This window comes from Kribbella sp. NPDC050470 (assembly GCF_044458365.1).
In the GTDB taxonomy this organism is placed as follows: domain Bacteria; phylum Actinomycetota; class Actinomycetes; order Propionibacteriales; family Kribbellaceae; genus Kribbella.
Window position 1 is genome coordinate 221,904 of sequence record NZ_JBITHV010000005.1, and the last position, 56,686, is coordinate 278,589.

Here is a 56,686-nt window from a genome sequence, read left to right on the forward strand (position 1 = left end):
CTTCAGCGAGGAGCGCAAGTTGTTGCAAGAACTTGCGTGATCTGGCGTAGTGTTTGCGGCATGACACGACGACTTGCAGAGGTGGCCAAGAAGGTCGGCGTCAGCGAAGCCACCGTGAGCCGGGTCCTGAACGGGAAGCCGGGAGTGTCGGAAGCCACCCGGGAGGCCGTGCTCACCGCGCTGGACGTGCTCGGGTACGAGCGCCCCACCCAGCTGCGCGGGGATCGCGCACGACTGGTCGGCCTGGTGCTGCCGGAGTTGCAGAACCCGATCTTCCCGGCGTTCGCCGAGGTGGTCGGGGGAGCGCTGGCGCAGCAAGGTTTCACGTCCTTGCTCTGCACCCGGACGGTCGGCGGTGTGTCCGAGGCGGACTACGTCGACCTGCTCCTGCAGCAGCAGGTCTCCGGCGTGGTCTTCGCCGGCGGGTTCTACGCGCAGGCGGACGCGCCGCACGAGCACTACGAGCTGATCCAGGAGCGCAAGCTGCCGACCGTGCTGGTCAACGCGGCCGTCGACCACCTCGGCTTCCCGCAGGTGTCCTCGGACGACTACGTCGCCGCCGAGATGGCGATCGGACACCTGCGGGCGCTCGGTCACCGGCGGATCGGCATGGTGCTCGGCCCGCGCGACCACATTCCGTCCCGGCGCAAGCTGGAGGCGTTCGCCGCGTCGGACGAATCCGATCCGGACCTGGTCGAGCACACGATGTTCTCGCTCGAGGGCGGGCACGCGGCCGCCACCCGGCTGGTCAACAAGGGCGTCACCGGCATCGTCTGCGCCAGCGACATCCTTGCCCTGGGCGCCATTCGCGCGGTCCGCCGGGCCGGCCTCCGGGTGCCCGACGACGTCTCCGTGATCGGGTACGACGACTCCGCGATGATGAACTGCACCGACCCGCCACTCACCACCGTCCGGCAGCCGATCGACGCGATGGGCCGGGCTGCCGTCGACATGCTGGTCGCCCTGATCGAGCGCGCCGCAGTCCCCGCCGACGAGCTCCTTTTCGAACCCGAGTTGGTGGTCCGGGCCTCCACGACCCGCGCCCGCGGCTGAGCCGTCCGCCGTACCCGCAACCCCACAGCCGTCGACCGCTGGCCGGTCGGCGGCTGTTTGCGTTGGCCTCGACTACCTGGCTGTAGTCACGATTTTGCATTCTCAAGTCGAGGTATTGCGCGCTCGCGTCGAGTTGCCTACGGTGTGCTCACGATCGAGGGAGAGGGTGGAAGATGACGACAACGCGCCGCGGCCTCGGCCTGTTGCTGGCGGTGGGACTGGGCCTGGGGGCCGTGTCCTGTGGATCGGGGGACGACACACCGGACGCTCAGAGCTCAGCGGGAGCCGACGGGCCGGTCACGATCACGGTCGGCTGCCAGCCGCCGAAGAGCAATCCGAAGGAACGCGCGGCCTGGGACGCGGACGTGGCCGAGTTCCAGAAGCTGCACCCGAACATCACCGTCCAGAGCAAGGACGCGTTCCCCTGCATCAACCCGGACACCTTCCAGGCGAAGCTGGCCGGCGGCACCCAGGAGGACGTCTTCTACGTCTACTACACCGACGTGCAGAAGATCATCAAAGCCCGGCAGGCCGCCGACATCAGCGAGCACGTCGGCACCGTGAAGGCGACCGCTGACCTGCGCGACGACGTCCTGGGCGTGTTCGAGGACGGCGACAAGACCTACGGCCTGCCGCGCAACAACTACAACATGGGCCTGGTCTACAACCGCAAGCTGTTCACCCAGGCCGGTCTCGACGCGGACGCCCCGCCGAAGACGTGGTCCGAGGTGCAGGCGGCGGCCAAGAAGATCGCCGGGCTCGGCGCCGGGTACGTCGGCTTCGGTGAGTACTCCGCGGGCAACACCGGCGGCTGGCACTTCGCCGCGAGCCTGTACGCACGCGGTGGCTCGATGGTCAGCGACGACGGCAAGACGGCCGCGTTCAACAGCGCCGAGGGCAAGGCGGTCCTGGAGAACCTCAAGCAGATGCGCTGGAACGACAACTCGATGGGCAGCAAGCAGCTCCTCCAGTGGGAGGACCTGATGCGGATGATGGGCTCCGGCAAGCTCGGCATGATGATCGGCGCGCCGGACGTGGTGCAGTCGGTGAACAACGACTTCCAGGGCAAGTTCGAGGACTACGGCGTCACCGCCGTACCGGAGTCCGAGGGGAAGGCGTCGCTGAGCGGTGGCGACGGCTACATGTTCAACCCGAAGGCGACGCCGGAGAAGATCAAGGCCGGCCTGCTGTGGCTGGAGTTCCACGAGCTCACGCCGGGCAAGGGGCAGTTCAACTACCAGCGGTCGAAGGAGCAGGGCCGCCCGGTCGGGCTGCCGATCCCGGACCTGTACGGCGACTCCGCGCCGGGCAAGGAGATCGTTGCCCTTCGCAAGCAGTACGCCACCGTGCCGGTCGACCACTTCGCGCCGTACGTCGCTGCCCAGTCCACCATCACCAACAAGCTCGAGCCGCCCAAGGCGCAGGAGCTGTACGCCGTCCTCGACGTCGCGATGTCCGCCGTCCTCACCCGGCAGGACGCCGACATCGACAAACTCCTCTCCGACGCGGAGTCCAAGGCCAACAAGATCCTGGCGAAGAACACCTAGATGACTGTTACCGAGGAGCAGGTCCGTCGTTCGCACCCGATGCGGACGACGGACCCGCAGTCACCCGGCGACCACGGCGCTCTGCGGAGAGCGGTGGGGCGGAATCTTACGGCGTACGGGTTCTTGTGTGGGGCGTTGATCTGTTTCGCCTTGTTCTCCTGGTACCCGATGGTGCGGGAGGTGCTGCTGTCCTTCCAGGAGAACAACTTCGTCGACCCGCCGAAGTGGGTGGGGTTCGACAACTTCCGGACCGTGATCGAGGACCCGGCGTTCCGGTCGGCCTGGATCAACACGGCGGTGTTCAGCGGGCTTGCGCTCGTCATCGGGTACGCCGTGCCGTTCGTGCTGGCCGTCGTACTCAACGAGCTCAAGCATGCGAAGGCGTACCTGCGGTTCGTCGTCTACCTCCCGGTGATGTTGCCGCCGGCGGTCGCCGTACTGCTGTTCAAGTGGTTCTACGACCCGGGATCCGGCCTGTTTAATCAGGTGCTGGACGTGTTCGGCATCCCGCCGCTGAGCTGGCTCGACTCGACCAGTACGGCGCTCGTCAGCCTGGTGCTCGTCTCGACCTGGATGAACCTCGGCACCGGCACGCTGATCTACCTGGCCGCGCTGCAGAGCATCCCGGGTGACCTGTACGAGTCGGCCGAACTCGACGGGGCCGGCCTGTTCAGGCGGGTCTGGCACGTGACGATCCCGCAGACCAAGCTGATCCTGCTGGTGATGTTGCTGCTGCAGGTCGTCGCGACCATGCAGGTGTTCATCGAGCCGTACCTGCTGACCGGCGGCGGCCCGGAGAACGCGACCGTCACGGTGGCCTACCTGATGTACCAGTACGCCTTCAACTTCGGCGACTTCGGCGGCGGTGGCGCGCTCGGCCTGATGCTGATGGTCGTGCTGATGGTGTTCTCCGCGATCTACCTGCGCGTGTCCCGGGAGGCCGAACGATGAGAACCCTCGTCTCACCACAGGCGCTGCGGACTCCGCACGGCCGGGTCATGTACTGGGCGACGCTGACCCTGACGGTGGTCGGATTCACCGGCGCCTTCGTGTTCCCGCTGTACTGGATGGTGACCGGCGCGCTCAAGTCGCCGGACGAGCTGGCGCAGATCCCGCCGAGCTTCTTCCCGAACGACTACGACTTCGGGGTCTACAAGGAGGCGTGGGAGCAGCTGCAGCTGGGGGTGTTCCTGAAGAACACCGTGCTGTACGCCGGGGGCGCCTGGCTGTTCACGCTCGCGGTCGACGTCACGGCGGCGTACGCGTTGTCGAAGTTGCGGCCGGTGTTCGGGAAGGTCGTGCTGGGCGCGATGCTCGCGACCTTGATGATCCCGCCGATGGTGTTGCTGCTGCCGACGTACCTGACTGCGAAGGACCTGCCGATCCTGCACCTCGACCTGCTGAACACGCCGTGGGCGATTTGGTTGCCGGCAGCAGCGAACGGGTTCTTCGTGTTCCTGCTGAAGCGGTTCTTCGATTCGATTCCGCGGGAACTGCTGGAGGCGGCGGAGATCGACGGGGCGTCGCCGGCCAGGATCCTGTGGTCGATCGTGCTGCCGGTGTCGCGGCCGATCCTCGGCGTGGTGTCGATCCTGTCGGTGGTGACGGTGTGGAAGGACTTCGTCTGGCCGCTGCTGGTGCTGCCGGAGACGGACAAGATGTCGATCAGCGTCGGCATCGCGTCGCTGTCCGCGCAGATGCCGCAGAACGTGCTGATCGCCGCCCTGGTGATCGCCAGCCTGCCCACCATCCTGGTGTTCTTCATCTTCCAACGCAGCATCATGTCCGGCCTCACCGCCGGAAGCCTCAAAGGATAAGGAGATTTCATGGCGGACGCGTGGTGGCGGGGTGCTGCGATTTATCAGGTCTATTTGCGGAGTTTTGCTGATGGGAACGGGGATGGGGTCGGGGATCTGGCGGGGTTGCGGGAGAGGTTGCCGTATCTGGCTGAGTTGGGGGTGGATGCGATCTGGTTGAACCCCTGGTATCCGTCGCCGATGGCGGACGGTGGGTACGACGTCGCGGACTACCGGGCGATCGATCCGGCGTTCGGGACGCTGGCGGAGGCCGAGGCGTACATCGCCGAGGCGCACGCGCTGAACATCCGCACCATCATCGACATCGTCCCGAACCACGGCTCCGACCAGCAGGACTGGTTCGTCCAGGCCCTAGAGGCCGGCCCCGGCTCACCCGAGCGCGAGCGCTTCATCTTCCGCCAGGGCAACGGAGACCAGCCACCCAACGACTGGCAGTCCATCTTCAACGGCCCGGCCTGGACCCGGGTCGAGGACGGCGAGTGGTACCTGCACCTGTTCGCCCCCGAGCAGCCCGACTTCAACTGGCGCAACCCCGAGGTGGTCGAGGAGTTCCACGACATCCTCCGGTTCTGGCTGGACCGTGGCGTGGACGGGATCCGGATCGACAGCGCCGCGGTGCTGTTCAAGGACCTGGACAGCGTCGAGGAGTCGTACACCGACCACGACGAGGTGCACGAGGTGTACCGGGGCTGGCGGCGGATCACCGACGAGTACGACGACCGGTTCCTGGTCGGCGAGATGTGGATGCCGGACCAGGAGCGGTTCGCGCTGTACCTGCGCCCGGACGAGATGCAGACCGCCTTCAACTTCGACTTCCTGTCCCGCCCGTGGCAGGCCGACGAGCTGAAGGCCTCGATCGACCTCACCCTGACCACCCATGTCCCGATCGGCGCCCCGCCGACCTGGGTGCTGTCCAACCACGATGTCACTCGGCCGGTCACGAAGTACGGCCGCCCGGACACGTCGTTCTCGCACCAGGACCGCAAGCACGGCATGCGCACCGACCTGGTCCTCGGCGAGCGCCGGGCCCGCGCGGCAGCTCTGCTCGCGATGGCGCTCCCGGGCGGCCTGTACGTCTACCAAGGCGAGGAGCTCGGCCTGCCCGAGGTCGAGGACCTGCCCGACCACCTGCTGCAGGACCCGATCTTCACCCGTTCCAACGGAACCGATCGCGGTCGCGATGGTTGCCGAGTGCCCCTTCCCTGGTCCGGCATGGAGCCGCCGTTCGGCTTCGGCGCCGGGATGCCGTGGCTCCCGCAGCCGGCCGACTGGAAGAACCTCACCGCCGAGTCCCAGCACGACGACCAGAACTCGATGCTCACTCTCTACCGCACCGGCCTCAAGCTCCGCCGCACCCACCTCGGCGACGGCACCCTGCGCTGGCTCGAGACCCCACCCGGCGTCCTCGCCTTCACCCGCGAGAGCCTGATCTCCATCACCAACCTGAGCCCGGACCCGATCGAGCTTCCGCCGAACGACGAACTGCTGCTGGCCAGCAGCCCGTTGGACGACGGACTACTGGCCGGCGACAGTACGGCGTGGATCAGGTGAGCGGACGGAATCGCCGCAACCGCAGGCTGTTCGAGACCACGAAGACCGAACTGAAGGCCATTGCGGCCCCGGCCAGCATCGGGTTGAGCAGCCCCGCGGCGGCCAACGGGATCGCGGCCACGTTGTAGGCGAATGCCCAGAACAGGTTGCCCTTGATGGTGCGCAGCGTGCTGCGGGACAGGCGGATGGCGTCCGCCGCCGCGCGCAGGTCGCCGCGGACCAGGGTCAGGTCGCTGGCCTCGATCGCCACGTCGGTGCCGGTGCCCATGCTCAGGCCGAGGTCGGCCTGGGCGAGGGCAGCCGCGTCGTTGACGCCGTCGCCGACCATGGCGACCACGCGGCCCTCGTCCTGCAGCTTCTTGACCGCGTCGACCTTGTCGGCCGGCAGCACCTCGGCGATCACCTCGTCGATGCCGACCTCGGCCGCCACCTTCGACGCCACCGCTTCGTTGTCACCGGTCAGCAGCACCGGCCGCAGTCCAAGCTCACGAAGCTGCTTGATGGCCTGCGCCGACGTCTCCTTCACGGTGTCCGCGACGACCAGCACTGCCCGCGCCTGACCGTCCCAGCCGACGGCAACCGCAGTGCTGCCCTCGGCCTCGGCGTGCTCCTTCGCGTGCGCCAGGTCGTCCGGCAGGTACTGGCTCCACTCCTCCAGCAGCCGGGTCCGTCCGACCAGTACGGCGTGCCCGTCGACGATGCCCTGGACGCCAAGGCCCTCGACGTTCCCGAAGTCCTCGACCTCGGGCAGCGTGCCGACCTCGGCAGCAGCGCCTCGTGCGATGGCGGCAGCGATTGGGTGCTCGCTGGAGTGCTCCAGCGCCCCGGCCAGCCGCAGCACCTCGGCCCGGTCCTCGGACGGCGCCAGCAGTACGTCGACCAGCTCCATCCGGCCCGTGGTCACGGTGCCCGTCTTGTCCAGCACGACGGTGTCGATCCGGCGGGTGGACTCGAGCACCTCCGGGCCCTTGATCAGAATGCCCAGCTGCGCGCCGCGACCGGTCCCGACCATCAGCGCGGTCGGCGTGGCCAGCCCGAGCGCACAGGGGCAGGCGATGATCAGTACGGCGACCGCCGCGGTGAACGCGACCTCCACCGGCGACCCGTTCCCGAGCCAGAACCCGAGCGTGCCCAGCGCCAGCCCGATCACGATCGGCACGAAGATCCCGGACACCTTGTCGGCCAGCCGCTGGACCGCGGCCTTCCCATTCTGGGCGTCCTCGACCAGCCGGGCCATCTGCGCCAGCTGGGTGTCCGCTCCGACCCGGGTCGCCCGGACCACGAGCCTGCCGCCCGCGTTCACGGTGGCGCCGACGACCGCGTCACCCTCGCCGACCTCGACCGGCACCGACTCACCGGTCAGCATCGATGCGTCCACCGCACTGCTCCCGGTGACGATCACGCCGTCGGTCGCGACCTTCTCACCCGGCCGTACGACGAACTGGTCGCCGACCACCAGCTGGTCCGCCGGAATCCGGACCTCGGCACCGTTCCGCAGTACGGCGACATCCTTCGCACCCAGCTCCAGCAGTGCCCGCAGGGCTGCACCGGACCGGCGCTTGGCACGGGCCTCGAAGTACCGGCCGGCCAGGATGAACGTGGTGACGCCGGCCGCGACCTCGAGGTAGATCTCCTCCGCCCCGCCGCCCCGGGACGGGATCAGCGTGAACGGCATCTTCATCCCCGGCTCGCCGGCGCCGCCGATGAACAACGCGTACAGCGACCACAGGAAGGCGCTCACGACGCCCAGCGAGATCAGCGTGTCCATCGTGGCGGCGCCGTGCCGCAGGTTGGTCCAGGCGGCCTTGTGGAACGGCCAGGCCGCCCACGTGACCACCGGGAAGGCCAGCGTGAGCGACGCCCACTGCCAGAAGTCGAACTGCAGCGCGGGGATCATGCCGAACGCGATCACCGGGACCGCGAGCGCGATGCTGGCGAACAGGCGCTGCCGCAGCGGCTTGAGCTCGTCCGGCTCCTCGGCGTCGGGTGCGTCGACCGCGGGCGCCGGAAGCGCGGCGGTGTAGCCGGTCTTCTCGACGGTCGCGACCAGGTCGTCGGTGGTGATGCCGTCCGCGAAGGTCACCTTCGCCTTCTCGGTGGCGTAGTTGACGGTCGCGATGACGCCGTCCATCCGGTTCAGCTTCTTCTCCACCCGGGCGGCGCACGAGGCGCACGTCATGCCACCGATGATGAGCTCGACGGACTGACCGGATTCTGTGGTGGTCATTGCAGTGTGCCTCCTCTCTCAGTGACCGTGCGGGGTCTCTTCGTGCCCCGGAGCAGACGGCTGCCCCGACGGCTGCATGGACGGCTTTGCCGACGGCAGCGACGTGGGCGGAACGATCTGGGTCTTGCCGTCGGCGCCCACCGTCACGGTGAACTCGGCGGTGTGGACCGCGCCCGCGTGCTGGAAGTCCAGGAACAGGCTGTACGTGCCCGCGGTCGGGAAGGTGGTGCCGAAGGTGATCTGCGGCCCGCCCTTCATACCCGGCTTCGCGTCCTGCGACGGGTGGGTGTGCAGGTAGGCGAGGTCGCCGCTGCGCAGGGACACCAGGTGCCCGAATGCGCCCAGGTACGGCTGCAGGTCGTTTACCGGCTTCCCGCCCCGGCTGATCGTGAACGTCAGCTCGGACTCCTTGCCCGCGACCGGGTTACCTGCCAGCGTCACGTCGTATCCGTCGAAGCTGTAGACACTGGCCGGCTCGCTGAGCGGGACCGGGATGTAGAGGCCGGAGACGTTGACGTCCGTGCCGAGGGTCAGCGTCCGGTCGAGACCGGCCGGCTGGAAGTCGGCGAACAGCCGCCACGTGCCACCGGCGGTGAACGTGAACGGAATGCTCCAGGTCCCACTCGCGTCCCGGGTCGGGTGCACGTGGTGGAAACCGGACAGGTCACGCCGGACCACGATCAGGTGCAGGTCCTTCTCGTGCGTCTCGGTGTACTGCGTGACCGGCTTGCCGTCCGGGCCCTGGATGGTGAAGCGCAGCTCGGTCTTGGCGCCGGGCTGGTAGAACGTCGTCGCGGGGGTGAGGGTGTAGCCGGCCTCGGAGACCGAGAGCCCGGGCAGTTGCCCACCGGACTCGCTGTGCCCCGCCCCGTGTCCTGCTGCTGGTTCCTCCATACCGCCCATCTCCTCGTTGTGCGCCGGGGCGGTGGTGTCGGCCGCCGCGATCGGGTCCACCGCGGAGCCGACCGCGAACGCCGCCCCGAAGGCGAGCGCGAGCGCACCGGCGAACGCGCCGAGCCGGAGCGCGGCGGCCCGGCTCACGACGCCGCCAGTTCGTAACCCGCCTCGTCGACGGCCTCGCGGACGGAGGCCTCGTCGAGAGCGGACTCACTCGTCACGTGCACCGCGGAGGTGCCACCCGCGACGAGGTCGATGCTGACTTCCTGCACCCCGGCGATCTTGCCGATCTCCTCGGTGACGGAAGCGGAGCAGTGCCCGCAGGTCATGCCGGAGACGGAGTAGGTCGTGGTGGTCATAGTGGTTCTCCTTGCTCGGGATCTCGATTCAGCTGCGGACCAGACGGGCGATGGCGTCGGAGGCCTCGCGGACCTTCTCCTCGGCCTCGGCGCCGCCCTTCTGCGCGGCCTCGACCACGCAGTGCGCCAGGTGCTCGTCCAGCAACTCCAGCGAGAAGGACTGCAGCGCCTTGGTGGCCGCCGACACCTGGGTGAGGATGTCGATGCAGTACTTGTCCTCCTCGACCATCCGCTGCAGGCCGCGGATCTGGCCCTCGATCCGCCGCAGCCGCTTCAGGTGGCTGGTCTTCTCGGCGGTGTATCCGTGCACGTGCTCGGCGTCGTGGGTCATCTCCGGCTCCTTCAGCTTCCTCACTGCTACCCCTTAGGGGTATGTCGACAGGCAAGAAGTTACCCCCTTGGGGTATCAGATGCAAGTCCTTGGGTGATACCGGCGGGGGGTATTTTCAGGCATTTTCACCACGCTCCGCGAACAAACCTGCCAAGCTGTGCGTCGGAACGGCGACAAGGGGGTCAGATGCCGGAGCTGGCGATCAGCACACGCGGCCTGCGCAAGACCTTCCGGAACCGGCGGGGCCGGAAGGTGGTGGCGGTCCAGGGCCTCGACCTGGACGTGCCGGTCGGCGGGGTGCACGGGTTCCTGGGCCCGAACGGGTCCGGAAAGACCACGTCGATCCGGATGCTGCTCGGGCTGATCCGGGCCGACGCGGGGACGATGACGGTGTTCGGCCGGCCGGTGCCGGCCGAGCTGCCGGACGTGGTCGGCCGGGTCGGCGCGATCGTCGAGTCGCCGAAGTTCTTCCCGGCGTTCAGCGGCCGGAAGAATCTCGAGCTGCTCGCCGAGGCGATCGGCGCGCCGCGGCAGCGGGTCGGCGAGGTGCTCGAGCAGACCTCGCTCGGCGAGCGCGGCAAAGACCGGTTCCGGGCGTACTCGCTCGGCATGAAGCAGCGGCTGGCGATCGCGGCCACGCTGCTCAAGGAGCCCGACCTGCTGATCTTCGACGAGCCGACCAACGGGCTCGACCCGGCCGGGATCCGGGAGATCCGCGAGACCATGCGCAGTCTCGGCGACCAGGGCAGGACGGTGCTGGTCAGCTCGCACATCCTGGCCGAGGTCGAGCAGGTCGCCGACACCGTCTCGATCATCGGCCACGGCCGGCTGCTCGCCGCCGGCTCGGTCACCGAGGTGATCGGCGGTGGTACGGCGGGAACCGTGAAGGTTGCCGTGGACAACCACGAGGCGGCGACCCGGATCCTGACCGCGGCCGGGATGACGGTGCGCGCCGACGGCAGCTACCTGCTCGTCGACGGCGCCGAGCACCCGGCCGACGTGACCCGCCGGCTGGCGCAGCAGGAGCTGTACGTGTCCGAGCTGATCCCGGTCCGCGCCGACCTGGAGTCGGTCTTCCTCGAGCTCACCGAAGGCGAGGGGTTGTGATGCTGCGCCTCACCGGAGTGGAGCTCCGCCGGCTGACCGCGCGCCGGCTGACGGTCATCGGCGTACTCGGGGTGCTGGCGATCACCGTGCTGCTGATGGTCGTCGTCTGGAACGACGCCCGCCCGATGTCCGCGGAGGAGCAGCGGTCGTCGCAGGCGCAGTTCGAGGCCGCGCACGAGTACTGGGTGCAGAACGGGGAGGCGGATCGCAAGCGCTGCGAGGCGGACTGGGAGAACCAGCCGGACCCGAAGCCGGCGAAGGCGGAGTTCTGCAACTTCCGGGAGCCGGTCATCGACGACTTCGGCAAGCCGCGGGTGGTGTTCGCCGAACTGATGCCGGAGTTGCTGCTCGGGTCGTCGTACCTGCTGGTCTTCGCCGCGTTCCTGATCGGGGCCAGTTTCGTCGGGGCCGAGTTCAGCACCGGCGCGATCGGCAACTGGCTGACGTTCGAGCCGCGGCGGCTGCGGGTGTACGGCAGCAAGTTGCTGGCCGCCGCGATCGGGTTCGTCCCGGTGGCGGTCGGCGTGCTCGCCATCCTGACGTTCGGGACGTACCTGATCGTCGACCAACTCGGAGACACCTCGAGTACGACGGGGAAGGTCTGGCGCGACCTCACTGCGACGGGCGGCCGGGCCGTCCTGCTGGTCGCCGTCGGCGCCGCGCTCGGTGGGGTGGTCGGGCTGCTGCTCCGGCACACCGCGGCCGCGATCGGCGTGGCGATGGGATACCTGGTCCTGATCGAGGGTGTCTTCGCCGGATTCCTGAACCAGGCCCAGCCGTGGCTGGTGAAGCTCAACTTCGACGCCTTCGTCCGGCACGACGCGACGTACTTCGTGAACCAGTGCTCGACCGGATCCGACGGCAGCTACATGTGTAGCAGCATCGAGAAGACGCTGTCCTTCGAGCACGGCGCCTGGTACCTCGGCATTCTTGCCGTCGTCCTGATCGTCCTCGGCGGAGCGGTGTTCTACCGCCGGGACATCACCTCCTAGAGCGGCGGAGGCGGCCGAACAGCACGAGCCCGAGCGTGATGGCGGCGGCGACTGCGCCCAGTGCGAGGCCACGACGGAGACCGGGCGGCGTGTAGGTGCAGTCGATCCGGTCCGCGTTGCCGGTCAGCTGTACGGCGCGACCAGACCGCCGTAGTCCCGGGGCGTCTGCGCCTTGCCGCCGCCGGCCGAGCACTTCCAACCCGGCAGCTTCGGTACGGCGATCACGGCGTACCCCTGGGTGCCCGGAGGCAGCGTCGCGCTGATCGAGTGACCGCCCACCTCGACGTCCGTCGCCCCGCTCAACCGCAGCATCCGCACCGCCTTCGCGAGACGCTGCTCGTCGAGGCAGCCGAGCGCGCCGGTGGCGGTGATCCCGGACGGGGAGCCGCTGAACTTGATCTCGGCCGACACCACCCCGGACGCCGGGACCGTGCCGAGCCGAACCATCTCGCTGTTCGTGTTGATGCCCGGCCGGCGGCTCGCGGTCAACTCATGCCACTGCTCGCCGTCGGTCAGCCGGGCCGCGCCGGACACCCGTGGCTGGTGCAGGAACGCCGTCGTACCAGGTGTGCAGCGCCCGACCAGTTTCACGTCGCCGCCTGTGATCGATTTGCTGCCGCGGTACTCGGGCACCTCGTACACCTGCGTCCCGAGCAGCCGCTCCTGGGCGACGAACGCGTTCGAGGCGGCCGTCGCCCCGAGCCGCCGCCGGACCGTCACCAGCGGCGGCACCTGGGACCGGGTGATCGTCTCCTTGCCGCCCGCCTCGAGGTGCATCCGCGCGCCGATCGAGAAGATCGCGTCGGTCACCGGGTGCTCCAGATCGTCGGACGCGCGCCCGTACCCGGTCCAGCCGAAGCCGAGGCCGGTCAGGGTCTGGTTCACCGAGTAGGGGAGCAGGCTGCTGTAGAGCCCGGCGCCCTGCCCGCCGAGCAGCATCGGGTCGTTCGGCGTCACCGACGTCCCCGGATCGGCCCGGTACTGCGGCCAGGCGTTGGCGCCCTGGATCGCCTCGGACCGCTCGGTCTGGTGCTGGTTCCACGGCGGCACCGACGAGCTGAGGAGCTTCGCTCGCTCCTCGTCCGTCACCACCGCGGTCCACGTGGTCTCGACCGCGACGACGGCCATCACGACGGCGAACGCCGCCGCGATCGGCCACTTGACGCGTCGCCCGGCGGCAAAGCGCCGTACGACCCAGATGGTGCCCAGTGCAGCGATCGTGACAGCGCCGGAGGCGATCAGCACGGTCATCGCGTGATCGGTCAGCAGCGGACTGCCGTCGGAGAGTACGGCGATGACCGCGAGCAGAGCCCCGCCGCCCAGCAAAGCCAACGGGCCGGGCACCCGAGCGGCGACCGAGATCCAGGCCACGACGATGAGCACGCCGCAGAGCACGAAGGCCTCGCGGTACTGGCTGCCGTTCGGGGTGTCGAAGCCGTGCCACATCTCCTGCGTCGGCGTCCACCTGAACGACAGCGCGATCGCGGCGGTCGTCACGATCCAGACCAGCTTGGTCCGGATCGGCACGAACTTGTTGAACGGCAACGTCAGGGCAAGGAGCAGGGCGGCGGTTCCGACGTACAGGCTGGCGGTGCGGCCGACGCCCTCGGACAGCGGCAGCAGGCGGGACAGGAAGATGTCGACCGGGGACGGCGTGAAGATGCCGGACGGCGACGGGGTGGCGTCGTCGTTCGCGGCGAAGATCGGCAGCAGGCTCGGCCCGGCCAGCGCGATCCCGAGCACGAACGCGATACCGTGCCGGACGACGCCGCGCAGTCGCAGCCACCAGGTCAGGTCACTGGTCAGCACCCGCGCGATCAGGTACAGCCCGGCCGCGATCGTTGCCATGTAGGCGGTGTAGAAGTTGGAGACCCAGAAGACGGCGACCACGAGCACGCTGAGCAGCCGGTTGGTCCGGCGCAGTGACCACTCGGCGACCAGGAAGAACATCGGCAGCGCGATCAGGCCGTCCAGCCACATCGGCACGTACGCTCCGTCGTCGATCGCCCACCCACAGACGCCGTACGACGCTCCCAAAATAGCTGCAACCCAACGGGGTCCTGGCGACATCTTGAGTAGTAGGACCGCCATCGCGGCGGCGGCCAGGCTCAGCTTGAGGACGGTGATGACGTAGACGGCCAGGTCGATCTGGTCGCGCGGGAAGAGACCCACCAGCAAGGACAATGGGCTGCCGAGGTCGACGCCGTAGTCGGCCAGGAACCCGACGCCGAACGCGCTCTGCCAGTTGAAGAGCAGGTCACCTTGGGCGCGGCCGTGCAGGACGTCCCACAGGTGGGCGAAGAAGGGGATGTACTGGGTACCGAGATCGTTGGTACTGCGGGACAGTGAACCGAAGGGAAAGGTACCGCGGATGAATCCGGAGGCGGCGAACACCGCCGCCACCAGCACACCGGCCACGAGCGCAGGCAGGAGAGCCGAGCGCCTCGGGTCCTGCTCCGCTCCGCCGTCCACTGGTCGCCCCTCAGTTCAGTCCCCGTACCCACCCGCTCGATCGAGCGCCAAAGTAGCGCGTAGTTCCGGTCTGGACAAGAATCGGTCCTGGCGAGGGAGGTGGGACGGCTGATGCGGCTGAGTCTCGTGGTGCCGTGTTACAACGAGGTCGACGTGGTCGACCGGTTCCATGAAGCCGTCAGCCGGGAGCTCGCCGAGCTCGGCCGGCCCTACGAGATCGTGTACGTCGACGACGGCAGCAGCGACGGGACGCTCGACGCCCTGGTGCAGCTCGCGGACAACGATCCAGCGGTCCGGTACCTGTCCTTCAGCCGGAACTTCGGCAAGGAGGCCGCGATGCTGGCCGGCCTGCGGTACGCCTCCGGCGACGCGGTGGTGATCATGGACGCCGACCTGCAGCACCCGCCGGAGCTGATCGGCCGGATGCTGGACCTGTACGAGCGCGGCTTCGACCAGGTGATCGCCCGCCGGAACCGGGTCGGCGACCCGGCTACCCGGACGCTGTTCGCCCGCGCTTACTACTGGCTGATCAACAAGTGGGCCGACGTCGAGCTGGTCGACGGGGTGGGCGACTTCCGGCTGCTGTCCCGCCGGGCCGTGAACGGGCTGCTGGAGCTGGGGGAGTACAACCGGTTCTCCAAGGGGCTGTTCGCCTGGATCGGGTTCGAGTCGATCCTGTTCGAGTACGACAACGTGAAGCAGCCGGCCGAGCGGAAGAGCCGGTGGACCTTCCGCCGGTTGCTCGAGTACGGGCTGGACGGGCTGCTGTCGTTCAACAACCGGCCGCTGCGGCTGGCGATCTACATCGGCCTGCTGCTCACCGCGGTCGCCGCCGGGTACGCGGTCTGGGTGATCGCGGTCGCGGTGCTGCGCGGGGTGGAGATGCCCGGGTACGTCACGCTGATCGCGGCCATCGTCGGGCTCGGCGGGCTGCAGATGGTGATGCTCGGGGTGATCGGCGAGTACATCGGCCGGATCTACTACGAGACCAAGAAGCGCCCGCACTACCTGCTGAAGCAGACCAACCTGAACCCGGCCGACCACCCGGCCACCCAGGACGAACAGCGGCGGAAGGTGACCTAGACGGACCACGGCCCCGGATGGTCGAGCCATCCGGGGCCGCAGCTGCGTTCCGTCGTACCGCGCTGATCGGATCAGGCGGTCAGGCGCTCCTCGGTGGAGGCGGAGAAGAGGTGCAGCTTGTCCGGCACCGCCGCGAGGTGAACGGTCGAGCCCTTCTCGACCGGCATCCGGGCGTCGATCCGGGCGACGATCTGCTGGTGCTCGTTGTTGTGCTCCGCGGTGCCGTACAGGTACGCGTCGGCGCCGAGCTCCTCGACCACCGCGACGTGGACGGGCAGGCCCTGGTCGGCGACCTTGAAGGCCTCCGGCCGGACACCCACGGTCAGCGTCTTGTCGCTGCCGGCCTTGGCGAGCAGGCTGCGCTCGAGCGGGATGACGTAGTCGCCCAGCTTCGCGCCGCCCTCGGTGATGTCGGCGTTCAGCAGGTTCATCGCCGGCGAACCGATGAAGCCCGCGACGAACTTGTTCTTCGGGTGGTCGTACAGGTTCAGCGGGGTGTCGACCTGCTGCAGCAGGCCGTCCTTCAGTACGGCGACCCGGTCGCCCATCGTCATGGCCTCGACCTGGTCGTGGGTGACGTAGACGGTCGTGACACCGAGACGCTGCTGGAGCTCGGCGATCTGGGTGCGGGTCTGGACCCGGAGCTTGGCGTCGAGGTTCGACAGCGGCTCGTCCATCAGGAAGACCTGCGGGTTACGCACGATCGCGCGGCCCATCGCGACCCGCTGACGCTGACCACCGGACAGCGCCTTCGGCTTGCGCTCCAGGTACTCCTCCAGGCCCAGCAGTTTGGCGGCCTCCATCACGCGCTTGGCGCGGTCCTCCTTGGAGACACCCTGCATCTTCAGGGCGAAGCCCATGTTGTCGGCGACCGACATGTGCGGGTAGAGAGCGTAGTTCTGGAACACCATCGCGATGTCCCGCTCCTTCGGCGGACGGTGCGTGACGTCGCGGTCGCCGATGTAGATGGAGCCCTCGTTGACCTCTTCGAGGCCCGCGAGCATCCGGAGCGAGGTGGACTTGCCGCAACCCGACGGGCCGACGAGAACCATGAACTCGCCGTCCTCGATCTCGAGGTTGAGCTTGTCGACGGCGGGGGTGTCACCACCGGGGTAGATCCGGGTGGCTGCCTTGAAAGACACAGTGGCCATGACGATGTACATCCCTTCACCGGCAGGAACGTGCCGGACGATCCGAGTAAAGGCCCCCGGCCGGGGGTGCGCCTATCCTCACCCGCCCGGCTCGTCCTGACAAGGTGTACGGCGTGTGACGTGTCCGTACTGTTCACGTTGTGGACAACTCCGCGCATCCTGCAAGTTCTTGCAGGATCTTGCTGCAAGAACAACGACCGGCTGGGTACAGTTCCGGGCGTGAGCAGCAGAGCACGGCTGGCGGACATCGCGGCCAAGGCGGGGGTGAGTGAGGCCACGGTCTCGCGGGTGCTGAACGGCAAGCCGGGGGTGGCGGAGGAGACCAAGCAGTCGGTCCTGACCGCGCTCGACGTTCTCGGGTTCGAACGGCCGACCCGGTTGCGGCGCCGGTCGGCGGGGCTGATCGGGCTGGTGATGCCGGAACTGATCAACCCGATCTTCCCGGCGTTCGCCCAGGTGATCGAGTCGGCGTTGTCACAGCGCGGGTTCACCCCGGTGCTGTGCACGCAGTCGCCGTCCGGCGCGACCGAGGAGGAGTACGTCGAGATGCTGCTGGAGCGCGGCGTCTCCGGGATCATCTTCGTCTCCGGCCTGCATGCGGACACCGGGGCCGACCACGAGCGCTACCAGTCGCTGGTGGACCGGCGGCTGCCGGTGGTGTTCGTGAACGGCTGGCTGCCCGCGGTCGAGGCGCCGTTCGTGTCGTCGGACGAGTACGCCGCGATGGAGCTCGCGGTGTCCCACGCGGTCGCCCTCGGCCACCGCAGGATCGGGTTCGCGTCCGGGCCGGAGCGGTTCATCGTCGTTCAGCGCAAGCTGGCCGGCTACCGCACCTCGATGAAGGCGCAGCTCGGCCTGACCGATCCGGAGCTCGACGAGCTGGTCGCCCTGAGCATGTTCGGCGTCGAGGGTGGCGCCGCGGCCGCGCAGCAGCTGCTCGACGCCGGGGTCAGCGCGGTCATCTGCGGCTCCGACATGATGGCGCTCGGCGTCATCCGCGCTGCCCGCCAGCGCGGCCTCTCCGTCCCCGGCGACATCTCGGTCGTCGGCTACGACGACGCCCCGATGATGGAGTTCACCGACCCACCCCTCACGACGATCCGCCAACCCGTCCAGGCCATGGGCCTCGCCGCGGTCCAGTCACTCCTGGAAGAAGTCCGCGGCCACACGACGCCGCACACGGAGTTCCTGTTCCGCCCGGAGCTGGTCGTCCGCGGCTCCACCGGCCCGGTCAGAACGGGTACCTGACGCGGAGGCCGGGCGGCGCGGTGCTGTTGGTGGTCCGGATGTCCGTGATCTCCGCGGTCACACCCGGCGGGTCAGAACCAGTTCTCGCAGGTCTTGTTTCGGAAGTCGGCCACGGAGCGGGTTTCCAGCGTGTCGAAGTCGTCGAGCGACGGCGCCAGCACGGTGCCGGGCCGGAGGCCTTTCAGGTCCTGCTCACTGAACTCGAGGTGAGCCGCCGACCGGCTGCTGTCGTTCAGCCGGAGCGTCGTACGGAGGACTCCGGCCCGGGACCGTCCCCTGCCGGGCGGTTCCGGGCCGGAGGGCCTGGGGTGGGGCTACTTCTGGAAGGCGGCTGCCGCGGCGGAGGCGATGCCGTTGGCCCAGAGCTGGTCCACGCGGGCGCGCTCGTTGACGTCCGGGTAGGCGTTGGTGCAGGACGGGCCGGGGCCGCCGCCGGACATCAGCTCGGAGCACGGACCGGAGTAGTGGTCCGGCAGGCCGAGCACGTGACCGGTCTCGTGGGCGGTGATCCGGGTCGGGTCGTACTGCTGGGACTGGGCGTAGTCCAGGAAGATGTAGCCCCGGCCGTGGCCGTCGGTGGACGCGTACGAACCGCGCGGGTCGTTGCCCTCGGTGTAGTAGAAGTCGTAGTTGCTGCCCTCGACCAGGGTGACGTTGGCGACCGAGGAGTTCCAGATCGACGTGCTGGAGTTGATCTGGTTGCGGAAGGTCGGCGCGTCGACGGCGTAGGTGACCGTGACGGCGAGGGCCTTGTTACCGGCCTTGGCCTGCTTGGCGCGCGCGGACTTGATCACGGCGTCGTAGAACGCCTTGGTGGCGGCCTGGTCCTGCGGCGAACCCGTGTACGCGGCGCGGGTCTGCGAGGTGGACACCGACGAGGTGTCCTGCGCCGGCGCGGGGGACGCTGCGGCGAAGGTGGGGACGGCCAGCGCGGCGGCGGCGAGCCCCGCAAGCGAAGTCAGGATACGGCGATGCGACATTGGAGGGCCTCACTCCGGATCTGTGGCGGAAAGCGACCGGCGAATTACTGATCGCTACAACCGGGATGCTGCCAAGCCGCGTCGAATTCCGCACCAGATCACTAAAAAGTCGGGGGTTAACCCGCGAACCGCTGCCGCCGTTCTATGGCCCCCATAGCCCGCGGCCTATGTCGCGTGCGCAGAACCAACCACGGCCCGGCAGGCCCGAATGCGTGGTTCTTCCGATGCGGGGATGGTGACCGCGCGGGCAGCCTGAAGCGATGGAGCGCTTCGAGACCGTGATCATCGGCGGCGGCCAGGCCGGCCTCGCCACGGGGTACCAGCTGGTGCGGAGTGGGCGGTCTGTGGTGATCCTGGAGGCCGGTGAGCGGGTTGGCGACTCGTGGCGCCGACGATGGGATTCGCTGCGGGTCTTCACGCCTGCTCGCTACGACGGGCTGCCGGGCTGGTCGTTCCCGGCTCCGGGCTGGTCGTACCCGAGCAAGGACGACGTGGCCGACTACCTCGAGTCGTACGCGGCCCGGTTCCGGCTTCCGGTTCGCGCCGGGGTGCGCGTCGACTGCCTGGCCCGCGAGGACGGCGGGTACGTCGTCACGTCCGGACCGAGCAAGTACGTCGCAGACAACGTGGTGGTGGCGACAGGTGCGTACCAGACTCCCCGGATTCCGCCGTACGCCGCTGAGGTCGATCCGGGCATCGTGCAGTTCCACTCGACCGACTACCGGAACCTGTCGCAGCTCACCGACGGGCCGGTCCTGGTCGTCGGCGCCGGCAACTCGGGAGCCGAGATCGCCCTCGAGTCCTCGGCGGAGCACCGCACCTGGCTGTCCGGGCGGGATACGGGGCAGGAGCCGCTTCGTGCCGGAGGCTCGCTGGACCGGCTGCTGACGCCGCCGTTCTGGTTCCTGCTGTCGCACGTGCTGACCGTCCGAACACCGCTGGGCCGGAAGGCCCGCGACCAGCTGTCCGACCGGGGACTTCCGCTGGCCCGAGTACGGCGGAAGGACCTCGAGCAAGCCGGGATCGAGCGACTGCCCCGCGTGACCGGTGTCCGCGACGGCCTGCCGCTGCTCGCCGACGGCCGAACCGTCGACGCCGCCACTGTGATCTGGAGCACCGGGTTCCGGCCGGCGTTCGACTGGATCCGGCTCCCGGTCCTCGAACCCGACGGTGAACCGCGGCACGATCGCGGGATCGTCCGGGCCGAGCCCGGGCTCTACTTCGTCGGCCTGTTCTTCCTGTCCGTGGGGTCGTCGCCGCTGATCGGCGGTGTCGGGCGGGACGCGCGGCGCATCGCCCGGCACATCGAGGTCACTCGCCGGGGATTCCGACGTTGAGGATCCGGGCGCCGGGGCCGCGCTCGGCGAGGCGGTCGGCCTTGTTGTAGAGGTTGCAGCGCTGGAGGGACAGGCAGCCGCAGCCGATGCAGCCGTCCAGGTCGTCGCGCAGCCGCTCGAGCTCGGAGATGCGCTCGTCGAGCCGGCTGCGCCACGACTTGGACAACCGGCTCCAGTCCGCGCGGGTCGGCGTCCGGTCGTCCGGCAGCGAGTCCAGCGCGCCCTTGATCTCGGCCAGCGCCAGCCCGACCCGCTGGGCCGCCTGCACGAACGCGATCCGCCGCAACGTGCTGCGCTGGTACTGGCGCTGGTTGCCGGCTGTCCGTCGCGAGCTGATCAGCCCCTGGTCCTCGTAGAACCGCAAGGCCGACGCGGCGACTCCGGACCGATGAGCGATCTCCCCGATGGACAGCCAGTGCTCTTTGCTCGGAACGTTCTCCTCCGCCATACCGCCACCCTAGGACCGCCGGCCAAGAATTCAACCTCACTTGAAGTGGGTCGCGTCGTACCAGTGCTGCCGGTGGTCTGGCGGGATCGGCGTGGTCGGGGGAGCGTGCCGAGTCGGGTATACTTCTCGAGTCGGTGCGTATGTCGCGTCACCAGAGATTTTCCCCAGGCGCTCCGACCCGTCGGTTTCAGCATCCCGCTGATGATCCCCGGCGACATGGGTGCAACGCGATAGCACCCGCAGGTCGATGCCTATCTCCTGCTTGTTCGTCCAGTCCGGCCAGCATCCGTTGGCCGGCCTTTGCGTGCGGCTCCGTGGGCCTCGTCCGTGACGTTGAGAGAGAGTTTGCGTGACCCAGCACCACCCGGAGAGCAACCAGCCCGACGGCCGGGCGAAGAAGCCCCGGCACAAGAAGTTCCAGAACCAGTCGTACGGCGAGCGGATGGGCAACACCCCGGCCCGGGACGAGGACCGTCGTGACGAGCGGCGCGACAACCGCCCGGTGAAGGGCTACCGCGCCGACCGCAGCACCCAGCCCCGCAAGTACGACGACGACCGCCCGCGCTACCGCCGCGACGACCGTCCCCAGTACAACCGCGACGACCGTCCCCAGTACAACCGCGACGACCGTCCCCAGTACAACCGCGACGACCGTCCCCAGTACAACCGTGACGACCGTCCCCAGTACAACCGTGACGACCGTCCGCAGTACAACCGTGACGAGCGGCCGCGGTACAACCGGGACGACCGTCCGCAGTACAACCGGTCCGAGCGGTCGCAGCAGCAGTACGGCGACAAGCCGCGCTACGAGCGTTCGTCGTACCAGGACAAGCCCCGCTTCGAGCGCCGCGACGACCGTCCGTCGTACCAGAAGCCGCGCTACGAGCGGCGGGACGAGCGTCCGGTCGTGCAGGAGAAGCGGCGCGAGGAGCCGGTGGACCTGGGCACTGTTGCCCCGGACAACCAGTTCGCCGCGCTCGGCCTGGCCCCGCGGCTGGTCCAGCGGCTGGCCCGCGACGGCATCACCACGCCGTTCCCGATCCAGGCCGCGACCATCCCGGACGCGCTGGCCGGCAAGGACGTGCTCGGCCGCGGCCAGACCGGCTCCGGCAAGACGCTCGGCTTCGGCCTGCCGACGCTGATGCGGCTGTCCGGCGGCCACACCGAGTCCCGCCGCCCGCGCGGCGTGGTCCTGGTCCCGACCCGCGAGCTGGCGATGCAGGTGCACGACGCGCTCGAGCCGCTGGCGCACGTGATGAACGTGTCGCTGAAGCTGATCGCGGGCGGCCTGCCGTACCCGAAGCAGATCGAGTCGCTCCGCCGCGGCGTCGACCTCCTGATCGCGACCCCCGGCCGGCTGATCGACCTGTGTGAGCAGGGCGCGGCCGACCTCGGCGCGGTGGAGATCGCCGTCCTCGACGAGGCCGACCACATGTGCGACATGGGCTTCATGCCGGCGGTCACCACGCTGCTCGACATGACCCCGGCCGACGGCCAGCGGCTGCTGTTCTCGGCGACGCTGGACAACGACGTCGACACCATCGTGAAGACGTACCTGAAGGACCCGGTCACGCACTCGACCGAGTCCGGCCAGGCGACCGTGACCACGATGGAGCACCACCTGCTGGTGATCGAGCCGGGGCACAAGCAGTCGCTGACGGCCGAGCTGGCCAGCCGGGACGGCCGGACGATCGTGTTCGTCCGCACCAAACTGGGCGCCGACCGGGTCGCCACCCAGCTGCGGGACCGCGGCGTGATGGCGGCGGCGCTGCACGGCGGCCTGACCCAGGGCGCGCGGAACCGGACGCTGGACCAGTTCAAGGACGGTTCGGTTCCGGTGCTGGTGGCAACGGATGTCGCGGCCCGCGGTATCCACGTCGACGATGTCGGGCTGGTCGTCCAGGCCGACCCGGCCGCGGACCACAAGGACTACCTGCACCGGGCCGGCCGTACGGCGCGGGCCGGTGGCAAGGGCGCGGTCGTCACCCTGGTCCTGCCGCACCAGCGGCGCGGCATGATCCGGCTGGCCGAGTCCGCCGGTGTCGACGCCTCACCGGTGCGCGCGCGTCCGGGCGACGAGCTGGTCACCGAGCTGACCGGCGGCAACACGCCGTCGGGCTACCCGGTGAAGCTGCCGGCGCCGAAACCGCAGCGCTTCGGCAAGGGCGGCGGCAAGCGGTTCAACAACAACCGCCCGGGTCGCGGCGGCAACGGTCCGCGTCGCCCCAACGGCCCCCGCCGTACCGAGAACAGGTCCTACCAGCACTGATCTACCAGCACTGACCTACTGGGTCAGGACGGCCCAGAGCCGGGCGAGGATGGCGGCGATCTCGGTGTCGTCGAGTGGAATGAGCTCGAGCACCAGTTCGTCGTCGTCCGCCCGGTCGGTCAGCACGTAGATCGGCGGTGATCCCGCCTCCAGCTCGGTCGCGATGCGTTTCGCGTCGGCGACCTTCAGCAGGACGCGGGACACCTGCAGGCCGGTCGGATCCGGCAGCACCTCTGCCGACACTCCCGGGATCTCCTCGGCGGCCCGGGCGAACGAGACCACCTTCGCGAGTTGGTCCGCCTCCCACTTGACCCGGTCGAAGGCCTGCCACTCCTCGAGCGCGGCCAGCACGCCGACGACGGCCTCCTTGGTCGGCTTCATCACCCGGCCGATGCCCTTGTCCTGCGCCCGCACCGACTGCACGAGCGGCCAGCTGCCCGCGACCAGGCCGGCGGTAGGGGAGCCGAGGTACTTCTGCCCGCTGACCAGCACCAGGTCCGCGCCCGTCGACAGCAGGTCCGCGATCCGCGGGAACTGCGCGGCACCGTCGACGATCGCCGGCACGCCGCGCCGGTGCGCAGCACGTACGGCGGCCACCAGGTCGATCGGCTCGCCTTGGGTCAGCCGGGACGAGACGAGGAACAGGCAGGCGATGTCCGGGCCGTCGAGCTCCTCCTCCAGATCGTCAACGCTGCAACGGTTTTCGTCGCCGGCGAGGTCGACGTGCGCACCCGCCAGCCGGATGCCCTGCAGGTTCGAGTGGCCGTAGTTGACGACGTGGTTGGCCGGCAGCACCACCCGGTTGTGCATGTCCGTTGTGTCCGGCAACGACGCGATCCGGCGCGGGTCGCCGCCGGTCATGGTGGCCGCCACGGCGAGCGTGATGCCCGCGGCGGTGCAGTGGACGACGGCTCCGGCCTGGGCGCCGGTCACCTGGGCGATGGCCTCGCTGGCCCGGTCGCCGAGCTCGTCCATGACGAAGAACTCAGGCAGTGCCTGTGCGACGGCCTCCGCCACCCCGTGGGAACTCCGGGACACCCCCAGCGGGGTGTACGTCCCCTTGGCATTGATCACCACACTGAGCCGATAGCGATCGTGAATGCTCATGGTGCTGCACACAGTAGTGGTGACTGACTGTGGTTGGCGAGACTCAATCGCGTTCGGACCGGGCAGCATCTTGACCCGAAGCTACTGGTGAGTCATTCTCAGTTTTCGTAACTCCCCTGCCGCCGGCCCGCGTCCCGAGGGAGGAATCCGTGTCGCCTCGCACCGCCCCGCGAACTCCACGCCGTTCACTGCGTACGACGATCGCCGCCGCAGCCGCGGTCGCCGTACTCGCTGCTCTGCCCGCGCCCACGCAAGCGGCGCCCCAAGCCGCCGCTGCCGTCCCGGCCGACTACTGCGTCGGGCAGTGTGGCGACATCGTCACACCCGGGCAGAACGGTCACGCGACCTTCACGGATCTCCTTCTTTTCAAGGCGTTCGGGACCCGGCCGGCGCACTTCAGCGACTCGCTGAAGCCGTACGAGAACCTGGTCTGGAACTCCCAGGGCATCACCGACGACGGCCTCGGCGCGTACTTCGACGACGCGTCGTTCGGGGTGCAGGCGGGTGATGTCGCGAGCACCGTCCAGCTGCGCTCGGACGTCACGATCGTGCGGGACAAGTCGCGCGGCATCCCGCACGTCACCGGCACGACGCGGGCGGGCGTGATGTTCGGCGCCGGGTACGCCGGAGCGCAGGACCGGCTGTTCGTGATGGACGTGTTCCGGCATCTCGGTCGCGGCCAGCTGACCCCGTTCGCGGGCGGGGCGCCGGCCAATCGAGCGTTCGAGCAGGAGTTCTGGCGGACCGCGCCGTACACCGAAGCCGATCTGCAGAAGCAGTTCGACGACGCCGACGAGCGGTACGGCGCCGACGGCGTGAAGATGCAGCAGGACATCCTGGCCTGGGTGGCCGGGGTCAACCACTACATCAACACGGTCGGCATCGCCTACCCCGGTGAGTACGTCGCACTCGGTCTGGACTGGCCGACGCCGCAGTGGAAGGTGACCGACGTAGTCGCCACAGCGGCCGTTGTCGCAGGCATCTTCGGCACCGGCGGCGGGCACGAGGTGACGTCCGCGCTGGCGTTGCTCGAGGCACAGGCGAAGTACGGCGTTGCCCAAGGCACCAAGGTGTGGGAGTCGTTCCGGTCGCAGAACGACCCGGAGGCCAACACCACCGTGCACAACGGCGCGACCTTCCCGTACGGCGAGACCGGCCCGAACCCGGCAGGTCGCGCGATGCCGGATCGCGGCTCGGTCACGCCGCAACCGCAGGTCATCGACCAGACCGCCGGAACGGCGAGCAAGCCGGCGCCGAAGGGATCGGAGTCCCTCCGCGGCATCTTCGACAAGGGCCTGTTCCCGGAAGGCTTCGGCGACAGGGGCATGTCGAACGCCCTGCTCGTCTCCGGCGCACACACCGAGAGCGGCAACCCGGTCGCCGTCTACGGACCACAGACCGGCTACTTCGCACCCCAACTGCTGCTCCGGCAGGAGCTCCAGGGACCGGGCGTCAGCTCGCGCGGCATCGCGTTCGCCGGGCTGAACTTCTACACACTGATCGGCCGCGGCCCCGACTACTCGTGGAGCGCGACCTCGGCGGGACAGGACATCACCGACACGTTCGCCGTACCGCTGTGCGAGCCCGGTGGCGGGACGCCGACGAAGAACTCGCAGTACTACGAGTACCGCGGCCAGTGCACGCCGATCGAGCGGCTCGAGCGGCACAACGAGTGGTACTCCAGCCTCGGATCGTCCGAACCGGCCGGCTCGTACACACTGGTTGCCCTGCGCACCAAGTACGGCATCGTCACGCACCGCGGCACGGTCGGCGGCCGGCCGGTGCTGTTCACCAAGAACCGCTCGACCTACGGCAACGAGGCCGGGTCCGCACTCGGGTTCATGCAGCTCAACGACCCGGACAGGATCCACGACGCGGCCGACTTCAAGGCCGCGGCGCACAACATCGGCTACACCTTCAACTGGTTCTACACCGACAAGACCTCGATCGCGTACTACAACTCCGGTGACAACCCGGTCCGCGCGGCCGGCGGCGACCCGAACCTGCCGACCTGGAGCACGTACGAGTGGCAGGGCTGGAACCCGGACACCAACCGTGCGAGCTACACACCGGCCGCGCAGCACCCGCAGGTGGTGAACCAGGACTATCTGACCAGCTGGAACAACAAGCAGGCGCCCGGGTTCTCTGCGTCCGACGGTCAGTTCGGCTACAACTCGGTCTACCGGAGCCAGCCGCTGGACGACCGGATCGAGGCCGTCATCGGCAGCGGGCAGAAGTTCACCCGCGGCAAGCTGGTCGAGGCGATGGAGGACGCGGCGACTGTCGACCTCCGGGGCGACCAGGTCCTTCCGTACCTGTTGCGGGTCCTGAAGTCGGCTCCGGTCACCGACCCGGCGGTCGCCGACGCGATCGCGAAGCTGACCGCGTGGCAGGCCGCCGGCAGTCATCGCAAGACGCCGAACTCCTCCTCGAAGGTCTACGACCACAGTGCGGCGATCCGGATCCTCGACGCCTGGTGGCCGCTGCTCGTCCCGGCCCAGTTCAAGGACCTCGGCCCCGACCTCTACGGCGCTCTGGTCGCGAACCTGAAGATCGACGAGCGGCCGAGTGCACAAGGCTCCGCGTTCCAGAACGGATGGTGGGGTTTCGTTCAGCGCGACCTGCGCAAGGTGCTCGGCGATCCGGTGCAGACGCCACAGCCGGTCACGTACTGCGGCGGCGGCGCACTGGCGGCGTGCCGGACTGTCCTTGCCGACACCTTGCTGGCGGCAACCAAGGTCCCGGCGGCGACGACGTACCCGGCGACTGCGGACTGCGCGGCTGGCGACCAGTTCTGCGCGGACCAGATCGCGCACAATCCGATGGGCGGGATCACCCAGGACCGGATCGCCTGGGTGAACCGGCCGACGTACCAGCAGGTGATCGAGTTTCCGGCGCGCCGGGGTGACGACCTGAGCAACCTGGCGGTCGGCAAGACGGCGTCCGCGAGCAGCTACGAGAAGGGCTGGTACAACTCGCCGCCGGCGTTGGCAGTCGACGGCAAGCTGACCACGCGGTGGGCGAGCGACTGGTCCGATCCGCAGTGGCTGAAGGTTGACCTCGGCAACGAGCAGACGATCCGGCGGGTGGTGCTGCAGTGGGAGGCGGCGTACGGGAGGTCGTACCGGGTCGACGTGTCGTCGGACGGGTCCTCGTGGCGGCAGGTGTATGCGACCACGACCGGGAACGGTGGGGAGGACGTGGTCCGGTTCGGCGCGGTGTCGGCCAGGTATGTCCGGGTGACCGGGACGCAGCGGGCGACGTCGTACGGGTACTCGATCTACGAGCTTCAGGTCTACCGGCAATGAGTAACCCGGGCCTGTCAGGATGAGGGGCATGAACCAGACTTTCCCTCCGAACCCGAACCAGCCGTACCCGCCGCAGCAGGGGTACCAGCAGGGCCCGCCGCCCGGTTACGCGCCGCCGCAGCAGCAGAGCGGCTACCAGCAGGGTCCGCCGCAGCCGGGCTACGGGCAGCCGGGGTACGGCCAGGCGCCGGGGAACTACCAGCCGGCGCAGCAGCCGGCACCGCATGTCGCGCCGCAGGGTTCGCCGTACCCGGTGCTGGTCTCGACGATGAACGACCTGCCCGGCTACACCGCGGAGAAGGTGTTCGGCGAGGTGTTCGGGCTGACCGTGCGCAGCCGCGACTTCGGGTCGAACTTCACCGCCGGGTTCCGGTCGCTGGCCGGTGGCGAGGTGCCGGAGTACACCCAGATGCTGGCCGAGTCGCGGCACGTCGCGGTGATGCGGATGTGCCAGATGGCCCAGCAGATGGGCGCGAACGCGATCCTGGCGATGCGGTTCGACTGCACGGAGATCGCCAACACGATGAGCGAGGTGGCCGCCTACGGTACGGCGGTCATCGTCCGCAAGCCCGAGCCGGCCCCGGCCCGCGACCAGGAGGACGTGAATGACAGCTGAGCTCGTCTTCGGACCCGGGTTCCGGTGGGGGGTGTCGACGTCGGCGTACCAGATCGAGGGGGCCGTGGCCGAAGACGGCCGCGGGCCGTCGACCTGGGACACGTTCTGCGCCGAGCCGGGCCGGATCCTGAACGGCGACACGGGCACGGTGGCCTGCGACCACTACCACCGGTACGCCGAGGACGTCGCGCTGATGCGGGAGCTCGGGGTCGACTGCTACCGGTTCTCGTTCGCCTGGCCGCGGATCCAGCCGTCCGGCCAGGGACCGGGGAACGCGGCCGGGCTGGACTTCTACGACCGGCTGATCGACACGCTGCTCGGCGCCGGGATCCAGCCGGCGCCGACGCTGTACCACTGGGACACCCCGCAGCCGCTGGAGGACGCGGGCGGGTGGCTTGATCGCTCGATCGCGGACCGGTTCGCCGACTACGCCGGCATCCTGGCTGCCCGCTTCGCGGACCGGGTGCCGATGTGGATCACGATCAACGAGCCGATGGTGCTCACGCTGATGGGGTACTCACTGGGCGCCCACGCACCCGGCCGGGAGCTGCTGTTCGACGCGCTCCCGGTCGCTCACCACCAGCTGCTGGCCCACGGCCGCGCAGTGCAGGCGTTGCGGGCGGCCGGTGCGACGAACATCGGGATCGCCAGCAACCACGCGCCGACCTGGCCGGCCAGCGACAGCGTCGGGGACAAGGAAGCGGCCGGCCTCTACGACAACCTGATCAACTGGCTGTTCGCCGACCCGGTGCTGCTCGGGACCTACCCGACCGGCTTCGAGGCTGTTATGCCGGGGCCGGTCGAGGACGACCTGGCCGTGATCTCGAGTCCGCTGGACTTCTTCGGCATCAACCACTACGCGCCGGTGTCCGTCGGCGCCGCGACCGGTCAGGCCGACACCGCTGCCACCGACGGGATCCTGCTGCCGCCCGGCCTGCCGTTCGAGCCGCGCTCGCTGGAGGGATATCCGCAGACGGACTTCGGCTGGCCGATCGTGCCGTCGGCGTTCGGCGAGATCCTGCGCATCTTCAAGGACCGGTACGGCGACCGGCTGCCACCGCTCTACATCACCGAGAACGGCTGCTCGTTCGCCGAACCGGTCGACGATCAGCGGCGGATCGACTACCTCGACGGGTACCTGCGGTCGCTGAAGCAGGCCATCGACGACGGGATCGATGTCCGCGGGTACTTCCAGTGGTCGCTGCTGGACAACTTCGAGTGGGCGGCCGGGTACGCCCAGCGGTTCGGCCTGGTGCACGTCGACTTCGACAGCCAGGTGCGGACGCCGAAAGCGTCGTACCACTGGTTCCGTGACGTGATCGTGCAGAGCCGAGGATGATCCCGGAGCCGGGCGTCGTCCCGACGGCGTTCACGGAACCGGTCGACCGGGTCCGGTCGCGCTGGACGGCGGCCGTCGTACTGGCGAACGTCGGGGTGTTCGCGGCCTGGCTGGGGCCGATCCAGGTGATCCTGGCCAAACAGTCCGAGGCGGTTGCGCCGGGCAACAAGGAGTTCGTGTTCGGGCTGGTCACCGGGGTCGGCGCTGCCGTCTCGGTGGTCGCGAACCCGGTTGCTGGCGCGATCTCCGACCGTACGACGTCGCGGCTCGGGCGCCGCGTGCCGTGGGTGCTGGCGGGCGCGGTGGGTGGCGCCGTCGGACTGCTCGTCCTGTCGGGGGTCGCGTCGGTTGCGTGGATGCTGGTCGGTTGGTGCCTGGTGCAACTGTTCGGCAACGCGTTGCTGGCGGCGATTACGGCCGCGGTGCCGGACCGGGTGCCGACGCTGCAGCGGGGCTCTGTCGGGGGTTGGGTCGCGTTGTCGCAGGTCCTCGGCGCACTGGTCGGCACGGGGCTTGCGACGTACTTCGGTGGGATCGGAGCCGGGTATGTCGCCTGCGCGGTCTTCTTGCTGTTGTCGGTCGTGCCGTACTTGGTCGGCAGTGGTGACGAGCGGCTGACGTCGCGGCCGCCGTTGGCCGTGCGGTCGTTTCTGCGCGGGTTCTGGATCAGCCCGCGGCGCTACCCGGACTTCGGGTGGGGGTGGCTGACCCGGTTCCTGTTCAACGTGGGGAACGCGCTCGGGACGCTGTACCTGTTCTATTACCTGCAGGACGAGGTCGGCGTCGACGAGCCGGACAACGCCGTACTGATCCTGACCGCGATCTACAGCGTCTGCGTCCTGGTCACCTCGGTCGTCTTCGGCACCTGGTCCGACCGGATCGCCCGCCGCAAGATCTTCGTCACCTGGTCCGGTGTGGTGATGGCGCTCGCCGGCGTCGTGCTCGCCTTCTGGCCCACCTGGCCCGGCGCCGTCCTCGGCGCGATCATCCTCGGCGCCGGCTTCGGCGTCTACCTCTCCGTCGACTTCGCCCTGCTCACCCAGATCCTCCCCAACGCTCGCGACCGCGCCAAGGACCTCGGTGTCATCAACATCGCCAACTCCCTGCCCCAGGTCTTCGCCCCCGCGATCGCCGCCCCCATCGTCAAACACCTCGGCGGCTACCCCGTCCTCTACCTCCTGGCCGCCACCGTCACCCTCCTGGCCGGCCTCCTCGTCCGCCAGATCCGGTCGGTCGCCTAGGCAGCGGCCGTGCCGCTCGTGCGACTACTCCAGCCAGGTGGTTTCGAAGGTGGGGTTGGCGTGGATGTGGACTGCTTCGTAGCCGCCGGGGCCGGTGGCGAACTTGTGCGGGGTGTCGGCGGGGACGACCAGGATCTGGCCGGCGCGGCCGACGACCTGCTCGGTGCCGACGGTGAACATGGCCGAACCACGCCGGATGATGAACGTCTCGGCGTACGGGTGCAGGTGCAACCGCGGGCCGACGCCCTCCTTCGTGGTCGACTCCAGGATGATCGAGATGCCGGCCCCACCCGGGAGCAACTCGTAGTTCTCGGTCCAGTCCTCGCCGTCGTCTCGTCCGTCGGCGCGGTCGATCACCGCTGCGCCGGTGTTCGCGATCTCGGTCATGACAGATCTCTCCCCTCAGTTGCTGCCCACCGTAGTTCGCGAACGGGTCGGTCGCGACACCATTGATCAGGACTGAAAGGTTCGCTCCGACTGCCGCGCGGCGACCGGACCGAGGGCCGCGACGAGCAGCGCGAGTACGGCGACGCCGCCGAGCGCGACCGGCAACGACCAGGCCGACGACGCCGCGCCGACCGCTGCCGGACCGAGCAGGAAGCCGAGATAGGCCAGTGTGGTGACCGTCGAGATCGCACCGGCTCGCCGCTCCGGACCGGCCCACGCGCCGGCCATGCCGATGATGGTCGGCGCGCAGACCGACGTACCGAGGCCGGCGACACCGATCCCGATCAACGCCAGCCACGCCGTACCGGCCGTCGCGGCGACGACTGATCCGAACGCCGCGAGGACGCCGCCGGCTACCAGCAGCTGGACAGGCCGGAGTCGCCGGAGCAGCGCGTTCCCCGCGATCCGCCCGGTCGCGGCCGCGGCGGCGAACACGGCCGGGGCGCTCGACGCCAACCCGGGGGCAGCGTCGAGTGAGGTGTCGAGGTGTACGGCGCTCCAGCTCTGCCAGGCGTTTTCGACGACGTACGCGAGTGCGCAGAGCCCGCCGAAGACCAGGAGCACGGGCTCGAGCCGGCGCCTCGTGGTTGGCTCTGTTGGAGTGTGAAGGTTCTCCTGAGACCCGGCAGCGAGCGCGCAGCCGACGACCGCGACGATCAGTCCGACTCCGCCGAGCACCGGCAACGCGTCCGCGCCGGCCGTGCGCAAGGCCGCCGTACCGAGGCTGGCGACCACGACCGCGACGGAAAAGATGCCGTGGGCAAGGTTCATCAACGGTTTGCCGGTGACCGCCTCCGCGTGGGACCCGGTCGCGTTGATCGCGACGTCGGTGGCGCCGGAGGTCGCGCCGAGCAGGAAGAGCGCGGCGCTCAACGTCACCGCTGAGTCGGCGAGCGCGGGGAGTACGCCGGTCGCGCCGAACAGCACGACCACGACCGGCAGGACCGGGCCGCCGTACCGATCGATCAGGTATCCGGTGAACCGCATCGAGGCGAGTGCGCCCAGCCCCACCATGAGCAACGCGAGCCCGAGTTCACCGTCCCCGACCCCCGACTCGCTCCGCACCGCGGGCAGGATCGCGCCCCAAGCACCCCAGAACAGCCCGAACGCACCGAATCCCACCAGAGTCCTGCGCACCCGCTCAACCCTAATCAGCTCATCGGTCCAAGGGGTTGTGGTTGAGCGGCAGCCGCATGCCGAGGCGCCAGAGCAGGGCGGCTCGGGAGTTGGGGCGTTCGGTGGACTCGCGACGCATGAGCGTGGCGAAGCAGGTGGGGAAGCCGTCGCGCGGGTGCTTGGCGACGACCTGGCGGATCGCGGGGCGCGGGAGGTCGCCGGCTCGGGTCCCGGCGACGTCGAGGTGGGCGCCGGCGTGCAGGAGGTGGGCTTCGGGGCTTTGGGCGACGTTGATGTTCATGTGCAGGGCGATCGCCTCGGCGACGTCGTCGGCGTACGGCGATCCGAGCCCGGCCAGCGTCGTACGGGCGACTTCGGCGCCGTGTACGGCGAAGCACGCGGCCGACTCCGGTGGGCGGTAGTCGTCGGTGAGGGCGATGTCGTGCAGGAGGCACGCGACGTAGAGGAGCTCGTCGTCGGTCTTGATCCCGTCGCGGGCGCCGAGCAGGCTCGCCCAGAACCAGGTGCGGATGCAGTGACCGAGCAACGGTTCCTGGTACGACGACCTCGCGAGCTCGAGCACGTCGCAGGTCAACGCGGTGTCCGGTGGGTCGGGCAGGACGAACGGCGTACGCGGTCCGTCCGTCAGCCGGGCGCGGAGCTGGTCGGGCAGGCCGCGGACCTGCGCGACCACCGCCTCGCGCGCGAACCGCACCTTGGCGGCCCGGTCGAGCTCTCCACGCATTCCGGACCCTTTCTTGCAAGCGTTACAAGACGCGCAAAATTACCAGCGGTGTGGCCTCGGAGACAAGAATTCTGCGCGCCGACCTGGGTACTGGAGGTGTGTCGGGTTAAGCAGCCAGCCCGCACCAGCGGAACCCCCGTGGCGGGAGTCCACCTGAGTCCCGCCCCGGGGGCCGCCGCTGAATCGGCCGACTCGGCCGGCGTCGCTCAGTCGACCGGCTTGACCGTGGCCGCGTGGCGGCGGGCCAGGTCGTGGTAGACGGCGGCGTTGTGGTCGACGAACAGCTTGGCGACGCCTTCCAGCGGCACGATCTTCTTCGCCGGGCTGCCCATCGCGACCGACTCCGGCGGAATCACCGCCGCCGGCGTGACAGTCGACCCGGCCGCGACCAGACTGCGCTCGCCCACGACCGCGCCGTCGAGCACGATCGCGCCGTTCCCCACCAGCGCCTGCTCGCCGATCACACAGTCGTGCACCAGGCACTGGTGCCCGACGGTCGCGTTCGGCCCGATCTCACACCCGTTGCTGCCGACGTGGATGACGGTGTTGTCCTGGATGTTCGCCCCGGCCCGGATGGTGATCCGCCCCAGATCGGCTCGCACCACCGCGCCGTACCAGATCGACACCCCTTCCTCGACCACCACATCCCCGACCAACGTCGCCGTCGGAGCAATCCACGCATCCGGGTGCACCACAGGACTCTTACCTTCAAACGAGAACAAGGGCATGGCGGCACCCTAGCCCGGTCGAGTCCGCCGCAGCCGATCAGATATAAGACAGTCCGTGTCAAATATCCGCCTGGAGACTGACACCATGAACCCCGAACGAGCCTGGCTCGGCGTCGTGTCCGCGGAGCATGCGCGGATCGCCGTACAGCACAGCTTCATCCAGCTCAATCACGGCAAGCGGCCGAACGTCGCCCGCCTGCGCCGAGGCGACGGCTTCGTCATCTACTCCCCGACCAACCGCCTCGGCGACCGGACGCCACTCCGCGCGTTCACCGCGCTCGGCATCGTCGCCGACGCCGAGCCCTACCTGGCCGAGCCGATGTCGATGGGCGCCCGCGGCACCATCCGCCCGTGGCGACGCCAGGTCGACTTCCTGCCAGTCGAGCCGGCGCCGCTGCGCGAGCTGGATCTTCAGCTCACCCGGCAACCCAACTGGGGCTACCAGCTCCGGCGCGGCTTGGTCGAGCTGCCAGTTGAGGATTTCGAGCAGTTGCGTGCCGTCATGGCCGCTGGCGATAGCTCTCGAGGAACGTCGCGATTCGGGTGAGGGCGTCGTGGAGCTGGTCCTTGTGGGGGAGCGTGACGATGCGGATGTGGTCGGGTTCGGGCCAGTTGAAGCCAGTGCCTTGCACGATCATGATCTTCTCGGCCCGCAGCAGGTCGAGCACGAACTGCCGATCGTCGGTGATCCCGAACACCTTCGGATCCAGCCGCGGGAACACGTACAGCGCTCCCTTCGGCTTCACACAACTCACCCCGGGGATCTGGGTCAGCAGCTCGTACGCCGTGTCGCGCTGAGCCAGCAGTCGTCCGCCGGGCAGCACCAGATCCTTGATCGACTGCTTCCCGCCGAGCGCGGTCGCGACCGCATGCTGCGCAGGCATGTTGGCGCACAACCGCATGTTCGACAGGATCGTCAGGCCTTCGAGGTAGCTCGCCGCCTGGTGCTTCGGCCCGCTCACCGCCATCCACCCACACCTGTAGCCGGCCACCCGGTACGCCTTGGACAGCCCGTTGAAGGTCAGCGTCAGTACGTCGGGAGCCAGTGAAGCCACCGGCGTGTGTACGACGTCGTCGTACAGGATCTTGTCGTAGATCTCGTCGGCGTAGACCAGCAAGCCGTGCCGGCGCGCGATGTCGGTGAGCTGGACCAGGAGCTCGCGGTCGTAGACGGCGCCGGTCGGGTTGTTCGGGTTGATGATCACCAGCGCCTTGGTGCGGTCGGTGATCTTCTGCTCGATGTCAGCCGGATCGGGCATCCAGTCGGACTGCTCGTCGCAGCGGTAGTGCACCGGCGTACCTCCGGCAAGGGCGACCGCCGCGGTCCACAACGGGTAGTCAGGCGCCGGGATGAGGACCTCGTCGCCGTCCTCGAGCAGCGCCTGCACGGCCATCTGGATCAGCTCGGAGACACCGTTCCCGATGTACACGTCGTCGATGTCGAGGTGGATCCCCCACGGCTGGTAGTGCTGCACGATCGCCCGGCGCGCGGCCGGCAGCCCCTTCGCGTCGCCGTAACCGTGCGCGTCCGCGAGACTACGCACGATGTCCTCGAGGATCTCCGGCGGGCACTCGAACCCGAACGGCGCCGGGTTGCCGGTGTTCAGCTTGAGAATCCGGTGCCCGGCCGCCTCCAGCCGCTGTGCCTCCTCCAGGACCGGTCCGCGGATCTCGTAGCAGACGTTCGCGAGCTTGGAGGACTGGGTCAGCGGCGGCATGGACCGCACCTTAGCCGCGCGCCGAAATTCTTTCCGCCGACTGTGTCAAATCTCGCGCCCCCGATCCGACGAATCAGTGAGAGCACAGCGGATCACGACCTGGGAGTCACCATGAGTGAGCACCACAGCACCTTCAAGCGGCTGCTGGCGAACACCCTGATCGCCAACGTCACCACCACGTTCCTGTCCTTCGCGCTGGCGTTCTGGGTGTACCTGGTGACCGAGTCGGTGCTGGTCGCGTCGATCGTCTCCGGCAGCTCGATGCTGGCCGGCGCGGTCTTCGGCACGATCTTCGGCGCGATCGTCGACGCGCACCGCAAGAAGACCGTCATGGTGCTCTCCAGCTCGATCACCGGCGTCGCGTTCGCCGCCGCCGGCCTGGTCTACCTGGCCGTCCCGGTCACCGACTGGTCGAAGCCCTGGTTCTGGGTCTTCGCCGGGTTCGTGCTGGTCGGCAGCCTGGCGGGCGGGTTGCGGAGCATCGCGCTGTCGACGACCGTGACGCTGCTGGTCCCCGAGGATCGGCGTGACAAGGCCAACGGCATGGTCGGCACGGTCACCGGCGTCTCCCACCTGGTCACCAGCATCCTCAGCGGCCTGTCGGTCGGCTTCCTGGGGATGGGCGGCACGGTCGTGATCGCCGTCGTACTGACGGCCGTCGTACTGAGTCACCTGCTACTGGCGATCCGGATCGACGAGGCGCCGCCGGCCCGGCACAACCGCAAGCACCTGGACCTGCGCGGCTCGTGGCGGACGATGCGCGCCGTACCGGGGCTGGTCCCGCTGGTCCTGTTCAGCACCTTCAACAACCTGATCCTGGGTGTGTTCATGACGCTGATGGATCCGTACGGCCTGGAGCTGTTCTCCGTCGAGGCCTGGGGCATCGTGCTCGGCGTCACCAGCGTCGGCTTCATCGCCGGCGGCGCGTTCGTGGCCCGCTTCGGCCTGGGCCGCTCGCCGCTGCGGATCCTGCTGATCGCGAACGTCGCGATCGCCGTGGTCGGGATGACGATCTCGATCCGCGAGTGGCAGTCGCTGCTGGTGCTGGGGATGTTCGGCTTCATGCTGGTGATCCCGATCGCCGAGGCGGCCGAGCAGACCATCCTGCAGCGCGTCGTCCCGTTCGAGACCCAGGGCCGGATCTTCGGCTTCGCGCAGAGCATCGAGACGGCCTCGACCCCGGTTGCCGCCTTCGTGATCGGCCCGGTCGCCCAGTTCCTGCTGGTCCCGTACATGAACTCCACGCCGGGCCACTCGACCTTCGGCTGGCTGCTGGGCGACGGCCAAGCCCGCGGCCTGGCCCTCACCTTCGTCATCGGCAGCGCGATCATGCTGATCGTCGTCCTGCTGGCCTTCCTCACCAAGACGTACCGCCGCCTGACCGCCGAGTACGACGCCGCCGCCACCCCGACCGCCGACGTCACTCCCCTCCCCACCACCCCCGAACCCGAACTGGCCGCCGCCTGACGCATCGGCTCAGTCGAGGACGGCTGAGCGTAGGCGGGAGACGAGTTCTTGGAGGAGGTTGGGGCCGGTGCCGAAGTTGAGGCGGGCGAAGGCGGAGGCTGAGGGGTCGTAGTCGCGGCCCGGTGCGAGGGCGACTTGCGCGCGGTGGAGGAAGAAGTCGTGGGGCTCCTCGGGGAGATCAAGGTCGCGGCAGTCGAGCCAGGCGAGGTACGTCGCCTCCGGTGGGGTCCACGTGATGCCGTCGGGGAGGTTGTCGCGGAGGTAGGACCGGTTGTCGGCCAGTTGGCGCAGTACGGCGTCCAGCCAGTCGTCGCAGTCCGAAAACGCGACCTCGGCGGCCAGTACGCCGAGTAGGCCGGCCTGCTCGGCGGTGTACGGCAGCCGCCGTACGACGTCCTGTGCGCGGTCCGACGCAGTCACGACCTGCGCGGTCTTCAACGCAGCGAGGTTGAACGCCTTCGAGGCCGAGGTCAGCGAGATCCCGCGCTCGCGCGCCGCGTCGGACACCTCGAGCCACGGCACATGCGTCGCGCCCGGCAGGACCAGTGGCGCGTGGATCTCGTCCGCCAACACCCAGGCGTCGTACGACGCGCAGAGCTCGGCGATCTGCGCGAGCTCGTCCCGCGGCAGCACCCGCCCGGTCGGGTTGTGCGGGTTCGCGAGCACGAGCACCCGCAGACCGTCCCGCAACTCCGCCTCGAGTCGCGCGAGATCGAACCAGCCGTCCGTGCGCAGCGGGATCAGCACCGTCCGCAGACCGGCCTGCGGGAACTGCTGGATGAACGGCGGGTACGCCGCCGTCGCAAACCCGACCGAACCACCGGGCGCGAGCGCCAGGCAGAGCTCGATCAGCCCGGCCATCACGTCGGGCACCAAGCTGATCCGGTCCGAATCGACGGTCCAGCCGAGCCGCCGCTTCGCGAACCCGGTGAACGCGTCCTGCAGCGCCTGCGGGACCTCGAACGCGTAGCCGATGTCGCTGCGGTCGATCGCGTCGTGCAGCACCCGCGCGATCGGCTCGGCGAGGTCGAAGTCCATCTCCGCGACCGTCGCGGCGATCACGCCCGGCGCGTGGCCGGACCACTTCTCGCTCCGCCGCTTCTGCAGCTCCGCCAGGTCGGCAACGTTGAGCACAGTCATCGCAGTACCCAGGACGTCAGCTCGGGACGCGCTCGCCCGGTGCGGTGAAGGCGGCCAGGACCGTGGCGGTGATGTACTCCGCGGCCTTGTCGGGCGTGACGCGGCCGGTGTTGATCTCCTCGGCCGCGCCGTGCATGACGCTGTGCATGGTCCCGACCAGCCAGGTGGTCGGGAGGTCGGTCCGGAACACGCCCTCCTTCCGCCCCCGCTCGATCAGGCGCTCCACCCGAACCATCGGGTCGGCGTGCAGTTCGCGGACCCGGCCCGGCGGGAGCGCGTCCTGCGCGGCGATCAGGAGTGAGCGGAACCGGTCGACCAGGTGCCAGCTCGACTCGATCAGCCGGGCGAGCGCCGCGCGCGGGTCGCCGGACAGGTCGACCTGGCCGAGCGCGGCCTCGCCGCCCTCGATCGCGTGCACGAACACCGCGTCGACCAGGTCGGTCCGGGACGGGAAGTGGCCGTAGAGAGTGACCCGGCCGACGCCGGCCGCCTTGGCGATCTCGCTGGTGCTCGCGGACGGATCACGGCTGAGGCAGACGGTCGCGGCCTCGACGATCGCCGCGATGTTGCGCTGCGCGTCGGCCCGCTTGGTCGCCGTACTCGCTGCTTTCGCCGGCATCCGGCCTCCTCTTGTCGAACACCACTGTTCGAGTTATGGTAGCGCAATTAAGTCGAACAACAGTGTTCGAGATAATCGCAGAGACAAGGGAACGAACCATGACGGAACCCGAGATCACCGCGGTCGACCCGCGGCGGTGGCGGATGCTGGGACTGCTCGCGACAGCGCAGTTCATGCTGATCCTGGACGTGACCGTGGTGGCGATCGCGCTGCCGCACATCGGCACGGACCTGGGACTGGAGCGCGAGACCCTGACCTGGGTGGTCAGCGCCTACACGCTGATGTTCGGCGGCCTGATGCTGCTCGGCGGACGGGCGGCCGACCTGTTCGGCTCCCGCACGATCGTGCTGGCCGGTCTCGCGGTGTTCACCGCGGCCTCGCTGGCGACCGGCCTGGCGAACAGCGCCGAGTTGCTGATCGGCGGCCGGATCGCGCAGGGGATCGGCGCCGCGATGCTGTCCCCGGCCGCGCTGTCGACGGTGACCAAGACCTTCGACGGCGACGAGCGGAACAAGGCGCTCGGGATCTGGTCCGCCATCGGTGGCGGCGGCTCCGCGATCGGCGTGCTGCTCGGTGGCGTGCTGACCGCCGGCCCGGGCTGGCAGTGGGTGTTCTACGTGAACGTGCCGATCGGCGTGATCGTGTTCGCGATCCTGCTGCGGATGCTGCCCGCCGACCGTCCGGCCGAGCGCCAGGGCCGGCTCGACGTGCTGGGCGCGATCCTGGTCACGGCGGGCACGGGTACGGCGATCTACGCCTTGATCAACGCCGGTGACCGCGGCTGGCTGTCCGCCGCGACGCTCGGCACGCTGGCCGGCGCGGTCGTGCTGTACGCGCTGTTCGCCTGGCGGCAGAGGGTCGCGAGCTCGCCGCTGATGGACCTGCGGATCCTGACCCGCCGTCCGGTGGCGGCCGGCACGTTCCTGATCCTGGTCGCGACCGCGCTGATGATCGCGGTCTTCTTCCTCGGGTCGTTCTACCTGCAGCACTACGAGGGGTACGGCGCCCTGCGCACCGGACTGCTGTTCCTGCCGATCGCCGTGCTGACGATCATCGGCGCCCAGGTGGCCGGTCAGGTCATCGGCAAGGTCGGCGCCCGTCCGGTCGCGATGATCGGGCTCACCATCGCCGCGATCGGCATCGCTGTCCCCGCCATCTGGGAGGGTGCTGCCATGGTCGTGATCGGGACGAGCTTCGGCGCCGGCGGTATCGGCGCTGCCTTCGTCGCGGCCTCGACCACCACGTTCGCGCAGATCCACTACACCGAGGCCGGGCTGGCGTCCGGCATCCTGAGCACCTTCCACGAGTTCGGTGCGTCGCTCGGGGTGGCGGTCGTGTCGAGTATCGCGGCAGCCAGCCTCGCCGGGACCGTGACGACCGGGTTCGGCCGCGGATTCACCTTCGCCGCGATCACTGCGGCGGTAGCAGCCGTTCTCGCGCTGGTCGTCGTACCGGTCGCCAAGCCTTCGACAGGAGCAGCTCATGCCCACTGAGATCCGCCGCGCGGTGCCCGCCGACGCCGAGCTCGTCCGGACCATGCTGGTCGAGCTCGCCAGCTACCAGAACCAGGCGAAGGACGTGACCGCCGGCGTCGGGGACTGGCAGGGCTTCCTCGGCCGGGACGACGTGATCGTCCTGATCGCCGAGGTCGACGGGACGCCGGCCGGTTATGTGTCGTCCTTGCGCCGCCCGTACCTCTGGGTCGGTGGCGACATGCTCGCGCTGGACGACTTGTACGTCCGGGAGCAGTTCCGCGACGCCGGCGTCGGCCGCCAGTTGATGCTCGCACTGGCCAAGCACGCCCTGCCCGACCGGATGCCGATCAGCTGGGGCCTGCGCCTGGAGAACGAGGCCGGCTACCGCTTCTACGACCGTCTTGGCGCGAACCTCCGCACCAAGACGGCCGCCGGGTGGTCCCCCGAGGTTTACGAGAAGCTACTCGCGGACCAATGAGAAGTCGTCGAACCAGGCTTGGGCGCTGCCACCTGGAGATTCTTCGCTAGGGGTGTCGATTTCGGCAGGGGTCGATCGACGCACGGGTGAAGGACCACCTCAGACCACCTGGAAGGACCCCTGCGATGACCACCAACGAGTTGACGGTTCCGGCCACCCGTCGTGTCTCCACCCGTGCCCTGCTGACCGGCGGGATCGTGGCGGGTCCGCTGTACGTCGCCGTCTGGCTGGGTCAGGCGTTCACCCGCGAGGGGTTCGACCCGACCCGGCACCCGGCCAGCCTGCTGGCCAACGGCGGTCCGGGCTGGATCCAGACCGCGAACTTCGTCGTCTGCGGCCTGCTGTCGCTCGGCGCCGCGATCGGGCTTCGCCGTACCCTCACCGGCCGCGGCAGCACGTGGGCACCCCGACTGCTCGGCGCGTACGGCGTCGGCCTGCTGCTGGCGGCGATCTTCCCGGCCGACCCCGCGGCCGGCTTCCCGGCGGGCACCCCGGCCGACTACGCCGAGATCAGCACCCGCGGCATGGGACACTTCGTCGCGGGCACCATCGGCTTCACCGGCCTGATCGCCGCCTGCCTGGTGGTCGCCGCGCACTACCGCAGCATCGGCCGCACAGCCTTCAGCCGCTACTCCGCCGCCACCGGCATCCTGTTCTTCGGCGCCTTCGCCGGCCTCTCCGCCGGCGCCGGCTCCCGCCCCACCATCGTTGCCTTCGGCATCGCCATCATCCTCGGCTGGACCTGGATCGCCAGGCTCTGCTACGACCAGCGGCTCAACGGCTGAGCCGGATGGTCACCATCCTGGTCTCGACGCCGCTGTCGACGAGGTTGCCGGCGGCGTCGAAGGCGGCCGGGCCGTCGGTCATGCCGAAGTCGTTGTCGTTGATGACAGCCAGGGTGTGCGGGGTGACCAACGCGACGCCCTCGATCTTCTTCGGCACGCCGGGGATCGTGTTGAGGTCGAGGAACAGCTTCTTCGGCAGCACCGGCGGGTTCGCCGAGGCTTCCAGCGAGGGTGTCGTGGCCGCGTCGTCCCAGCGGCTGCCGAGGATGTCGTAGCGGGACTTGAGGACGACAGTCTGCAGCCGGGCCGCGTTGTCGGTGCGCTCCTGGACCAACAGGGTTTCGGGGCCTGCGGCAACGACCGAGGAGATCTTCAGCTCCGTGGTGTCGTCCTCACCGGGGTCGACCACCCCGACCGGGTCGAACTGGTACCCGTACTCCGCCGTGACCTTCCCGCGGCGCGGCGAGAAGCGCAGCAGGCGCGTGGTCCGGGAAGCCTCGCCGACCGCCTTGGTCGGGTTGAGCAGCGGGCTCTGCAACGCCAGCACCAGATCACCGACGGGCAGTTGCGCGAGACCCTCGAAGCCGCGATTGCCCTTGCGGGTCAGGAAGATCGACGGCAGCGCCTCGATCACCGGGTAGTCGGCGCCGGTCAGCGACAGGCCCTTCGGCACGTACCGGGCGAGCACTATGCCGCGCGCCGACACGTGTACGAGCGACGGGCTGTACTCGTCGACCAGCCAGAACGTCCCGTCGTGCGCCCGGACGATGCCCTCGGTGTCCAGCCCGTTCGGGTTCAGGTCCAGCCGGGTGGACGCGTCGTACGTGTAAGGGATCTCGTCGCGACTCACCTGGTTGGACAGGCCGGTCACGGGCGCGCCGTGGCGGGTGGTGATCGGGATCGCGGTCAGCACCTGCAGCTTGCTGCCGGAGACCTTCACCTTGACGATCGCCGGGTCGAAGCCGGGCACCGGGAAGGTACGGCGGTTGACGCCGTCGATCTTGATCTGGCCGTTCGGGCCGCGGTCGGTGACGGTCCAGAACTCACCCGGCCGCCCGGCGGGGAACAGGTCGCTGCCGATCCCGCCGAGGTCGACGCTCCGGTCGTTCGCGACACTGCCCGGCAGCAACGTGTTGGAGAACGCCGCCAGCGGGATGTCCGGCAGCGTCGCCGTACCGACGACCTGCGCTTCCGGGCTCGCAGCCTGGGCGCCACCCGCCACCAAAGCCGTCGCGACCACAGCCGCCGCGCCCACCACAACCAACCGTCGCATCATGGGTCCCTCCCTGGAACGTCACCGCGACATTCCTCGCCGCAGGTGAACACCTGCTGGCCCCGGACCGAACACCACCCCAACGACGGGTCGTGATGTGGTTTACGGCAGGACCCACTTCTGGTTGAGGGAGGAGTGGCAGGTGTAGAGGATCAGGCGGGTGCCGTTGGCGCTGGAGCCGCCGGTGGCGTCGAGGCATTGGGCGGCGCGGACGTTGATGAGCGTGCCGTTCGGGCGTGGCAGCCACTTCTGGCCTGCGCTGCCGTCGCAGGTCCACAGGACAGCCGGTGTGCGAAGCGCCGTACCGCGGGCGTCCAGGCACTTGCCCAGCGCCCTGATGGTGCCGTCCTCGAACTGGGTCCACTGCTGGTTCGCGTTGCTGTGGCAGGTGTACAGCACCGTCGGCGTCCCGTCGGCCGAGTTGGCCTGGTAGACGTCGACGCACTTCCCGCCGATCCCGCTGATCGGGCCGGCGTTCTGGAACACCCCGAACTCCCACAGCGAGTAGTAGCTCCCCGCGACACCCCGGGCCGTCGCGTTGATCCGCACGTACCTGGCGTAATTGGGGGTGAACGTCAGGCTGTCGGTGCCGCCGTCCCCGGCCGTGGTCGAGTAGACGGTCTTCCACGTCCGCCCACTCCCGGACACCTGGATCTGGTACGACTTCGCCCACGCCGACCCCAGCCAGCTGAGCAGCACGCGGTCGACCAGCTTCACCGAGCCGAGGTCGACCCGCAGCCACTGCGGATCGCTCCGCGCACTCGACCACGCCGTCGTCATCGACCCGTCGACCGCCTTCGGTCCTTCACGTCCCGCGGTGTAGACGCTGGAGACGGCCACCGGTCGGTTGAGCGCCAGGTTCCGCTTCGCGACGTACGTCGCCGTGTACGTCGTCGGCGTGGCCGGCGCGGTGAAGTTGTGGTTCCGCGCGCCGCCATCGGACCAGGACGCGAACCGGTAGAGCTTGCCGGCCGACGGCTGCAGCAGGTCGGCGGACAGCGATCCGTTCGACCCGACGATCGCCGTACTGGTCGTCGGCGTGCCCACCGTCTTCGAGAAGTACGTGACCTTCATGCCGGCCGGCTGGGTCGCGAAGGTGAGGCCGACGGTCTGCGGATCCAGCCGCACACTCTTCACGCTGGTCAGCCCGCCGGCGTCCCGGGCGGTGAGCTTGAGCTCCAGGTACGACGGATACTCGTGATCGGGTGCCGTGAACGTGCCGCTGCTCCCGGTCATCGTGGTGATCTGGTGCGCGTGGCAGTCACTCGGGCAGTGGTTCATGATCAGCGCCCAGGTGAGCGCCGACCCGGGCAATGTGCCCTGCTCGGCGTCGGTCGCCGTGCCGGCGAAGCTGATCGTGTCGCCGACCTTCCACTTCGTCGATGGGGTCGGTGCGGTGATGGTCGCGGTCGGCGGGCCGTTGGCCACGTCGATCTCGGTCGTCGCGGTGCCGATGCCGCCCTGGGCGTCACTCACCCGCAGTCTGGCAGTCACAGTGCGACTGCCCGTGTACGTGTACTGCACGGTCGCTGCGGTCGAGTCGTCGTACTGGCCGTCACCGTCGAGGTCCCACGCGTAGCTGAGCGCGTCGCCGTCGGCGTCGTTCGAGGCGGTGCCGTCGAAGGTGACCGTGAGTGGGCTCGGGCCGGAGGTCGGGTCCGCGTTGATGATCGCGGTCGGCGGGTTGTTGGTGCCGTTGTAGACGTAGCGGATGATCCGGCCGTTGTCGTAGTCGACGGCGAAGATGTCGCCGCCCGGCCCGGTCTGCAGCCTGGTGGTGCCGTAGCCCGAGGCGAACGTGACGGTCTCGTCCGGGTCGGGCAAGCCGTCGGCGCCGGGCAGCATCGCCCAGACGCACTTTCGGCTGTAGTCGGCGAAGAAGAGCGCGCCGTCGTACTCCGGTGGGTAGTTTCCGTCCTCGTAGAAGGACATCCCGGTGAGCGACGAACTGCCGGTGCCACAGCTCTCACCGGCCACGACCTTCTGGGAGTGGTGGTAGGCGTAGTACGGCGCTGCCACCGCCGACGAACCGGCGGCGTACAGGTTCTCGCAGATGCTCAGGTCGTTCGCGTCGTACCCGCTCTGCTTGGCCGAGCCCTCGTAGCAGGGCCAGCCGAAGTTGGTCACGCCCGCGGTCGGACTCACGATCCGGTTGATCTCCTCCCACGCACTCCAGCCGACGTCGCCGACCCAGAGCTCGCTGGTGCCGGGGCGGAAGTCGAACCGCATCGGGTTGCGCAGACCGTGCGCGACGATCCGGCGCGCGTTCAGGTCCGGGCTGCTCAGCATCGGGTTGCCGGGCGCGGCCAGGCCGGTGTCGGGGTTGATCCGGATGATCGATCCGTCGAGCGTGGCAGGGTCGCCGCTGGTGCGCATGTCCTGGGCCCGCAACGCACCACCCTCGGCCGTCGGCGGGGTCAGCGCGGTGCCGGTCGGTGACGGCGGGTCGCCACACGGGTTGTCGGGCGTGATGTCGGAGGACTGGAGGGAGTCCTGGCCGTAGTCGGCGTAGTTGAAGTTCGCGCCGTCGCCGCCGCCCGCGTAGAGCATGCCGTCCGGACCGAACTCGATCGACCCGATCGAGTGGCTCGGGAACACCTGGCACCAGTCCTCGATCAGCACCTGCTCGGCGACGGCCGTGCCGTTCGGCGTCAGCACGGACAACCGGGCGCTGGCTTGGCAGCCGTCACCGGTCGGGCCGGGCGGCGACGGGCACGGGTCGTTGGTTCCGCCAACAGTTCCCCACTTCGGGGCGGTGCCGCCGATCAGCCCGTCGTACGTGTAGAGGACGTAGACGCGCGGGTCGGCGGGGAAGTCAGGGTGCAGGGCCAGGCCGAGGAGGCCGCGATCCCAGTAGTTGTAGACCTTCGTGCGCAGATCGGCGAACACGCTCGGGGTGCTGTCGTCGAGCGAGTCGAAGACCTTGACCAGTCCGCTCTTCTCGGCGACGAAGACCCGGCCGTCCGCGGAGAACGCGACGTTCGTCGGGTCCGTCAGCCCGCCGAACACGACCTGCTCACTGAAACCGGTCGGCACGACTGCAGCGCGTGCCGGCTCGATCGTCGTCACCGGCGCCAGCAGCAGCACGCACACTGCGGCCAGCATTCTTCTGGCGGAAAACATGATGGAGCCCCCAGGCCAAGATAGTCCTCACCCGCCCGGCCCCATCCCCCACAGGTGAGCGCGCGGACTGGCCGACAGCATGCGGCACGATCCAGCCGCGGAGCAAGACCCCGTTTGAAACGGTTACCGGGAAGAGTTCTGAGCGGATCGACTGTGTTCGAATGTGTACGGACCGTTGAAGTCACGAGGTCGGCGCAGCAGATTGAGGCGCACGTTTTCGCCTGGTGAGGAGACAGTCACGATGTTCCGAACAGCCGTTGCAGCCTTGGCGATCCTGCTGGTCCCGGTCGCCGGTGCCGCCCCCGCCGCAGCGTCCGAGAAGTACGAGTCCTTCCGCCCGGGACAGCCGTGGCTCGACACCAACGGGCAGGTCGTCCAGGCCCACGGCGGTCAGGTCGTGCCGGCGACCGACAACCGGGGACAGCGGATCTACTACTGGTACGGCGAGGACCGCAGCGAGGGGTACTTCGACAGCCCCGGCGTGCACGTCTACTCGTCGTACGACCTCTACAACTGGAAGGACGAGGGTCTCGCGCTGCGTGCGCTGAGCTCGGTCGACCAGTTCGAGAACGACAAGTACTTCGCGAAGCTCTACAAGGGATACACGGCCGCGCAGAAGGAGATCGTGTGGCGTGACCTGTCGACCAACAGCGTCCGCGAGGACGGCTGGGCGCGGCCGTCGATCCTCGAGCGGCCCAAGGTGATCTACAACGAGGCCACCGGCAAGTGGGTGATGTGGGTGCACTCCGACGGGCCGTCGTCGCCGACGAGCACCTCGACGTATGCCCGGGCCGAGGCCGGTGTCGCGATCGCGGACTCGCCGGTCGGCCCGTTCCGCTGGATCGACTCCTACCGGCTGAACCGGGTTCCGAGCGACTCGGTGCCGTGGTGCGGCACCTCGTCCGCGTTCGACCCGGCCGGCGGGATGGCCCGGGACATGAACCTGTTCGTGGACGATGACGGCACCGGCTACATCATCTACTCGTCCGAGGAGAACCGGACGATGTACATCTCCAGGCTGAACAAGTCCTACACCTACCTGTCCGCCGCGCCGGAGAACGCCGTACAGGGCAAGGACTTCGTCCGGACGCTGCCGTGCAACCAGCGCGAGGCGCCCGCGATGTTCAAGTCCGAGGGGACCTACTACCTGGTGACGTCGGGCGCGACCGGCTGGGACCCGAACCCGGCGCGGTACGCGACCTCGCAGAACATCCTCGGCCAGTTCACCGATCGCGGGAACCCGGTGCCGGGCGCCGGGGCGGCGAACACGTACCGGTCGCAGAGCACCAACGTGATCCCGGTCGACCGCAAGCACAACAAGTTCGTCTTCATGGGTGACCGGTGGACACCGAGTGACCTTGCGAACGCGCCGTACGTGTGGATGCCGATGAGCTTCGGCGAGGGCGGTGCGCTGACGATCGGCCCGGACCAGGAGTGGACGCTCAAGGATCTGCAGCCCTACACACGTTGGACTGTCACGTCGGCCATCCCGGACCACGTGTGGCTCAACGACACCAGCACGCTGCCCAGCACCGTCACAGTGACCACGGCTCGCGGCTCGTCGCAGGTCGGCGTCACCTGGGACGCGGCCTCGATCGCGCAGCCCGGTCCGGCGCAACTGAAGGGGACACTTGCCGATGGGCGGACCTTCACCCGGTCCGTGGTCGTCGTCCCGCGCGGTCTGCGGTACGCCGTGAACGCCGGCGGCACCGCCACGCCGGACTGGACCCGTCTGGCCGAGGTCGCCTCGCCGTTGCTGAACTCCGCTCCCGAGCAACCGCTGGGGACGGACCCAGCTACTGGGACTACCTGGGGATACACCGGTTCCAGCGCGCCTTCCGGCACCGGTGATCTCTACACGACACTGCGTTACGCCAAGAATCACGAGCCGCTCGTCTACACCTTCGGCGGTCTGGAACCCGGCAGCTACACAGTCCACGCCGGCTACTACGACCCCTGGCCGTGGGCGAATCGCGCCGCCTCGGTCTCGGTCAACGGCACGGTCGTCGACACCGAGCGCCTGTTCACGGCGACGCCGACGGCAGCGTCGTACGCCGGTGAAGTGGGCGCCGATGGGAAGCTCACCGTCACCATCGCCCCGACCCGCGCCCCCGACATCCAGGTCAGCTGGCTGATGGTCGCGAAGAACTGAGTGGTGGGTTCCCCGGGACGCTCCCCGAGCGGGCGACCTGCGCCTGGACGGTAACCCGACGACCCGGGGAACCCAGCCACAGATCCCATCACACGATCGGGTCATGCAACGAACGGGGTCCGTCTGACGTCCTCGGAGTATGAAGATCCTGGGGCTGGTGCTGCTGGCAGGGATGGCATTGACCGCCTGCGGTAACGAGGTGGGGGCAGCCGGTGACACCACCGGCTCACCGGTTGGTACGTCGTACCTGTCGGTGCGGGTCACCGAGGACGGCAAGGACAAGCAGCTCGTTCGCGGGACACGACTCCGACTCGACTTCACGAGGGACGGCACGCTGGGCTTCCATGCCGGGTGTAACCAGATGGGCGGCGAGGCCTCGCTCAACGGCGGCACGCTGGCGATGACGGCGTACGGCGGGACCGAGATGAGCTGCGGTGCGGCCGTGGACGCTCAGGAGAAATGGTTTGGGGAGCTGCTGTCGGAGGGCCCCACCTGGAAGGTCGAGGGCGACCGCCTCACCATCACCCGGGGGAGCACGACGATCGTGCTGCAGGACCGGGAGGTCGTCGAACCCGACGTTCCGCTCGCCGGGACGATCTGGAACGTCGACGGCCTGGTGACGAAGGAGATCGTCGACCACTACTACAGCGTGCCGCCGGCCACCCTCACCATCGTCGGCGGCAAGGTCAGTGGGACGACCAGCTGTAACCAGTTCCACGGCACGGTCACGCAGAGCGGCACCACGTTGACCTTCGGGGACTTGATCGTCACCAACGAGGGCTGTTCGGGCGAGGCGCTTCGGCTGCAGGACGCCGTACTGGCCAGGCTGAAGGGCAAACTCACCTACACCATCGACCACGACCGCATGGAACTTCGGCGGGCCGACGGCACGGTCGGGCTCGATCTGGTCGCCGGCAAGTGACAATGACCGGGTGAGTTCGGCACGGACTGCGGCACGAAGCCTCCCGGTGGGGCCGGGCGTCTACCGGTTCCGGGATGCGACCGGGAAGGTGCTGTACGTCGGACGCGCGGTGAACCTGCGCCGACGCGTGCAGTCGTACTGGACGAACCTCGGGGACCGGCCGAGGCTGCGCCGGATGGTGGAGCGCATCGACCGGGTCGAAGGCGTCTGGTGTGACTCCGCGCACGAGGCGGCCTGGCTGGAGCGCAACCTGCTCGAGCACTCCAAACCGCGCTGGAACCGGACCAAAGGCGGTCAGGAAGTCGTCGGCTACATCCGGTACGACGAAGGCCCTCAGCGGTCCGAGCTGCGGTTCACCCATGTGCCCACCGGGCCGGCGCCGCACTTCGGTCCCTACCTCGGCGGGGTCCAGGTCCGGCTGGCGCTGTCCGCGCTCCATCGGGTGCTGCCGCTGACCTACGCGGGAACGACGAAGGGTTCGGCGCGCGAGTTCGCCGAACTGCTCGGGGTCGGCGCGGCCGATCGGGAGACGCTCGCTCGCACGGCGATCGCCGTACTCGAACGTGAACCTGCGGCAGTCGACGAAGTACGGGGTGAGCTTGAACGGCGGCGGGATCGCGCGGCCGCCGAGCTCCGGTTCGAGTTCGCGGCGAAGTTGCAGGAGGAGATCGCGGCGATCGACTGGATCGTCGCCGAGCAGAAGGTGTCCTGGCTGGAGCCGCGCGAGGCAGATGTCTACGGATGGGCCGGCGGTGTGTTGGTGCAGTTCCGGGTACGCGCCGGCCGGATGTGTACGTGGACCCAGCGTCTCGTCTCCGAGGCAGTCGCGCGCGATCGGGTGGCGGCCACCCCGCTGCTCTGGCAGGCGTTCGCCCACCGCAACGCCGAACTCGCCTCCCGGCTGCTCCGTGGGTGACTTCATCGGCGCATAGCATCTGCTGTCATGGCTTATGGCGTCCCACCTCAGCGGAGCCGCGGTCCGGTTGTGCTGGTCGGCGTACTCGTGCTGGTCCTGATCGCTGTGCTGGCGGTCGGTGCGGTGGTCGTCGTACGGCTGGCCAACGAGCCTGACCCGCCGGCCGTAGCGATCAAGCCGTCGTCTGCTGACGCAGTGCAGTTCCGGCGCGTGCTGAAGGCTTCGCCAGGTGGTTGCGACAGCGCATCGCCGGCCGCGTCTCCGAGCGTGTGCGGTCTGGATGGCTTCAACTACGTGCTCGGCAAGGTCGAGCTCGACGGCAGCCACGTGACCGAGGTGAAGGCCGGGCAGGCGCCCGAGAACACCGGGTGGTTGGTGAACCTGACACTTGATGACTCGGGGGCCCAGCTCTTCGCCAAGCTCACCGGCGACCTCGCCACCCAGCGGACCCCGCTCAACCAGCTCGCAATCGTCGTACGCAACCAGGTCGTCGCCGCACCGGCCGTGCAGTCCGCCATCCCCGGCGGCAAGCTCCAGATCACCGGCAACTACAGCCAGAAGGACGCCGAGAAGCTCGCCGGCCAGATCACCGGCTGAACCTCCTCCGATCCGCTCCGCCGCCCGCCCCGAACACCTCGGAGAGCAACGGCGGAGGGATCGGGATCATGCGTGTACCTGTACTGCGGCGACACCCTGCTCGGCATCGCCGGGTGCCGGCCGACCAGAGTCGCTGGAAGTTGGGGGGCTCGATCGCCGCGGTGGTCACCCTTGCAGGGTTGGCGTTTGCACCGCTTTCCGATCCTGCGGTGACCGTTCGCTACGACCCGTTCGTCGAGGACGAGGTGCTGGCCGAGTACGTCGAACCGGAGCAGTTGGAGGCGGTCCCCGCCGGGCCCGGCCGGGTCGCGAAGCCGGTGCAGATGGTGCTCGCCGGCGCACCGGTGATCAGGACGCTCGGCGAGAGCGGGATCCCCGACGTCGCCGTACGGGCGTACAAGCAGGCCGAGGCCCGGCTGGCGGTCAGCGACCCCGGCTGCGGGGTGCCGTGGACGCTGCTCGCTGCGATCGGCCGGGTCGAGTCGAACCACGGCCGGTTCGGCGGGGCCCAGTTGCGTGCCGACGGCTCGGCGACCCGCCGGATTCGCGGCATCCCCCTCGACGGTCGCCCGAACGTCGCCCTGATCCGCGACACCGACAACGGCGCCCTCGACGGCGACACCACCTACGACCGCGCGGTCGGCCCGATGCAGTTCATCCCGACCACCTGGCGCGCGGTCAACGCCGACGCCAACGCTGACGGCTTCGCCGACCCCAACAACCTCTTCGACGCCACCCAAGGCGCCGCCCAATACCTCTGCACCAACACCTCCAACCTCACCAACCCCGCCCGCGCCGCCCAAGCAGTACGCCGCTACAACAACGCCGCCTCCTACGTCCGCGTAGTACTAGCCCTGTCCCGCATGTACCAGTCCGGCCGGATAACCGCCCTCCCATCAACCGGCGACCTACTCCCACCCGACCCAACCACCCCGCCACCAGTACGCCCCTGGCGCCCCATCCCCTGGCCAACCAACCAAACCAAACCGCCCCTCTGGAACCCCACCACCCCAACCCCACCCACGACCCGCCCGTCCGCCCCACCCACGTCCCGCCCGTCCACCACCCGCCCGTCCGCCCCGACCACCGCTCGCCCGACCGCCCCGGCTACGACCCGCCCGACCGCCCCGGCTACGACCCGCCCGACCGCCCCGACCACCGCTCGCCCGACCGCCCCGACTACGACCCGCCCCACCACCTCGGATCCGACCCGGCCATCAACGCCGAGCACCACGCGACCGTCCGACCCCGACACCACACGACCGCCCGAGCCCAAGCCGTCTGCCCCGACGGCCTCCGACCCGAAGCCGTCCGACCCAAAGGCGACCGAGCCCGCGCCTTCCGTGCCCGACCCGTCCACCCCCGAGTCGCCGACCGACTCACCCTCACCGGCGCCATCCGCCGACCGAACCCCGGCGCCAGCCGACTCCGGGTCGTCGGCCGACTCACCAACCCCGGCGCCATCCGACCGAACCTCCGCGCCGTCCACCGCTCCAACCCCGGCGCAGGAGCCGACAACAGCCGCCGTCGGCTGGGCTCCAGCAATGCGCCAAGTAGTCGGCCAGGTCCTAACCCGCCCCGCCTGCCCCCAACCCCCCAAACCCCAACCGAACAAACCCTCCAACACCTGCCCCAACGATCCCGCAACCCCGTCGCCACCCCAAGACACCAAGAACCGCAAACCATGCACCCCACAGAACACCTGCAAGCCACGGTAGATGCGGACGACCCAGCTCTCGGCCTTGCCGTCCCCGGGCTCCCCCGCCCACCGACGGCAACCGAGCGCTGACCCGCCAACCCCCGCACCGCCACCGACGCAATCCGTCTACCGATCCCACCGCGCTCCACGCCACCGCACCCGGCAGTGAACCGGTCCCACCTCGCTCCTCGCCGACGCCCCGGCAGTGCTCGGCCCCACCGCGCTCTCCACCGCACCGGCGGTGAATCGGTGCCACCGCACACCTCGCCGACGCACCGGCGGTGAATCGGTGCCACCGCGCTGGTCGCCGCCGCACCGGCGGTGAATCGGTGCCACCGCGCTGGTCGCCGCCGCACCGGCGGTGAATCGCTGCAGCCAACGCACCGGCAGTCAATCAGTTCAACCGCACGGTTCGCCGGCGCAGGGCATTGAATCGCTTCTGCCGCACGGTTCGCGGACGCAGGGCAGTGAATCGGTTCCACCGCATGGCTCGCCGACGCACCGGCAGCGAATCGCTGCCACCGCCGGCCCGCCGCACTGCCGTTGCTCACAGCAACTAGCGCCGCATCAAGCAACGTTCTGATCAGCCGATCTGGGGTTGCGCCCTTCGGCGCCCGGGAGCGGACTAGGGGAGTGCGACTGGTCAGTGCGGGCACACGATCCTCCCCACAGACCCACGAGGTACAAATCGACAGGACGTAGACCCCCACTACAGCGGCATGGCCAGTCACCTGAGCGTGCGTGACGCCGCCGGCGCGCGACACCTCCTGTCGATCTGCTCCAGTCAGCCCAAGCGACGCCCGCCCTAGCCAATGATTCAGTGGCGTTTGCGGCGATCAGCCTTCGACTGTGCACGCCGGCGCTTGCGTTCGCGCCGAGCCCGGTCCTCCTCGGTGTGGCTCGAGGCGGCATGTCCCGACGCGGTGTGGGTCTGGGCGACCCTCCCCGGCGAGGCGGCGTCATCGCGCGCGTGCGCGCGAGCATTGCGGATCAGAACCACGACCACGCAGAGAATCGCCAGCAGGGAGAACATGACCACGTACCACATGCTGCCTCCTCCAGTTGCTGTCGATTCTCGACGCGAGGAGCAGCCCAAACCTCATCCCTCCCGGGTGACAGCGGCCGCACCCGGGCTCGACGTACCAGCCCACTTGCCGTCTATCGGACACCACACCGCCCGAGCACATCCGATCGACGGACGGTGTCGAAGAGGTGGTTGAGGCGCCGGGTGGTTCGGCGCCGCGATCGAGAGGGTGAATCAGCATGCATCAATCACGACGACGCGTCCGGGTCCTCGCGGCGACGCTGGCCGCGATCGCCTTACCCGCAACAGCCCTGCTCCTCAGCAACGCAACACAGGCCACGGCCGGCGCCAGGACAGAGGCAGCGCAGCAGACCGCGACGGCACCGGCCGCGACGGTCCAGAGCTCAGACACGGTCGGCCTGACAGACAAGGGTCGCCTGGTGACGTTCCGCGTCACCTCTGCCGAGAAGATCCGCCGTACGGCGAAGGTCCAGGGACTGAAGGACGACCAGCGCCTGGTCGGCATCGACTACCGCGTCCAGGACGGCAAGCTGTACGGCGTCGGCGACCGGGGCGGCATCTACACCATCAACACCACCCGCAACTTCGGCCAGACCACCAAGGTCTCCCAGCTCACCGTCCCGCTGGCCGGCCAGAACTTCGGCGTCGACTTCAACCCGGCCGCGAACCGGCTGCGGGTGATCAGCGACACCGGCCAGAACCTGCGCCACAACCTCGACGACCCCGCCGGTACGCCGGCCGCCGGCACGACCGCCACCGACGGCACGCTCGCCTACCCGGGCGTCCCGCCCGCCCCGCCGACGACGGCGACCCAGGTGACGGCCGCGGCGTACACGAACAACGACCTCGACCCGAACACCGCGACGACGCTGTTCGACATCGACACCATGCTCGACCAGGTAGTCATCCAGTCGCCCGCGAACGCCGGGCTGCTCGCCGCCACTGGCAAGCTCACCATCGACGTCGGCCCATGGGCCGGGTTCGACATCTCGACCCGGCGCGACGGCAACCGCGGCTTCGCCGTACTGGAAACCGGCGGCCGTATGCGTCTGTACGACATCGGCCTGACCACCGGCAAGGCAACCCGCCTCGGCTCGTTCCCGAGCAACGCGCGCGTCGTCGACCTCGCGATACCGCTCGCCCGCTGAACCCGCCCCGCCCAGGCTCCGGGCGCCCCACCGGAGCCTGGCAACGGCTGACAGCTTGCATGCATGAAAGCTTGCTCGACGGTCAGCGATTCTCGATGGCGTTGCGAAGGTTGATCTTCTCGGCGATCAACGACTGGACCTCGACGATCTCCTTCGTGGACAGCCCGAGTCTTCGAACCCGCACGGCTCCGGCGGCAGTGACATCACGTTCCTCTCGGCGACGATCAGGTACGGCGCGATCAACCCGCGACCGGTTCACGTCCGGTCCCGATCTCGGCCCGTACGCCGGACACGTCGTCGTCGACGTACACACTGCCGTGCGGCAGCAACGGCACGATCCGGAGAATCCGCTGCTGCCGGTGCCGCTCGCGCACCCACCACCTGAGCGCGGGCAAGGATCACAGCCAGAATGTCTGATCGTTCGCCGTGGGTGTGAAGGTGCGGTTGGTGGCGTACACGTACACGCCGCGTCGTGCCCGCGTTGCGCTGCAGTAGAGGTTTGCGTTGATCGTGTTGCTCTGACCCAAGTGCACCTTCGGGGTGATGACGGCATCGCCCCGGTCCCAGTTCGTCTTCCACAGGCCCGCGTTCGACGCCTGGATCGCGGTGACCTTGCCGCCGTTCGGGCAGTTCCAGTTCCCGTAGACGACGGAGACCCTGCCGGTGGTCGCAGTTTGCGCCGCCGGCACGTCCGTGGTGGTAATGCCATACACGACTGCTAGCGCAGACAATGCGGCCGACACCTTCTTGCACATGTCGAATCCTCCCCCCGACCCGTGTCACGGGCCCCGTCCTTGCAGGCTAAGGATCAGGACCGGCCTGCCGCGTCCGGGGAATCACTGTCATTTCGGTGCGACTGTTGGCGGTCAGGGCGGCCTTGGTGCGACGACCTGTGGTTGTGCCGTGCAGGACCGCAGCACTCCGTCGCCGCACTGTCCATCTGCGGACTGGATAGTGCCGTGCAGACATCAGGACCGGCGGCCGCCGGGCGACCGCCGGTCCGCCTCATCGCAGGATCACTGAACACAGAACGGGACGGTGACCGTGTTGGGGATGCGCAAGTCGTTGCGGCGTGCCCAGCCGGCGGTTCCATCGTCGAGGTCGCGGACGAAGAACCAGACCTGCCAGTTCGTGTGTTCGCTGTACACGACGCAGTGGACGTCGATACCTTCGCCCGCATAGCCGATGCCCAAGGCAGTACAGCCCTCGTGCGGACCTGTGCGGATGTAGGTGCCGTTCTCCTGGAAGTAGATTCCGCCGCCGCTGTACAGGTCCGGGTGGGTGTCGTGGCCGCACGCCGCACTGGCCGGAGCCGCGAGCACCACCTGGGTTGCCGCGGCGAGGGTCAGTCCCGCCGCAACGGCGAGTAGTCGAGATCGCATCCGAAATCCTTCCCCTAGGGCTGGATCCGCGCCACGGTGTGCGGCGCGGCATCGCTCAGGCTGCCGTGGTCGCCTGGTCAGAACCTGGCTGAAAGCTGGTCGCCTGGCTCGCCACCACTGGCCGGACGGGCACCGATGGACGAAGATGACTACCCAGAGCGCCTGGGGGGTGCCATGGAGTTCCTGGTTCTGGGTCCACTCGAAGCCCGTGAGCAGGGCCGGCAACTGGTGATCGGCCCGCCGCGCATCCGGACGGTGCTGGCGCTGCTGCTCTGCTCGCCGAACACCCTGGTCAGCGTCGACCGGCTGGTGGACGAGCTGTGGCCCGAGCAGCCGCCGGCCGAGCCGCGAGACCTTGTCCACGGGTACGTCTCCCGCCTACGCCGGGCACTGCGCGCCGCGTCGGCTGCCGACCGGCTGGTCACCCGCCGGCCGGGATACCTGCTGCGGGTGGACGAGCAGGAACTGGACCGCTGGCGATTCGAGCGACTGCTCACCGCCGCACGGTCCGCGGCACGGACCGGCGCACTGGACGACAGCCTGGCTACCTACCGCCAGGCCGACCGGTTGTGGCGGGGCGAGCCGCTCGCCGACACGTCACCCACTGCCAGCACGGCCGCGACCGCAGCGGCGCTCACCGAACTGCGGCTCGCTGGCCAGGAAGAGCAGTACGACGTGGCACTCCGGCTGGGTGAGGGACCAAGTCTGGTCGCTGAGCTGACCGAGATGGTCGCCGCATACCCGCTCCGGGAGCGCCTGGTCGGCCTGCTGATGGAGGCGCTGGGCCGGACTGGCCGGACCGCCGACGCGATCGAACTGTTCGAACAGACCCGCAAGATGCTGGCCGTACAGCTCAGCATCGAACCGGGGCCGCAGCTCCGGACGGTGCACCAGTCACTGCTGCGCGGCGACTGCCGGCCGGACGCCGTACGTCCGGCTGCTCCGCCGGCCCAACTGCCGGCCGACCTGCCCACGTTCACCGGTCGTGCGGCAGAGCTGACCGCGCTGCTCAAGGGTTCTCGCGACCATGGCCTGCCGGCGGTGATCGTGATCGACGGCATGGCCGGGGTCGGCAAGACGGCGCTGGCGGTCCGGGCCAGCCACCGGCTCGCCCGCGAGTTTCCTGACGGGCAGCTCTTCGTCGACCTGCACGGCGGCTCTGACGGCGGCAGGCCAGTCGATCCGGAGGAGGCACTCGACCGGATGCTCCGGGCCCTCGGCTGTGCCGGCA

49 protein-coding genes (1 of these 49 running past the window's edge) are annotated in these 56,686 nt (G+C 69.1%); 27 read left to right on the forward strand and 22 right to left on the reverse strand.

Annotation, left to right across the window (positions count from 1 at the left end; translation table 11 throughout):
- Positions 1–60 precede the first annotated feature (60 nt).
- The 5 genes from ACIBGM_RS16325 to ACIBGM_RS16345 all read left to right on the forward strand — a co-directional run bounded on the left by ACIBGM_RS16325 (position 61) and on the right by ACIBGM_RS16345 (position 5,968).
- Positions 61–1,053, forward strand: a complete 993-nt coding sequence (locus ACIBGM_RS16325) for a LacI family DNA-binding transcriptional regulator (RefSeq protein WP_396385996.1) — start codon at positions 61–63, stop codon at positions 1,051–1,053.
- Positions 1,054–1,226: 173 nt separating this feature from the next.
- The gene (locus tag ACIBGM_RS16330; RefSeq protein WP_396385997.1) at positions 1,227–2,600 is read left to right on the forward strand and encodes an ABC transporter substrate-binding protein; all 1,374 of its coding nucleotides are present in this window, start codon (positions 1,227–1,229) and stop codon (positions 2,598–2,600) included.
- On the forward strand, positions 2,601–3,551 hold the full coding sequence (locus ACIBGM_RS16335) for a carbohydrate ABC transporter permease (RefSeq protein ID WP_396385998.1): 951 nt from the start codon (positions 2,601–2,603) through the stop codon (positions 3,549–3,551).
- On the forward strand, positions 3,548–4,417 hold the full coding sequence (locus ACIBGM_RS16340) for a carbohydrate ABC transporter permease (RefSeq protein WP_396385999.1): 870 nt from the start codon (positions 3,548–3,550) through the stop codon (positions 4,415–4,417). The genes ACIBGM_RS16335 and ACIBGM_RS16340 overlap by 4 nt, the downstream gene beginning before the upstream one ends.
- Positions 4,418–4,426: 9 nt before the next feature.
- Positions 4,427–5,968, forward strand: a complete 1,542-nt coding sequence (locus ACIBGM_RS16345; RefSeq protein WP_396386000.1) for a glycoside hydrolase family 13 protein — start codon at positions 4,427–4,429, stop codon at positions 5,966–5,968.
- On the opposite strand, the gene ACIBGM_RS16350 is transcribed toward ACIBGM_RS16345, so the two are convergent.
- From ACIBGM_RS16350 to ACIBGM_RS16365, 4 genes are read right to left on the reverse strand one after another with little or no spacing between them, the layout of a single operon-like run.
- The gene (locus ACIBGM_RS16350; protein WP_396386001.1) at positions 5,961–8,195 is read right to left on the reverse strand and encodes a heavy metal translocating P-type ATPase; all 2,235 of its coding nucleotides are present in this window, start codon (positions 8,193–8,195) and stop codon (positions 5,961–5,963) included. The two genes, ACIBGM_RS16345 and ACIBGM_RS16350, sit on opposite strands and share 8 nt — an antisense overlap.
- Before the next feature lie 18 nt (positions 8,196–8,213).
- Positions 8,214–9,236, reverse strand: a complete 1,023-nt coding sequence (locus tag ACIBGM_RS16355; RefSeq protein WP_396386003.1) for a hypothetical protein — start codon at positions 9,234–9,236, stop codon at positions 8,214–8,216.
- Positions 9,233–9,451, reverse strand: a complete 219-nt coding sequence (locus ACIBGM_RS16360; RefSeq protein ID WP_396386004.1) for a heavy-metal-associated domain-containing protein — start codon at positions 9,449–9,451, stop codon at positions 9,233–9,235. Before ACIBGM_RS16360 ends, ACIBGM_RS16355 begins: the two co-directional genes overlap by 4 nt.
- Before the next feature lie 28 nt (positions 9,452–9,479).
- Entirely contained in the window at positions 9,480–9,782 is a 303-nt protein-coding gene (locus tag ACIBGM_RS16365) for a metal-sensitive transcriptional regulator (RefSeq protein WP_396356777.1), read from the reverse strand.
- A gap of 186 nt (positions 9,783–9,968) precedes the next feature.
- Here ACIBGM_RS16365 and ACIBGM_RS16370 point away from each other — a divergent pair, with 186 nt between their 5' ends.
- Together ACIBGM_RS16370 and ACIBGM_RS16375 are read left to right on the forward strand one after the other, a co-directional pair.
- The gene (locus ACIBGM_RS16370; protein WP_360516511.1) at positions 9,969–10,889 is read left to right on the forward strand and encodes an ATP-binding cassette domain-containing protein; all 921 of its coding nucleotides are present in this window, start codon (positions 9,969–9,971) and stop codon (positions 10,887–10,889) included.
- Positions 10,889–11,881 (forward strand): ABC transporter permease subunit, encoded by a 993-nt coding sequence (locus tag ACIBGM_RS16375; protein ID WP_396386005.1) that lies wholly within the window; start codon positions 10,889–10,891, stop codon positions 11,879–11,881. Before ACIBGM_RS16370 ends, ACIBGM_RS16375 begins: the two co-directional genes overlap by 1 nt.
- A 123-nt stretch (positions 11,882–12,004) precedes the next feature.
- Here ACIBGM_RS16375 and ACIBGM_RS16380 read toward each other — a convergent pair whose 3' ends face one another.
- Positions 12,005–14,353, reverse strand: a complete 2,349-nt coding sequence (locus ACIBGM_RS16380) for a YfhO family protein (protein ID WP_396386006.1) — start codon at positions 14,351–14,353, stop codon at positions 12,005–12,007.
- Between the two features lie 111 nt (positions 14,354–14,464).
- Here ACIBGM_RS16380 and ACIBGM_RS16385 point away from each other — a divergent pair, with 111 nt between their 5' ends.
- Positions 14,465–15,436, forward strand: a complete 972-nt coding sequence (locus ACIBGM_RS16385; protein WP_360516519.1) for a glycosyltransferase family 2 protein — start codon at positions 14,465–14,467, stop codon at positions 15,434–15,436.
- A gap of 71 nt (positions 15,437–15,507) precedes the next feature.
- On the opposite strand, the gene ACIBGM_RS16390 is transcribed toward ACIBGM_RS16385, so the two are convergent.
- Positions 15,508–16,587, reverse strand: a complete 1,080-nt coding sequence (locus ACIBGM_RS16390) for a sn-glycerol-3-phosphate ABC transporter ATP-binding protein UgpC (RefSeq protein WP_360516522.1) — start codon at positions 16,585–16,587, stop codon at positions 15,508–15,510.
- Positions 16,588–16,806: 219 nt separating this feature from the next.
- Between ACIBGM_RS16390 and ACIBGM_RS16395 the strand changes: the two genes are divergently transcribed.
- Positions 16,807–17,835, forward strand: a complete 1,029-nt coding sequence (locus tag ACIBGM_RS16395; protein WP_360516524.1) for a LacI family DNA-binding transcriptional regulator — start codon at positions 16,807–16,809, stop codon at positions 17,833–17,835.
- A 314-nt stretch (positions 17,836–18,149) separates the two neighbouring features.
- On the opposite strand, the gene snpA is transcribed toward ACIBGM_RS16395, so the two are convergent.
- Positions 18,150–18,815 carry a snapalysin gene (gene snpA, locus ACIBGM_RS16400; protein ID WP_396386007.1) on the reverse strand — a complete coding sequence of 222 codons (666 nt, stop codon included), beginning with the start codon at positions 18,813–18,815 and terminating at the stop codon, positions 18,150–18,152.
- Positions 18,816–19,075: 260 nt separating this feature from the next.
- Here snpA and ACIBGM_RS16405 point away from each other — a divergent pair, with 260 nt between their 5' ends.
- Positions 19,076–20,152 carry a flavin-containing monooxygenase gene (locus tag ACIBGM_RS16405; protein WP_396386008.1) on the forward strand — a complete coding sequence of 359 codons (1,077 nt, stop codon included), beginning with the start codon at positions 19,076–19,078 and terminating at the stop codon, positions 20,150–20,152.
- Here the strand turns inward: ACIBGM_RS16405 and soxR are convergent.
- Positions 20,127–20,600, reverse strand: a complete 474-nt coding sequence (gene soxR, locus ACIBGM_RS16410) for a redox-sensitive transcriptional activator SoxR (protein ID WP_360516536.1) — start codon at positions 20,598–20,600, stop codon at positions 20,127–20,129. The two genes, ACIBGM_RS16405 and soxR, sit on opposite strands and share 26 nt — an antisense overlap.
- 349 nt (positions 20,601–20,949) lie before the next feature.
- On the opposite strand from soxR, the gene ACIBGM_RS16415 reads away from it, so the two are divergent.
- Positions 20,950–22,869 carry a DEAD/DEAH box helicase gene (locus tag ACIBGM_RS16415; RefSeq protein WP_396386009.1) on the forward strand — a complete coding sequence of 640 codons (1,920 nt, stop codon included), beginning with the start codon at positions 20,950–20,952 and terminating at the stop codon, positions 22,867–22,869.
- A gap of 15 nt (positions 22,870–22,884) precedes the next feature.
- On the opposite strand, the gene ACIBGM_RS16420 is transcribed toward ACIBGM_RS16415, so the two are convergent.
- Entirely contained in the window at positions 22,885–23,976 is a 1,092-nt protein-coding gene (locus ACIBGM_RS16420) for an aminotransferase class V-fold PLP-dependent enzyme (RefSeq protein ID WP_360516542.1), read from the reverse strand.
- Between the two features lie 149 nt (positions 23,977–24,125).
- Here ACIBGM_RS16420 and ACIBGM_RS16425 point away from each other — a divergent pair, with 149 nt between their 5' ends.
- The 4 genes from ACIBGM_RS16425 to ACIBGM_RS16440 are packed head-to-tail and all read left to right on the forward strand — an operon-like array spanning position 24,126 to position 30,480.
- Positions 24,126–27,284 carry a penicillin acylase family protein gene (locus ACIBGM_RS16425; protein WP_396386011.1) on the forward strand — a complete coding sequence of 1,053 codons (3,159 nt, stop codon included), beginning with the start codon at positions 24,126–24,128 and terminating at the stop codon, positions 27,282–27,284.
- A 28-nt stretch (positions 27,285–27,312) separates the two neighbouring features.
- Positions 27,313–27,900: a heavy metal-binding domain-containing protein gene (locus tag ACIBGM_RS16430; protein ID WP_360516548.1), complete on the forward strand. Its 588-nt coding sequence runs from the start codon at positions 27,313–27,315 to the stop codon at positions 27,898–27,900.
- A complete protein-coding gene (locus ACIBGM_RS16435; RefSeq protein WP_360516550.1) occupies positions 27,890–29,239 on the forward strand; it encodes a GH1 family beta-glucosidase in 1,350 nt (449 codons plus the stop codon). The genes ACIBGM_RS16430 and ACIBGM_RS16435 overlap by 11 nt, the downstream gene beginning before the upstream one ends.
- Positions 29,236–30,480: an MFS transporter gene (locus tag ACIBGM_RS16440; RefSeq protein WP_360516553.1), complete on the forward strand. Its 1,245-nt coding sequence runs from the start codon at positions 29,236–29,238 to the stop codon at positions 30,478–30,480. The genes ACIBGM_RS16435 and ACIBGM_RS16440 overlap by 4 nt, the downstream gene beginning before the upstream one ends.
- A 24-nt stretch (positions 30,481–30,504) precedes the next feature.
- Here the strand turns inward: ACIBGM_RS16440 and ACIBGM_RS16445 are convergent, their stop codons facing one another.
- The 4 genes from ACIBGM_RS16445 to ACIBGM_RS16460 form a co-directional block, all read right to left on the reverse strand.
- Entirely contained in the window at positions 30,505–30,867 is a 363-nt protein-coding gene (locus tag ACIBGM_RS16445; RefSeq protein ID WP_360516556.1) for a cupin domain-containing protein, read from the reverse strand.
- Between the two features lie 66 nt (positions 30,868–30,933).
- Positions 30,934–32,064, reverse strand: a complete 1,131-nt coding sequence (locus ACIBGM_RS16450) for an MFS transporter (protein WP_360516559.1) — start codon at positions 32,062–32,064, stop codon at positions 30,934–30,936.
- Between the two features lie 19 nt (positions 32,065–32,083).
- Positions 32,084–32,788, reverse strand: a complete 705-nt coding sequence (locus ACIBGM_RS16455; protein WP_360516562.1) for an HD domain-containing protein — start codon at positions 32,786–32,788, stop codon at positions 32,084–32,086.
- A 206-nt stretch (positions 32,789–32,994) separates the two neighbouring features.
- A complete protein-coding gene (locus tag ACIBGM_RS16460; protein ID WP_360516565.1) occupies positions 32,995–33,516 on the reverse strand; it encodes a gamma carbonic anhydrase family protein in 522 nt (173 codons plus the stop codon).
- Positions 33,517–33,601: 85 nt separating this feature from the next.
- Here ACIBGM_RS16460 and ACIBGM_RS16465 point away from each other — a divergent pair, with 85 nt between their 5' ends.
- Positions 33,602–34,063, forward strand: coding sequence for an EVE domain-containing protein (locus tag ACIBGM_RS16465; RefSeq protein ID WP_396386015.1), 462 nt, complete (start codon positions 33,602–33,604; stop codon positions 34,061–34,063).
- On the opposite strand, the gene ACIBGM_RS16470 is transcribed toward ACIBGM_RS16465, so the two are convergent.
- Positions 34,017–35,234 (reverse strand): pyridoxal phosphate-dependent aminotransferase, encoded by a 1,218-nt coding sequence (locus ACIBGM_RS16470; protein ID WP_360516571.1) that lies wholly within the window; start codon positions 35,232–35,234, stop codon positions 34,017–34,019. The two genes, ACIBGM_RS16465 and ACIBGM_RS16470, sit on opposite strands and share 47 nt — an antisense overlap.
- A gap of 111 nt (positions 35,235–35,345) precedes the next feature.
- On the opposite strand from ACIBGM_RS16470, the gene ACIBGM_RS16475 reads away from it, so the two are divergent.
- Complete coding sequence (locus ACIBGM_RS16475; RefSeq protein WP_360516574.1) at positions 35,346–36,701, forward strand: MFS transporter; 1,356 nt, start codon at positions 35,346–35,348, stop codon at positions 36,699–36,701.
- 9 nt (positions 36,702–36,710) lie between these two features.
- Here ACIBGM_RS16475 and ACIBGM_RS16480 read toward each other — a convergent pair whose 3' ends face one another.
- Positions 36,711–37,841 carry an aminotransferase class I/II-fold pyridoxal phosphate-dependent enzyme gene (locus ACIBGM_RS16480; RefSeq protein WP_360516577.1) on the reverse strand — a complete coding sequence of 377 codons (1,131 nt, stop codon included), beginning with the start codon at positions 37,839–37,841 and terminating at the stop codon, positions 36,711–36,713.
- A gap of 16 nt (positions 37,842–37,857) precedes the next feature.
- Entirely contained in the window at positions 37,858–38,460 is a 603-nt protein-coding gene (locus tag ACIBGM_RS16485) for a TetR/AcrR family transcriptional regulator (protein WP_360516580.1), read from the reverse strand.
- Positions 38,461–38,558: 98 nt separating this feature from the next.
- On the opposite strand from ACIBGM_RS16485, the gene ACIBGM_RS16490 reads away from it, so the two are divergent.
- From ACIBGM_RS16490 to ACIBGM_RS16500, 3 genes are all read left to right on the forward strand, one after another.
- The gene (locus ACIBGM_RS16490) at positions 38,559–39,953 is read left to right on the forward strand and encodes an MFS transporter (RefSeq protein WP_360516583.1); all 1,395 of its coding nucleotides are present in this window, start codon (positions 38,559–38,561) and stop codon (positions 39,951–39,953) included.
- Entirely contained in the window at positions 39,943–40,413 is a 471-nt protein-coding gene (locus ACIBGM_RS16495) for a GNAT family N-acetyltransferase (protein WP_360516585.1), read from the forward strand. Before ACIBGM_RS16490 ends, ACIBGM_RS16495 begins: the two co-directional genes overlap by 11 nt.
- A gap of 125 nt (positions 40,414–40,538) precedes the next feature.
- Positions 40,539–41,198: a DUF998 domain-containing protein gene (locus tag ACIBGM_RS16500; protein WP_396386018.1), complete on the forward strand. Its 660-nt coding sequence runs from the start codon at positions 40,539–40,541 to the stop codon at positions 41,196–41,198.
- Here ACIBGM_RS16500 and ACIBGM_RS16505 read toward each other — a convergent pair.
- Positions 41,188–42,474 (reverse strand): esterase-like activity of phytase family protein, encoded by a 1,287-nt coding sequence (locus ACIBGM_RS16505; protein ID WP_396386020.1) that lies wholly within the window; start codon positions 42,472–42,474, stop codon positions 41,188–41,190. The genes ACIBGM_RS16500 and ACIBGM_RS16505 overlap by 11 nt on opposite strands.
- Before the next feature lie 99 nt (positions 42,475–42,573).
- Positions 42,574–45,576 (reverse strand): PQQ-dependent sugar dehydrogenase, encoded by a 3,003-nt coding sequence (locus ACIBGM_RS16510; protein ID WP_396386022.1) that lies wholly within the window; start codon positions 45,574–45,576, stop codon positions 42,574–42,576.
- 259 nt (positions 45,577–45,835) lie between these two features.
- Here ACIBGM_RS16510 and ACIBGM_RS16515 point away from each other — a divergent pair, with 259 nt between their 5' ends.
- The 5 genes from ACIBGM_RS16515 to ACIBGM_RS16535 all read left to right on the forward strand — a co-directional run bounded on the left by ACIBGM_RS16515 (position 45,836) and on the right by ACIBGM_RS16535 (position 51,899).
- Positions 45,836–47,746: a family 43 glycosylhydrolase gene (locus tag ACIBGM_RS16515; RefSeq protein ID WP_360516596.1), complete on the forward strand. Its 1,911-nt coding sequence runs from the start codon at positions 45,836–45,838 to the stop codon at positions 47,744–47,746.
- A 139-nt stretch (positions 47,747–47,885) separates the two neighbouring features.
- Complete coding sequence (locus ACIBGM_RS16520; RefSeq protein ID WP_360516599.1) at positions 47,886–48,668, forward strand: META domain-containing protein; 783 nt, start codon at positions 47,886–47,888, stop codon at positions 48,666–48,668.
- Between the two features lie 10 nt (positions 48,669–48,678).
- Positions 48,679–49,584 carry a GIY-YIG nuclease family protein gene (locus ACIBGM_RS16525; protein ID WP_360516602.1) on the forward strand — a complete coding sequence of 302 codons (906 nt, stop codon included), beginning with the start codon at positions 48,679–48,681 and terminating at the stop codon, positions 49,582–49,584.
- 27 nt (positions 49,585–49,611) lie between these two features.
- The gene (locus ACIBGM_RS16530; protein WP_396386025.1) at positions 49,612–50,181 is read left to right on the forward strand and encodes a SecDF P1 head subdomain-containing protein; all 570 of its coding nucleotides are present in this window, start codon (positions 49,612–49,614) and stop codon (positions 50,179–50,181) included.
- 209 nt (positions 50,182–50,390) lie between these two features.
- Positions 50,391–51,899, forward strand: a complete 1,509-nt coding sequence (locus ACIBGM_RS16535) for a lytic murein transglycosylase (RefSeq protein ID WP_396386027.1) — start codon at positions 50,391–50,393, stop codon at positions 51,897–51,899.
- Positions 51,900–52,697: 798 nt separating this feature from the next.
- Here ACIBGM_RS16535 and ACIBGM_RS16540 read toward each other — a convergent pair.
- On the reverse strand, positions 52,698–52,928 hold the full coding sequence (locus tag ACIBGM_RS16540) for a hypothetical protein (RefSeq protein WP_360516611.1): 231 nt from the start codon (positions 52,926–52,928) through the stop codon (positions 52,698–52,700).
- A 215-nt stretch (positions 52,929–53,143) separates the two neighbouring features.
- Here ACIBGM_RS16540 and ACIBGM_RS16545 point away from each other — a divergent pair, with 215 nt between their 5' ends.
- On the forward strand, positions 53,144–54,073 hold the full coding sequence (locus ACIBGM_RS16545) for a DUF4394 domain-containing protein (RefSeq protein WP_360516614.1): 930 nt from the start codon (positions 53,144–53,146) through the stop codon (positions 54,071–54,073).
- A 239-nt stretch (positions 54,074–54,312) separates the two neighbouring features.
- Here ACIBGM_RS16545 and ACIBGM_RS16550 read toward each other — a convergent pair whose 3' ends face one another.
- The 3 genes from ACIBGM_RS16550 to ACIBGM_RS16560 all read right to left on the reverse strand — a co-directional run bounded on the left by ACIBGM_RS16550 (position 54,313) and on the right by ACIBGM_RS16560 (position 55,455).
- On the reverse strand, positions 54,313–54,447 hold the full coding sequence (locus tag ACIBGM_RS16550) for a hypothetical protein (protein WP_360516617.1): 135 nt from the start codon (positions 54,445–54,447) through the stop codon (positions 54,313–54,315).
- Between the two features lie 24 nt (positions 54,448–54,471).
- The gene (locus ACIBGM_RS16555; RefSeq protein ID WP_360516620.1) at positions 54,472–54,828 is read right to left on the reverse strand and encodes a hypothetical protein; all 357 of its coding nucleotides are present in this window, start codon (positions 54,826–54,828) and stop codon (positions 54,472–54,474) included.
- Positions 54,829–55,089: 261 nt separating this feature from the next.
- A complete protein-coding gene (locus tag ACIBGM_RS16560) occupies positions 55,090–55,455 on the reverse strand; it encodes a hypothetical protein (protein ID WP_360516623.1) in 366 nt (121 codons plus the stop codon).
- Positions 55,456–55,629: 174 nt separating this feature from the next.
- Between ACIBGM_RS16560 and ACIBGM_RS16565 the strand changes: the two genes are divergently transcribed.
- Positions 55,630–56,686: the 5' end (the start) of a BTAD domain-containing putative transcriptional regulator gene (locus ACIBGM_RS16565; protein WP_396386031.1), read on the forward strand. It continues 2,078 nt past the right edge of the window; the window shows 1,057 of its 3,135 coding nt (coding positions 1–1,057); its start codon is at positions 55,630–55,632; its stop codon lies beyond the right edge, outside the window.

Coding starts and splice junctions, on each gene's coding strand:
- ACIBGM_RS16325 (WP_396385996.1), top strand. CDS start 61: ATGACACGACGACTTGCAGAGGTGGCCAAGAAGGTCGGCGTCAGCGAA.
- ACIBGM_RS16330 (WP_396385997.1), top strand. CDS start 1,227: ATGACGACAACGCGCCGCGGCCTCGGCCTGTTGCTGGCGGTGGGACTG.
- ACIBGM_RS16335 (WP_396385998.1), top strand. CDS start 2,601: ATGACTGTTACCGAGGAGCAGGTCCGTCGTTCGCACCCGATGCGGACG.
- ACIBGM_RS16340 (WP_396385999.1), top strand. CDS start 3,548: ATGAGAACCCTCGTCTCACCACAGGCGCTGCGGACTCCGCACGGCCGG.
- ACIBGM_RS16345 (WP_396386000.1), top strand. CDS start 4,427: ATGGCGGACGCGTGGTGGCGGGGTGCTGCGATTTATCAGGTCTATTTG.
- ACIBGM_RS16350 (WP_396386001.1), bottom strand. CDS start 8,195: ATGACCACCACAGAATCCGGTCAGTCCGTCGAGCTCATCATCGGTGGC.
- ACIBGM_RS16360 (WP_396386004.1), bottom strand. CDS start 9,451: ATGACCACCACGACCTACTCCGTCTCCGGCATGACCTGCGGGCACTGC.
- ACIBGM_RS16365 (WP_396356777.1), bottom strand. CDS start 9,782: ATGACCCACGACGCCGAGCACGTGCACGGATACACCGCCGAGAAGACC.
- ACIBGM_RS16370 (WP_360516511.1), top strand. CDS start 9,969: ATGCCGGAGCTGGCGATCAGCACACGCGGCCTGCGCAAGACCTTCCGG.
- ACIBGM_RS16375 (WP_396386005.1), top strand. CDS start 10,889: ATGCTGCGCCTCACCGGAGTGGAGCTCCGCCGGCTGACCGCGCGCCGG.
- ACIBGM_RS16385 (WP_360516519.1), top strand. CDS start 14,465: ATGCGGCTGAGTCTCGTGGTGCCGTGTTACAACGAGGTCGACGTGGTC.
- ACIBGM_RS16390 (WP_360516522.1), bottom strand. CDS start 16,587: ATGGCCACTGTGTCTTTCAAGGCAGCCACCCGGATCTACCCCGGTGGT.
- snpA (WP_396386007.1), bottom strand. CDS start 18,815: ATGTCGCATCGCCGTATCCTGACTTCGCTTGCGGGGCTCGCCGCCGCC.
- ACIBGM_RS16405 (WP_396386008.1), top strand. CDS start 19,076: ATGGAGCGCTTCGAGACCGTGATCATCGGCGGCGGCCAGGCCGGCCTC.
- soxR (WP_360516536.1), bottom strand. CDS start 20,600: ATGGCGGAGGAGAACGTTCCGAGCAAAGAGCACTGGCTGTCCATCGGG.
- ACIBGM_RS16420 (WP_360516542.1), bottom strand. CDS start 23,976: ATGAGCATTCACGATCGCTATCGGCTCAGTGTGGTGATCAATGCCAAG.
- ACIBGM_RS16430 (WP_360516548.1), top strand. CDS start 27,313: ATGAACCAGACTTTCCCTCCGAACCCGAACCAGCCGTACCCGCCGCAG.
- ACIBGM_RS16435 (WP_360516550.1), top strand. CDS start 27,890: ATGACAGCTGAGCTCGTCTTCGGACCCGGGTTCCGGTGGGGGGTGTCG.
- ACIBGM_RS16440 (WP_360516553.1), top strand. CDS start 29,236: ATGATCCCGGAGCCGGGCGTCGTCCCGACGGCGTTCACGGAACCGGTC.
- ACIBGM_RS16445 (WP_360516556.1), bottom strand. CDS start 30,867: ATGACCGAGATCGCGAACACCGGCGCAGCGGTGATCGACCGCGCCGAC.
- ACIBGM_RS16455 (WP_360516562.1), bottom strand. CDS start 32,788: ATGCGTGGAGAGCTCGACCGGGCCGCCAAGGTGCGGTTCGCGCGCGAG.
- ACIBGM_RS16460 (WP_360516565.1), bottom strand. CDS start 33,516: ATGCCCTTGTTCTCGTTTGAAGGTAAGAGTCCTGTGGTGCACCCGGAT.
- ACIBGM_RS16465 (WP_396386015.1), top strand. CDS start 33,602: ATGAACCCCGAACGAGCCTGGCTCGGCGTCGTGTCCGCGGAGCATGCG.
- ACIBGM_RS16470 (WP_360516571.1), bottom strand. CDS start 35,234: ATGCCGCCGCTGACCCAGTCCTCCAAGCTCGCGAACGTCTGCTACGAG.
- ACIBGM_RS16475 (WP_360516574.1), top strand. CDS start 35,346: ATGAGTGAGCACCACAGCACCTTCAAGCGGCTGCTGGCGAACACCCTG.
- ACIBGM_RS16480 (WP_360516577.1), bottom strand. CDS start 37,841: ATGACTGTGCTCAACGTTGCCGACCTGGCGGAGCTGCAGAAGCGGCGG.
- ACIBGM_RS16485 (WP_360516580.1), bottom strand. CDS start 38,460: ATGCCGGCGAAAGCAGCGAGTACGGCGACCAAGCGGGCCGACGCGCAG.
- ACIBGM_RS16490 (WP_360516583.1), top strand. CDS start 38,559: ATGACGGAACCCGAGATCACCGCGGTCGACCCGCGGCGGTGGCGGATG.
- ACIBGM_RS16495 (WP_360516585.1), top strand. CDS start 39,943: ATGCCCACTGAGATCCGCCGCGCGGTGCCCGCCGACGCCGAGCTCGTC.
- ACIBGM_RS16500 (WP_396386018.1), top strand. CDS start 40,539: ATGACCACCAACGAGTTGACGGTTCCGGCCACCCGTCGTGTCTCCACC.
- ACIBGM_RS16505 (WP_396386020.1), bottom strand. CDS start 42,474: ATGATGCGACGGTTGGTTGTGGTGGGCGCGGCGGCTGTGGTCGCGACG.
- ACIBGM_RS16510 (WP_396386022.1), bottom strand. CDS start 45,576: ATGCTGGCCGCAGTGTGCGTGCTGCTGCTGGCGCCGGTGACGACGATC.
- ACIBGM_RS16515 (WP_360516596.1), top strand. CDS start 45,836: ATGTTCCGAACAGCCGTTGCAGCCTTGGCGATCCTGCTGGTCCCGGTC.
- ACIBGM_RS16520 (WP_360516599.1), top strand. CDS start 47,886: ATGAAGATCCTGGGGCTGGTGCTGCTGGCAGGGATGGCATTGACCGCC.
- ACIBGM_RS16530 (WP_396386025.1), top strand. CDS start 49,612: ATGGCTTATGGCGTCCCACCTCAGCGGAGCCGCGGTCCGGTTGTGCTG.
- ACIBGM_RS16540 (WP_360516611.1), bottom strand. CDS start 52,928: ATGTGGTACGTGGTCATGTTCTCCCTGCTGGCGATTCTCTGCGTGGTC.
- ACIBGM_RS16545 (WP_360516614.1), top strand. CDS start 53,144: ATGCATCAATCACGACGACGCGTCCGGGTCCTCGCGGCGACGCTGGCC.
- ACIBGM_RS16555 (WP_360516620.1), bottom strand. CDS start 54,828: ATGTGCAAGAAGGTGTCGGCCGCATTGTCTGCGCTAGCAGTCGTGTAT.
- ACIBGM_RS16560 (WP_360516623.1), bottom strand. CDS start 55,455: ATGCGATCTCGACTACTCGCCGTTGCGGCGGGACTGACCCTCGCCGCG.